Origin of the sequence: Bordetella petrii, from assembly GCF_000067205.1 — a bacterium.
GTDB lineage: Bacteria > Pseudomonadota > Gammaproteobacteria > Burkholderiales > Burkholderiaceae_B > Bordetella_A > Bordetella_A petrii.
Window position 1 is genome coordinate 1,523,246 of record NC_010170.1, and the last position, 56,113, is coordinate 1,579,358.

At 64.1% G+C, this 56,113-nt stretch carries 53 protein-coding genes and 11 pseudogenes (2 of these 64 cut by a window edge); 38 read left to right on the top strand and 26 right to left on the bottom strand.

Going from position 1 to position 56,113, the window contains the following annotated elements; genetic code table 11:
• The 13 genes and pseudogenes from BPET_RS07450 to BPET_RS07510 all read left to right on the top strand — a co-directional run.
• Positions 1-230: the 3' portion of a hypothetical protein gene (locus BPET_RS07450; protein WP_011489295.1), read on the top strand. It extends 421 nt beyond the left edge of the window; the window shows 230 of its 651 coding nt (coding positions 422-651); the start codon falls outside the window, past its left edge; it ends in the stop codon at positions 228-230.
• 64 nt (positions 231-294) lie between these two features.
• Positions 295-1,404 (top strand): DUF6094 domain-containing protein, encoded by a 1,110-nt coding sequence (locus tag BPET_RS07455; RefSeq protein WP_011489296.1) that lies wholly within the window; start codon positions 295-297, stop codon positions 1,402-1,404.
• Positions 1,405-1,503: 99 nt separating this feature from the next.
• Positions 1,504-1,821: pseudogene (locus tag BPET_RS07460) on the top strand (DEAD/DEAH box helicase); the annotation flags it as partial.
• Between the two features lie 603 nt (positions 1,822-2,424).
• Positions 2,425-4,245: a reverse transcriptase domain-containing protein gene (locus BPET_RS07465; RefSeq protein WP_012248428.1), complete on the top strand. Its 1,821-nt coding sequence runs from the start codon at positions 2,425-2,427 to the stop codon at positions 4,243-4,245.
• A 71-nt stretch (positions 4,246-4,316) separates the two neighbouring features.
• Positions 4,317-6,320 carry a helicase-related protein gene (locus BPET_RS07470; protein ID WP_407921183.1) on the top strand — a complete coding sequence of 668 codons (2,004 nt, stop codon included), beginning with the start codon at positions 4,317-4,319 and terminating at the stop codon, positions 6,318-6,320.
• Between the two features lie 113 nt (positions 6,321-6,433).
• Positions 6,434-7,303, top strand: coding sequence for a hypothetical protein (locus BPET_RS07475; RefSeq protein WP_011489298.1), 870 nt, complete (start codon positions 6,434-6,436; stop codon positions 7,301-7,303).
• A gap of 160 nt (positions 7,304-7,463) precedes the next feature.
• Positions 7,464-8,063: a PFGI-1 class ICE element type IV pilus protein PilL2 gene (gene pilL2, locus BPET_RS07480; protein ID WP_011489299.1), complete on the top strand. Its 600-nt coding sequence runs from the start codon at positions 7,464-7,466 to the stop codon at positions 8,061-8,063.
• Entirely contained in the window at positions 8,060-8,710 is a 651-nt protein-coding gene (locus BPET_RS07485; protein WP_011489300.1) for a hypothetical protein, read from the top strand. The genes pilL2 and BPET_RS07485 overlap by 4 nt, the downstream gene beginning before the upstream one ends.
• Before the next feature lie 14 nt (positions 8,711-8,724).
• The gene (locus BPET_RS07490; protein ID WP_003290214.1) at positions 8,725-9,444 is read left to right on the top strand and encodes a TIGR03759 family integrating conjugative element protein; all 720 of its coding nucleotides are present in this window, start codon (positions 8,725-8,727) and stop codon (positions 9,442-9,444) included.
• Complete coding sequence (locus BPET_RS07495) at positions 9,426-10,016, top strand: transglycosylase SLT domain-containing protein (protein WP_011489301.1); 591 nt, start codon at positions 9,426-9,428, stop codon at positions 10,014-10,016. The genes BPET_RS07490 and BPET_RS07495 overlap by 19 nt, the downstream gene beginning before the upstream one ends.
• Positions 10,013-10,561 (top strand): integrating conjugative element protein, encoded by a 549-nt coding sequence (locus BPET_RS07500; RefSeq protein ID WP_003460312.1) that lies wholly within the window; start codon positions 10,013-10,015, stop codon positions 10,559-10,561. Before BPET_RS07495 ends, BPET_RS07500 begins: the two co-directional genes overlap by 4 nt.
• 4 nt (positions 10,562-10,565) lie before the next feature.
• Positions 10,566-12,752, top strand: coding sequence for a type IV conjugative transfer system coupling protein TraD (gene traD / locus BPET_RS07505; protein WP_003290220.1), 2,187 nt, complete (start codon positions 10,566-10,568; stop codon positions 12,750-12,752).
• The gene (locus tag BPET_RS07510; protein ID WP_003290222.1) at positions 12,749-13,498 is read left to right on the top strand and encodes a TIGR03747 family integrating conjugative element membrane protein; all 750 of its coding nucleotides are present in this window, start codon (positions 12,749-12,751) and stop codon (positions 13,496-13,498) included. Before traD ends, BPET_RS07510 begins: the two co-directional genes overlap by 4 nt.
• A gap of 36 nt (positions 13,499-13,534) precedes the next feature.
• Here the strand turns inward: BPET_RS07510 and BPET_RS07515 are convergent, their stop codons facing one another.
• Complete coding sequence (locus BPET_RS07515; protein WP_231401751.1) at positions 13,535-13,888, bottom strand: hypothetical protein; 354 nt, start codon at positions 13,886-13,888, stop codon at positions 13,535-13,537.
• Positions 13,889-14,124: 236 nt separating this feature from the next.
• Between BPET_RS07515 and BPET_RS07520 the strand changes: the two genes are divergently transcribed.
• From BPET_RS07520 to BPET_RS07625, 22 genes and pseudogenes are all read left to right on the top strand, one after another.
• The gene (locus tag BPET_RS07520) at positions 14,125-14,508 is read left to right on the top strand and encodes an integrative conjugative element protein, RAQPRD family (protein WP_011489303.1); all 384 of its coding nucleotides are present in this window, start codon (positions 14,125-14,127) and stop codon (positions 14,506-14,508) included.
• Positions 14,505-14,738 carry a TIGR03758 family integrating conjugative element protein gene (locus BPET_RS07525; RefSeq protein WP_003050225.1) on the top strand — a complete coding sequence of 78 codons (234 nt, stop codon included), beginning with the start codon at positions 14,505-14,507 and terminating at the stop codon, positions 14,736-14,738. Before BPET_RS07520 ends, BPET_RS07525 begins: the two co-directional genes overlap by 4 nt.
• 16 nt (positions 14,739-14,754) lie before the next feature.
• Entirely contained in the window at positions 14,755-15,114 is a 360-nt protein-coding gene (locus BPET_RS07530; RefSeq protein WP_003290228.1) for a TIGR03745 family integrating conjugative element membrane protein, read from the top strand.
• 12 nt (positions 15,115-15,126) lie between these two features.
• Complete coding sequence (locus BPET_RS07535) at positions 15,127-15,537, top strand: TIGR03750 family conjugal transfer protein (protein WP_003290229.1); 411 nt, start codon at positions 15,127-15,129, stop codon at positions 15,535-15,537.
• Positions 15,534-16,226, top strand: coding sequence for a PFL_4703 family integrating conjugative element protein (locus BPET_RS07540; RefSeq protein WP_003460319.1), 693 nt, complete (start codon positions 15,534-15,536; stop codon positions 16,224-16,226). Before BPET_RS07535 ends, BPET_RS07540 begins: the two co-directional genes overlap by 4 nt.
• Positions 16,223-17,155 (top strand): TIGR03749 family integrating conjugative element protein, encoded by a 933-nt coding sequence (locus BPET_RS07545; RefSeq protein ID WP_003290231.1) that lies wholly within the window; start codon positions 16,223-16,225, stop codon positions 17,153-17,155. Before BPET_RS07540 ends, BPET_RS07545 begins: the two co-directional genes overlap by 4 nt.
• Entirely contained in the window at positions 17,145-18,563 is a 1,419-nt protein-coding gene (locus tag BPET_RS07550) for a TIGR03752 family integrating conjugative element protein (RefSeq protein WP_011489305.1), read from the top strand. Before BPET_RS07545 ends, BPET_RS07550 begins: the two co-directional genes overlap by 11 nt.
• On the top strand, positions 18,544-18,984 hold the full coding sequence (locus tag BPET_RS07555) for a TIGR03751 family conjugal transfer lipoprotein (RefSeq protein WP_003290235.1): 441 nt from the start codon (positions 18,544-18,546) through the stop codon (positions 18,982-18,984). Before BPET_RS07550 ends, BPET_RS07555 begins: the two co-directional genes overlap by 20 nt.
• A pseudogene (locus tag BPET_RS07560) lies at positions 18,984-20,039 on the top strand (TraC family protein); the annotation flags it as partial. The gene BPET_RS07555 and the pseudogene BPET_RS07560, both read left to right, overlap by 1 nt.
• Positions 20,040-20,104: 65 nt before the next feature.
• A protein-coding gene (locus BPET_RS07570) for an IS3 family transposase (RefSeq protein WP_085970191.1) occupies positions 20,105-21,279 on the top strand; the annotation gives its coding sequence in 2 pieces (ribosomal slippage) (positions 20,105-20,354 and positions 20,354-21,279; 1,176 coding nt in all).
• Between the two features lie 39 nt (positions 21,280-21,318).
• Positions 21,319-23,136, top strand: a pseudogene (locus BPET_RS07575) (conjugative transfer ATPase); the annotation flags it as partial.
• 13 nt (positions 23,137-23,149) lie between these two features.
• The gene (locus BPET_RS07580) at positions 23,150-23,914 is read left to right on the top strand and encodes a DsbA family protein (RefSeq protein WP_011489307.1); all 765 of its coding nucleotides are present in this window, start codon (positions 23,150-23,152) and stop codon (positions 23,912-23,914) included.
• Positions 23,915-24,097: 183 nt separating this feature from the next.
• Positions 24,098-24,544 carry a JAB domain-containing protein gene (locus BPET_RS07585; protein WP_012248432.1) on the top strand — a complete coding sequence of 149 codons (447 nt, stop codon included), beginning with the start codon at positions 24,098-24,100 and terminating at the stop codon, positions 24,542-24,544.
• A gap of 55 nt (positions 24,545-24,599) precedes the next feature.
• Positions 24,600-25,859: a tyrosine-type recombinase/integrase gene (locus BPET_RS07590; RefSeq protein ID WP_012248433.1), complete on the top strand. Its 1,260-nt coding sequence runs from the start codon at positions 24,600-24,602 to the stop codon at positions 25,857-25,859.
• A complete protein-coding gene (locus BPET_RS07595) occupies positions 25,856-26,848 on the top strand; it encodes a tyrosine-type recombinase/integrase (protein WP_012248434.1) in 993 nt (330 codons plus the stop codon). The genes BPET_RS07590 and BPET_RS07595 overlap by 4 nt, the downstream gene beginning before the upstream one ends.
• Entirely contained in the window at positions 26,845-27,855 is a 1,011-nt protein-coding gene (locus tag BPET_RS07600) for a tyrosine-type recombinase/integrase (RefSeq protein WP_012248435.1), read from the top strand. Before BPET_RS07595 ends, BPET_RS07600 begins: the two co-directional genes overlap by 4 nt.
• A gap of 179 nt (positions 27,856-28,034) precedes the next feature.
• A pseudogene (locus BPET_RS25895) lies at positions 28,035-28,196 on the top strand (JAB domain-containing protein); the annotation flags it as partial.
• A gap of 158 nt (positions 28,197-28,354) precedes the next feature.
• On the top strand, positions 28,355-28,801 hold the full coding sequence (locus BPET_RS07605; RefSeq protein ID WP_011489309.1) for a TIGR03757 family integrating conjugative element protein: 447 nt from the start codon (positions 28,355-28,357) through the stop codon (positions 28,799-28,801).
• Entirely contained in the window at positions 28,798-29,745 is a 948-nt protein-coding gene (locus tag BPET_RS07610; RefSeq protein WP_011489310.1) for a TIGR03756 family integrating conjugative element protein, read from the top strand. The genes BPET_RS07605 and BPET_RS07610 overlap by 4 nt, the downstream gene beginning before the upstream one ends.
• A 9-nt stretch (positions 29,746-29,754) precedes the next feature.
• Positions 29,755-31,152: an integrating conjugative element protein gene (locus BPET_RS07615; protein WP_011489311.1), complete on the top strand. Its 1,398-nt coding sequence runs from the start codon at positions 29,755-29,757 to the stop codon at positions 31,150-31,152.
• Positions 31,149-31,508, top strand: coding sequence for a hypothetical protein (locus BPET_RS07620; RefSeq protein ID WP_011489312.1), 360 nt, complete (start codon positions 31,149-31,151; stop codon positions 31,506-31,508). Before BPET_RS07615 ends, BPET_RS07620 begins: the two co-directional genes overlap by 4 nt.
• A gap of 15 nt (positions 31,509-31,523) precedes the next feature.
• Positions 31,524-33,041, top strand: coding sequence for a conjugal transfer protein TraG N-terminal domain-containing protein (locus BPET_RS07625; protein WP_011489313.1), 1,518 nt, complete (start codon positions 31,524-31,526; stop codon positions 33,039-33,041).
• 13 nt (positions 33,042-33,054) lie between these two features.
• Here BPET_RS07625 and BPET_RS07630 read toward each other — a convergent pair whose 3' ends face one another.
• From BPET_RS07630 to BPET_RS07640, 3 genes are read right to left on the bottom strand one after another with little or no spacing between them, the layout of a single operon-like run.
• Entirely contained in the window at positions 33,055-33,432 is a 378-nt protein-coding gene (locus BPET_RS07630) for a DUF3742 family protein (RefSeq protein ID WP_011489314.1), read from the bottom strand.
• Between the two features lie 27 nt (positions 33,433-33,459).
• On the bottom strand, positions 33,460-33,918 hold the full coding sequence (locus BPET_RS07635) for a type II toxin-antitoxin system YhaV family toxin (RefSeq protein ID WP_011489315.1): 459 nt from the start codon (positions 33,916-33,918) through the stop codon (positions 33,460-33,462).
• A complete protein-coding gene (locus BPET_RS07640; protein WP_003290252.1) occupies positions 33,918-34,235 on the bottom strand; it encodes a type II toxin-antitoxin system PrlF family antitoxin in 318 nt (105 codons plus the stop codon). The genes BPET_RS07635 and BPET_RS07640 overlap by 1 nt, the downstream gene beginning before the upstream one ends.
• A gap of 305 nt (positions 34,236-34,540) precedes the next feature.
• Here BPET_RS07640 and mobH point away from each other — a divergent pair, with 305 nt between their 5' ends.
• Complete coding sequence (mobH, locus tag BPET_RS07645) at positions 34,541-36,388, top strand: MobH family relaxase (protein ID WP_012248437.1); 1,848 nt, start codon at positions 34,541-34,543, stop codon at positions 36,386-36,388.
• Positions 36,389-36,666: 278 nt separating this feature from the next.
• Positions 36,667-36,873 (top strand): annotated as a pseudogene (locus tag BPET_RS25900) (DUF3363 domain-containing protein); the annotation flags it as partial.
• 29 nt (positions 36,874-36,902) lie between these two features.
• Here BPET_RS25900 and BPET_RS27490 read toward each other — a convergent pair.
• The 22 genes and pseudogenes from BPET_RS27490 to BPET_RS07750 all read right to left on the bottom strand — a co-directional run bounded on the left by BPET_RS27490 (position 36,903) and on the right by BPET_RS07750 (position 55,870).
• A complete protein-coding gene (locus BPET_RS27490) occupies positions 36,903-37,376 on the bottom strand; it encodes a helix-turn-helix transcriptional regulator (RefSeq protein ID WP_012248439.1) in 474 nt (157 codons plus the stop codon).
• A 181-nt stretch (positions 37,377-37,557) separates the two neighbouring features.
• Complete coding sequence (locus tag BPET_RS07650) at positions 37,558-38,325, bottom strand: SDR family NAD(P)-dependent oxidoreductase (RefSeq protein ID WP_012248440.1); 768 nt, start codon at positions 38,323-38,325, stop codon at positions 37,558-37,560.
• Positions 38,326-38,406: 81 nt separating this feature from the next.
• On the bottom strand, positions 38,407-38,925 hold the full coding sequence (locus BPET_RS07655) for an aromatic-ring-hydroxylating dioxygenase subunit beta (RefSeq protein WP_012248441.1): 519 nt from the start codon (positions 38,923-38,925) through the stop codon (positions 38,407-38,409).
• 42 nt (positions 38,926-38,967) lie between these two features.
• Entirely contained in the window at positions 38,968-39,486 is a 519-nt protein-coding gene (locus tag BPET_RS07660) for an SRPBCC family protein (RefSeq protein WP_081482992.1), read from the bottom strand.
• 60 nt (positions 39,487-39,546) lie between these two features.
• On the bottom strand, positions 39,547-41,094 hold the full coding sequence (locus BPET_RS07665) for a transposase (RefSeq protein WP_012248443.1): 1,548 nt from the start codon (positions 41,092-41,094) through the stop codon (positions 39,547-39,549).
• A 108-nt stretch (positions 41,095-41,202) separates the two neighbouring features.
• Positions 41,203-42,570 (bottom strand): annotated as a pseudogene (locus BPET_RS07670) (dihydrolipoyl dehydrogenase family protein); the annotation flags it as partial.
• Positions 42,546-42,863: pseudogene (locus BPET_RS25910) on the bottom strand (acyl-CoA thioesterase); the annotation flags it as partial. The pseudogenes BPET_RS25910 and BPET_RS07670, both read right to left, overlap by 25 nt.
• 18 nt (positions 42,864-42,881) lie before the next feature.
• The gene (gene gorA, locus BPET_RS07675) at positions 42,882-44,249 is read right to left on the bottom strand and encodes a glutathione-disulfide reductase (protein ID WP_041862790.1); all 1,368 of its coding nucleotides are present in this window, start codon (positions 44,247-44,249) and stop codon (positions 42,882-42,884) included.
• A complete protein-coding gene (locus tag BPET_RS07680; protein WP_041862791.1) occupies positions 44,246-44,863 on the bottom strand; it encodes a glutathione S-transferase family protein in 618 nt (205 codons plus the stop codon). The genes gorA and BPET_RS07680 overlap by 4 nt, the downstream gene beginning before the upstream one ends.
• Before the next feature lie 20 nt (positions 44,864-44,883).
• Positions 44,884-45,504, bottom strand: a complete 621-nt coding sequence (locus BPET_RS07685) for a glutathione S-transferase family protein (protein WP_012248448.1) — start codon at positions 45,502-45,504, stop codon at positions 44,884-44,886.
• 13 nt (positions 45,505-45,517) lie between these two features.
• Positions 45,518-46,108: a malonic semialdehyde reductase gene (locus BPET_RS07690; protein ID WP_012248449.1), complete on the bottom strand. Its 591-nt coding sequence runs from the start codon at positions 46,106-46,108 to the stop codon at positions 45,518-45,520.
• A gap of 14 nt (positions 46,109-46,122) precedes the next feature.
• Positions 46,123-46,425 (bottom strand): Dabb family protein, encoded by a 303-nt coding sequence (locus BPET_RS07695; protein WP_012248450.1) that lies wholly within the window; start codon positions 46,423-46,425, stop codon positions 46,123-46,125.
• Between the two features lie 12 nt (positions 46,426-46,437).
• Complete coding sequence (locus tag BPET_RS07700; RefSeq protein ID WP_012248451.1) at positions 46,438-46,743, bottom strand: YciI family protein; 306 nt, start codon at positions 46,741-46,743, stop codon at positions 46,438-46,440.
• A 197-nt stretch (positions 46,744-46,940) separates the two neighbouring features.
• A pseudogene (locus tag BPET_RS27165) lies at positions 46,941-47,894 on the bottom strand (IS91-like element ISCR8/ISPps1 family transposase); the annotation flags it as partial.
• Positions 47,895-48,743, bottom strand: a pseudogene (locus tag BPET_RS27170) (DegT/DnrJ/EryC1/StrS family aminotransferase); the annotation flags it as partial.
• The gene (locus BPET_RS07715) at positions 48,740-49,435 is read right to left on the bottom strand and encodes a class I SAM-dependent methyltransferase (RefSeq protein ID WP_041862792.1); all 696 of its coding nucleotides are present in this window, start codon (positions 49,433-49,435) and stop codon (positions 48,740-48,742) included. The gene BPET_RS07715 and the pseudogene BPET_RS27170, both read right to left, overlap by 4 nt.
• Entirely contained in the window at positions 49,432-50,460 is a 1,029-nt protein-coding gene (locus BPET_RS07720; RefSeq protein ID WP_012248453.1) for a glycosyltransferase family 2 protein, read from the bottom strand. The genes BPET_RS07715 and BPET_RS07720 overlap by 4 nt, the downstream gene beginning before the upstream one ends.
• The gene (locus BPET_RS07725) at positions 50,457-51,515 is read right to left on the bottom strand and encodes a glycosyltransferase (protein ID WP_012248454.1); all 1,059 of its coding nucleotides are present in this window, start codon (positions 51,513-51,515) and stop codon (positions 50,457-50,459) included. Before BPET_RS07725 ends, BPET_RS07720 begins: the two co-directional genes overlap by 4 nt.
• Positions 51,508-52,110 carry an acyltransferase gene (locus BPET_RS07730; RefSeq protein ID WP_012248455.1) on the bottom strand — a complete coding sequence of 201 codons (603 nt, stop codon included), beginning with the start codon at positions 52,108-52,110 and terminating at the stop codon, positions 51,508-51,510. Before BPET_RS07730 ends, BPET_RS07725 begins: the two co-directional genes overlap by 8 nt.
• A complete protein-coding gene (locus BPET_RS07735) occupies positions 52,094-53,476 on the bottom strand; it encodes a lipopolysaccharide biosynthesis protein (protein ID WP_012248456.1) in 1,383 nt (460 codons plus the stop codon). Before BPET_RS07735 ends, BPET_RS07730 begins: the two co-directional genes overlap by 17 nt.
• A 60-nt stretch (positions 53,477-53,536) precedes the next feature.
• Positions 53,537-53,857: pseudogene (locus BPET_RS25915) on the bottom strand (IS91 family transposase); the annotation flags it as partial.
• Between the two features lie 465 nt (positions 53,858-54,322).
• Positions 54,323-55,870, bottom strand: coding sequence for an IS91-like element ISCR8/ISPps1 family transposase (locus BPET_RS07750; protein WP_012248458.1), 1,548 nt, complete (start codon positions 55,868-55,870; stop codon positions 54,323-54,325).
• A 58-nt stretch (positions 55,871-55,928) separates the two neighbouring features.
• On the opposite strand from BPET_RS07750, the pseudogene BPET_RS07755 reads away from it, so the two are divergent.
• A pseudogene (locus BPET_RS07755) lies at positions 55,929-56,113 on the top strand (IS1595-like element ISCsp2 family transposase) (its annotated part continues 439 nt past the right edge of the window); the annotation flags it as partial.

Here is a 56,113-nt window from a genome sequence, read left to right on the forward strand (position 1 = left end):
CCTGCCCGTTGCCGCTGCTCGATCACTGGCGCGAGACCGTGCTGGAACTGCTGCAAACCCGCGAGATGCTGGCCCGCCTTCCGTTCGCCCTCGGGCCACTGGAAGGTCATCGGCTCGCCATCGACGTGCCGGCGCTGACCCTGGCGCTGGGCACCTTGATCCGCAGTGACGTACTCACCGCCTATCCCTATCCGGCCAAGATTTGGACGCCGGAAGCGGTAGCGGCTTGACCCACCCGCGGAAGCACGCCTCTGCGTGCTTCCGCCTTTCATCCCCGCCAACCAGGAGACTTCCATGGCCCTCATGTTCCCGCGGCTCGCCCGCAATTTCGTGAAAAACGGATACTTCCCCACGGATGAACCCACGCTCGAAAGAGCCCTCAACGCACTGATGCCCAGCGACGGGTCGATGTGCATCCTCGATCCCTGCGCAGGCGAAGGCGTGGCGATCGCCGAAGCTGCTCATGCCCTCGGGCGCGAGCAGGTAAAGGCGTTCGCGGTCGAGTTCGACGCCGAGCGGGCACGCCATGCCCGCGGCCTGGTCGATCATTGCCTGCATGCGGACCTCATGGACGCGATGATCTCCAAGCAGTCGTTCGGGCTGCTCTGGCTCAACCCACCGTATGGCGACCTGTCCAAGGACGTCAACGGCAATATCGGTTATCAGGGACAGGGCCGTGCCCGCCTCGAAAAACTGTTCTATCAGCGCAGCCTGTCGCTGTTGCAGTACGGCGGCGTGCTGGTCTTCATCGTCCCCGGCTACGTGCTCGACGCGGAGCTGGTCGGCTGGCTGACGCGCCACTACACCGACCTGCGGATCTACCGAGCGGTGGAAACGCAGTTCAAGCAGGTGGTGATCTTCGGTCGCAGGGTGCGTCAGCGCGAGCAGGCACCCGATGGCGTCAAGGCCGTGCGCAATCTGCTGCTGCAGGTTGGGCTTGGCGAAGTCGAAGCCGAGGAACTGCCGAGCGATTGGCCGTTCCTGCCGTACATCGTCCCCGCCAGTCCGGCCGAGCCGGAGCATTTCTTCCGCGTGACGATGGAGCCGGAGCAGTTCGCCGATGAGGTTGGTCGGCTGCAAGGCCTCTGGCCGTCGCTGGACACGCACCTGGGGGCCGCGCAGCAATCGCTGCGTCCACCGGCGCGTGCCTTGTCCCACTGGCATCTCGCCCTGGCTCTGGCCGCGGGCGCGATCTCGGGGGTTGTGCGCTCCAAGACCGGGCGCGTGCTCGTCGTCAAAGGTGACACCCACAAGGACAAGACGCTCCAGCGGGAATTCACCGAACGCGAAGACGGCTCCATCGCCGAGACCCGCATCCTCACCGACAAGTTCGTGCCTGTCATCCGCGCGTGGGACATGACGCCTAGCTCCGCTACGCGGGGCGAGGTGTTGACCATCCGCTGATCGCTTTTCACCGACGGTTCGCCGTCTTTTTTCCCACCACGGGGCATGCCATCGCCCCGTCGGGGGTGGTGCATGCCCCATTTTCTTTGGAGCATCACCATGTCCCTCGATCTCGAAACCACCACCGCCGAAGCCACGTCCGTACAGGGCGAACTGCTCGACGCGGAATCTTCCCCACTGACCCTGAGCCTTCAGGATTTCGTCGGTGAGTTCGGCGACGAACTGCTCGACGCCCTCAACAGCGCCAACCCGCCGGTCTATTCCGGCGAGCCGCAGGCGCACCGGCAACTCATCGTCGCCAGCCTCAAGCGCAAGCTGTTCCAGGCCCAGGCCGAAGTCGTCCATGCCGCCGCCGAGCTGCTGATCGACCGTGGCGAGCGCGCCGCGATCGTCAATGGCGAAATGGGCTGCGGCAAGGTGCGCCGTATCGGCGCTTAGAAGAAGCGTAGCGCAAGCTACCAGGGCTACTGGAATGCCCTGTACTCACCGGACTTATCCCTGCCTGCAAGGGCTTGAATTCCGAAAGGAAGGGGGGAGTGCAGCATGTTCGGAAAAGGCCTTTTACCCAACAGCTATTAGCGGGGGCGGGCCAGAGTAAGACGTGTATGGTCAAAGCTGAATTGCCTGAAGTCTAGTTCCAAGCGGTCTACCAGTCCCGACGCTGGCGAAAGTAGCTGAAACGCCAGACTCGCGAGTTGTGGGAAATGTTTTGCCTCTCCCACAAACCAGTATCGCGAGCGCAACCCCGATCAGGGGATTACGGAACGAACGGACGACCTAACCACGTCGCATCTTTGTCTAAGCGTAAATGCGGGATCGCCTAAACAGGTCGTAAGACCTGCATGGCGACGGAGTCTTCGTATTACCCGATGTGGCCTCTGTAATGGAGGTTGCTGGCCGCAGCAGTAAGCGGCACCGACATGGCTATAAGCGAGCAGCAATGCGCGTGAAAGGCCCACTGTCCGGGGGGAAGGAAGACAGCTTATCTGTAACCAACTCATCGAAAAGGAGGTTGTGCTGATGCTAACCGACACTACTAATCGAAGGTTGGATGCGCTGGGAATCTTGTCTCAACAGGGCAAGCGCATCAACGGCCTTAGTCGTCTCATGGAAAACCCAATCCTGTGGAAGCAGGCGTATGTCAACATCTATGCGAATTCCGGTGCAACAACGGCCGGCGTAGATGGCTCGTCACTGGATGGTATGTCCTACGAGCGGCTGGCCGGCCTGATGGCCGCCGTCAAAAGCGGTAATTATCGCTTCAAGCCCGTGAGGCGAGTCCTCATTCCAAAGAGCAATGGGAAAACCCGTCCGCTCGGCATCCCCACTGGGGATGACAAGCTGGTACAGGAGGTTGTACGGATGCTTCTCGTGAAGATCTACGAGCCGGTCTTTTCCGACGACTCGCACGGTTTTCGCAACGGGCGTTCGTGCCACACCGCTCTCATGCAAGTCCGGCAGAAATGGACGGGCATGAAGTGGATCGTGAACATGGATATCAAAGGTTACTTCGACAACATCGACCATGAAGTTCTGGTGGATGTGCTTGCCAAACGCATTGACGATAAGCGCTTTCTTGGGCTGATTCATTCGATGCTGAAGGCGGGCTACATGGAGGACTGGAAGTTCCATGACACCTTCAGCGGGACACCGCAAGGCGGAGTTGTCTCCCCGGTCTTGGCCAACATCTACTTGCACGAACTCGACGAGTACGTTGCAGGGTTGAAGGCCGAATTCAACCGAGGAAACCGCCGGGCGTCGAACCGCGAGTACAAGCGGATCAGTGGTGCAATTGAACGGTTGATGAAACGCATTGATGCCTACAAAGCCGATGGCGACTCGCCAAAGGTCGAGGAAGCGAAGCGTGAATTGGCCGAACTTTATCTACGCCGCAAGGCACTGAGCAGCTCCGACCCGATGGACGCCAATTACCGGCGTCTGGTGTATGTCCGGTATGCCGATGATTTTCTGATCGGCATCATCGGCAGTCGGGACGAGGCGGTAACCGTCATGCAGCGAGTCGCAGGTTTCATCAGCGACAAACTGCACTTGGAGATCGCTGAGGAAAAGTCCGGTGTGGTTCACGCATCGGACGGAGTTCGCTTTCTGGGGTACGACGTTCGCACGTACTCCGGTGATCGCAACGTGCGCACCGTCCGTTCAGGACGGAGCATCACAGCACGCAGCGTATCCGAGCGGATGCAATTGCACGTACCGGCTGAAAAGCTGCGTAGTTTCTGCCAGCGAAAGGGCTACGGCGTCTATGACGCTCACACCCCCACGCACAGGAGCGAACTGATCTCACTGAGCGAAGCGGAAATCGTTCAAACCTACAACGCTGAAATGCGAGGCCTTGCCAACTACTACGGTTTGGCGAACAGCGTCAGTCGTGTCCTGAACAAGCTCCATCACCTCTGGTTGACGAGTTTGTGGAAGACATTGGCGGCAAAACGTCGTTCGACCGTCACGAAGGTAGCGCGGAGCATGAAGCGCCAGGGTGGATACGTACTGGCTGTTCGGGGTAACTCGGACTCCCACACTTTTCCCATCTACAGCCTGAAAGACATAAGGAAAGAACCCATCACGTTCCAGAGTATTGACCTACCCCCCAAGACTTGGGTTTTCACGCATAGCCGCTCGGAGTTGATCCAGCGGCTCGAAGCGAGGAAGTGCGAGTACTGCGGGACCACCGAAGGCAGTTTCCAAGTGCATCACATTCGGAAGCTGAAGGACGTGGACAAAGGGAAGTACCTCTGGCCACAGGTGATGTCATGGCGCCGTCGCAAGACTTTGGTGCTGTGCGTTCCTTGCCATCAGAAGCTACACGCAGGCGTTCTTTGAAAGGACTGTTCCTAGTCAAGTAAGTGGAGAGCCGGATACGCTGAAAGGTGTAAGTCCGGTTCGGAGGGGGGCTGACGGGTGATCCTTTACGGGACGCCCGCAGCCTACCCTACACGACCGTCGGCATCGCCACGGCCGCCGTCCTCAACGCCGAAGGCTACCGCCGAACCTTAGTTCTTTCGCCACCTCATTTGGTTTACAAGTGGCGGCGCGAGATCCAAGAGACGGTGGCAGGCGCCAAGGTCTGGGTGCTCAACGGCCCGGACACGCTGGTCAAGCTCATCAAGCTGCGCGAGCAGATGGGTGTGCAGCCCACGGGCCAGGAGTTCTTTGTCCTGGGGCGCGTCAGGATGCGGATGGGATTCCACTGGAAGCCTGTCTTCACCACGCGGCGCACTCGCCATGGCGACGTGGCAGCGTGCCCTGACTGCGGTACGGTCATCACCGACCTCGACGGCGAGCCGGTCAACCCGGTGGCGCTCCAAGCCGAGGAATACCGCAGGAAGTGCAGCCATTGCGCCGCGCCCCTGTGGACGCTGATCCGCCCGCGCAGCCTGTCCGGCAGCGACCAGTCCTCGGCAGTGCTGAAAGCCCTCAAGCGCATCCCGACCATCGGGGAAGTCACCGCGCAGAAGCTGATGCAGAAGTTCGGCGACGGGTTCCTGGCGTCGATGCTGGGCGACAACATCCACGAGTTCATCAACCTCATGGATGGCAACGGCGAGCTGGTTTTTTCCGATCGTCAGGCCACGCGCATGGAACGTGCGATGGCCAACATGGAGTTTGGATTCGGTGAGGGTGGCTACCAGCCGTCCGAGTTCATCAAGCGCTACCTGCCACAAGGCACGTTCGACCTGCTCATCGCCGACGAGGCGCACGAGTACAAGAACGGCGGTAGCGCCCAAGGCCAGGCCATGGGCGTGCTGGCGGCGAAGGCTCGCAAGACCTTGCTGCTGACCGGCACGCTGATGGGCGGATACGGGGACGATCTTTTCTATCTGCTGTTCCGCGCCTTGCCTGGGCGGATGATCGAAGACGGCTACCGCCCGACCACGAGCGGGAGCATGACCTCGGCCGCGATGGCGTTCATGAGGGACCACGGGGTCCTCAAGGACATTTACTCCGAAAGCGCCGGCACGGCGCACAAGACGGCCAGGGGCACCAAGGTATCGGTGCGCACGGTCAAGGCTCCCGGCTTCGGGCCGAAAGGGGTCTTGCGGTGCATCCTGCCGTTCACGATTTTCCTCAAGCTCAAGGACATCGGTGGCAACGTCCTGCCGCCGTATGACGAACAGTTTCGTGAAGTCCAGATGGACGTGGCGCAAGCCGCGGCCTACCGTGACCTGGCGGGTCGGCTGACCGCGGAGCTGAAACAGGCTCTGGCGCGACGCGACACGACGCTGCTGGGTGTGGTGCTCAACGTGCTGCTGGCCTGGCCGGACTGCTGCTTCAGGTCGGAGACCGTGGTGCATCCGCGCACGCGCAACACCTTGGCGTTCGTCCCGGCTCAGTTCAACGAGTTCGAGGTGACGCCGAAAGAGCGCGAGCTGATCGACATCTGCAAGGAAGAGAAGGCGCAGGGCCGGAAGGTCTTGGCCTACACGGTCTATACCGGCACACGCGACACCACGTCGCGTCTGAAGATGCTGCTGGAGCAGGAAGGCTTCAAGGTCGCGGTGCTACGCGCGAGCGTGGACGCCAGCCGCCGCGAGGACTGGATCGCCGAGCAGTTGGACCGTGGCATCGACGTGCTCATCACCAACCCCGAGCTTGTGAAAACGGGACTGGACCTGTTGGAGTTTCCGACGATCGTGTTCATGCAGTCGGGCTACAACGTGTATTCGCTCCAGCAGGCGGCACGCCGCTCATGGCGCATCGGGCAGAAACTGCACGTGCGCGTGATCTACCTCGGCTACGCCGGTTCCTCGCAGATGACCTGCCTTGAACTGATGGCCAAGAAGATCATGGTCTCGCAGTCCACCTCGGGCGACGTGCCCGAATCCGGGCTGGATGTGCTCAACCAAGACGGTGATTCCGTCGAGGTCGCACTGGCCCGGCAACTAGTCGCCGCCTGATCCCCACGCCAACGCCGGCCTAGCGCCGCCGGTTTCTTGTTATTCCCAACTTGCAGCCACGCCCACGGTCTCCGTGGACGTGGCTGCGCTTTTCCTATCCCAAGGAGAGTTTCATGAACACCCATATCCAAGCCACGCCCGAAACCGTCAATGCTCGCCTGACGCTAGACGTGACCTATCTGCTCAACGGCGAGGCCGCGCCTGAAGTGCTGGCTCGGCTGGAACGCATGTGCGAACGCGCCATCGGCGAGGGTTTGCTGACCGACGAGACCGCCGTGGAAGTGGACGCCTGGTCGATCGATGTATCCGAGGTGCCTTCGGCTGCCGACCGCGAAACCCTGGAAGCCGAGATCGCCGCTTTCATGCAACAGCGCATCGAGGACGGCAACCTCGGTGCCGAGGACATTCCCATGCGCCTGGCACGCTATGGCCTGATGGCCCCCGAGGCATTCACCGACGAGATGCGCGAGCGCATGGGCATGGACGACGACGCCCTCACGGGCCGAGCCGTCATCCCCTCGACCGAACCTGCCGACGGCGGTGAGATCGAGATGCAAGTCGCGGTCGCCTGCATCGGTGCCTCCGGCAGCCCCGACGTGCCGGTCTTCAAGGTCAGGATCACCCAGGAGGAATACGACCTGGGTATCCACTACGACAAGGCCAAGGACTTCGCCAAAGAAGCCCACTACGAGGGGCCGTTCGTCTGCTTCGACGCTGCCGAATATGGCCCCATCCTGTCGGCCGCCCGCGAACTGGGTCTTGTTCCGCAGGTTGTCGTGGTCGATATGACCGACGGCCAGATCCACTCCATCCGCTGCGACAGCGGCGAGATCAAGGTCATCTGCTACGACACCAGCGACACCGAAGAGTATTCGGTGGCGGTTGCGAACCGGCCGCTCGGCGAGAACGGCCAGTTCGTGCGCTGCTGGTCGCACACCCAACTGGCACAGGTCGATCCCGGTCTGAAGCTGGCTCGGGATTGATTCAGCGCGCTCGATGTGCGTTTTCACTGGCCCCTTCGGGGGCCTTTTTCTTTGGAGGGAGGCTGTCGGTAAATCGGGCGCTGCCTGGTTCGCATTGTTTGCTGCCGCTCGTGGCCCGAGAGGCGATGGTGAGGGCTCGATGTTTCAGGACGCCGAGCTTATGTGCCCCTCTCCACCTTGGTTTCACCATCCCGAACGCCGCCTGCTGGCGGGAGTCCTCGGCCTGCTCTGGTCGGTGCTGGCTGCTGGCTGCGCGACGACGACTGCGCCGCCCCCGCCCGATGCCTTCGAGGAAGTCTTGGCCGCGCCGGAATCCGAGGCGCCCGAGTACATCCCCGTCGTGCGCTACGGTCGCTACACGCTGGTCGAGCTGGCACCCACGGCGGCGCAGCGGGACCTGCTGTTGCAGACCATCGACGTGTCCATGCCCGAAGATGCCCGTGCCACCGTCGGCGATGGGCTGCGGCATGTGCTCAAGCGCAGCGGTTACAGCCTATGCCAGACGGCGCACGCGGTGATCGAGCTGTACGCGCTGCCGCTGCCGGCGGCGCACTTGCACCTCGGCCCCATGACCTTGCGCGATGCGCTGCTCACACTGGCTGGCCCCGCCTGGGAACTGCACGTGGATGATCGCGCACGGCAGATTTGCTTCGAACGGCCTGCCGACAGCGCGGCCATCGAACCCGCATCCGAGTCACCCGCCGCCGAGGCGGTGCAGACGTTCCCGCTGGAGCCTTCTGTTTCGGGAGGCCAGCCATGACCGCCCCGCAGTCTGCCCGGCGCCCGGCCGCTGCGGTGGTGGTGCAGAGCCTTATGTGGCTCTGGCTGATCGGCCTCAGCATCTTCGTAGCCTTGGGCTACCAGACCATGAACGACCAGGCCGACCAGGAACAGCTCGCTTCCCGCCTGCAACGCCTGGAAGCGCAGGCGGCGGGCCTGGCCGAGACCATCGAGGCCATCCAGCAGCGTCCGGCCGTCGCAACGGCGGCAGACCTCAAAGACACCCGACAAATCCTGGAAGCACGCGCTGCCCAGGTTGAGAAAACGCTCAGCAGCTATGCCGCTGCCGACGACCTTCAGGCGCTGCGCGTGGAAGTTGAGCAGATCAAGGCGCGCCAGACCGCTGCGCCCGCTCCGCGCGCCGCAGCACCCGCACGACCGCGCGCATCGGGCAAGGCCGCCGCCAAGCCCGAACCGCCGCCGATGCCGTTCCGCGTCGTCGGCGCCGAATTGCGCGCTGGCCAGCGCAGCGTATCCGTCGCGCCGAGCAGCGCGGACTTCACGCCCGACCAGCTTCAGGTGCTGCTGCCAGGTGATGCGCTCGGCCCGTGGCGCTTGCAGGCGGTCGAGGGAAACACCGCCGTGTTCCAGTCCGGCGACCAGACCCGTCGCGTGGCGATTCCCTGACCGGAGCACACCGCATGAAGCCGTCGATCGTCCTTTCCGCGTTCCTGTTGGCATCCACCCAGTTGCCCGCCTGGGCGCAGCAGCCGTCCGCCGCCCCGGCCCGCAATGCGCAGAGCCAGGAGCGTCCGCTGGTCGCCCGAACCCCGAACGACCAGGTAGCAAGTGAGTGGGGCCTGCAACCGCAGGAATGGGCGCGCTATCGTGAGCTGATGGACGGGCCATTGGGCATCTACTCGCCCAACCTGGACCCGCTGTCCGCGCTGGGCATCGAGGCCCGCACCGATGAAGAACGGCGGCGCTACGCAGAACTGCAGGTGCAGGTCGAAGCACGCCGCGTCGAGAAATTGCTCGCCTACCAGCGCGCCTACGACGATGCCTGGCAGCGCCTGAACCCCGGCATGCAACGGGTGAACCTGCCTGACGACAAGCCCGGCGCAGTGCGCAGCAGCGGCCGTATGGCGGTGTTCGTCAAGGACGGCTGCGTGGCCTGCGGGCAACTCGTGCAGCGCCTGCAATCCTCGGGTACTGAGTTCGACCTGTACATGGTCGGCAGCCGCCAGGACGACGCGCGCATCCGCGACTGGGCCAAGCGCGCGCAGATCGACCCGGCACGGGTGCGCAGCGGCAGCATCACGCTCAACCATGACGGCGGCCGCTGGCTGTCGCTGGGCCTGCCCGGCGATCTCCCAGCGGTCGTGCGCGAGGTGAACGGCCAATGGCAGCGCCAACCCTGACGGCGCCGTTGCGCGCACTGGTGCTCGCTGCTGGCCTCTGCGTCTGCGCCGCCCGGGCCCAGGAAATTCCACCACCGGCCTACCAGCTTGCCGCCCAGCGCGCGGGCATTCCCTCGGCGGTGCTCTACGCCGTGGCCTTGCAGGAGAGCGGCATCCGGCGTAACGGACGCATCGTCCCGTGGCCTTGGTCCCTCAACGTCGCCGGCCAGTCGCGCCGCTACGCGACCCGCGCCGACGCCTGCGCCGGTTTGCAGCAGGCGATGCGCTCCACGCCGCACACGCGCATCGACGTGGGCCTGGGTCAGATCAACCTCGGCTACCAACAGCAGCGTTACGCCAGCGCGTGCGACTTGCTCGACCCGTACCGCAACCTCGCCATCGCTGCCGAGATTCTGAAGGAGCAGCACACCGCCGGTGAGGACTGGTTGCTGGCGATCGGCCGCTACCACCGTCCGGCGGGCGGTGAGCCCGCTGCCCGCTATCGCCGCAGCGTGTCCCGCCACCTCGCGCGCGTGCAGGGCACGCACCCAACCGCCGCGGTCCTCGCCGCGCGCCAGGAGACCTCCCCATGACGAAATCCCATCTGGCCCATCTCGCGGCGAAAGGCCTGCTCGTGCTGCTGGCTGGTCTGCCGCTGGCCTCGCGTGCCGGCGAGCCGCTGATCGTGGTCGAAGACCGTGGCGGCACGTCGGCGCTGCCGTACTACGAAGCCCTGAACCTTCAGCCGCGCGCCAACGCTCCGGCCCGGTCGCCCGTCCCGGCGCCTCAGATCCCTGCCACACCGGCGGACGAGGCCGCGATGCTGCCGGTGCGTAGCGCCAAGCTCACGTCCGGCACCGTCGCGCGGCGGGTGATCGAGGCGCCGGGCCTGCGTCCCTTTGTGGTCGTGGGCGACGACGAGGCTTCCCAGGCCTGGTTGCGCCGCCATGCAGCCTCATTGCGCGAGCGCGGCGCGGTCGGTCTGGTGGTCAACGTCGAGACCGTCCAGGGCCTGGAGCGGCTGCGCGCACTGGCACCCGGCGTCCCCCTCGCGCCCGTGTCCGGTGACGACTTGGCCGAGCGCTTGGGCCTGCGGCACTACCCGGCGCTGATCACGGCCACCGGCATCGAGCAATGAAGCCATGTCGGGGAAACAGCCGGTCGAGGTGCTGCTTCGCCCAGCGGTGGAGCTATATACCGTCGCGGCGTGTGCGGGCGCCGCGTTTCTGTCCCTGGTGGCCCCGTGGTCGCTCGCGCTGAGCCCCGCCATGGGTGTCGGCAGCGCGTTGGCGTTCGGGGCCTATGGCGCGATCCGCTACCGCGATGCCCGCGTCATCCTGCGCTACCGGCGCAACATCCGCCGCCTGCCGCGCTACGTGATGACCAGCAAGGACGTGCCGGTCAGCCAGCAACGTCTGTTTGTGGGGCGCGGCTTTTTGTGGGAGCAGAAACACACCCATAGGCTCATGCAGACATACCGGCCGGAGTTTCGGCGCTACGTCGAGCCGACGCCGGCCTACCGACTGACGCGGCGCCTGGAGGAACGGCTGGAGTTCGCGCGGTTCCCGCTTTCCCGGCTGCCGAAACTCACCGGCTGGGACGTGCCTTTCAACCCAGTGCGCCCGCTGCCGCCCGTGGGCGGACTGCCTCGGCTGCACGGCATCGAACCCGAGGAGGTGGACGTCAGCCTGCCGCTCGGCGAGCGCGTCGGGCACTCATTGGTCTTGGGGACAACCCGCGTGGGCAAGACGCGGCTGGCCGAACTGTTCGTGACCCAGGACATCCGGCGAAAGAACGCGGCGGGAGAGCACGAGGTCGTGATCGTCATCGACCCCAAAGGGGATGCCGATCTGCTGAAGCGGATGTACGTCGAGGCGCAACGCGCGGGCCGCGAGGGCGAGTTCTATGTCTTCCATTTGGGCTGGCCGGACATTTCCGCCCGCTACAACGCCGTGGGGCGCTTTGGACGTATCAGCGAGGTGGCGACCCGCATTGCAGGGCAACTCTCCGGTGAAGGCAACTCGGCGGCTTTCAGGGAATTTGCCTGGCGCTTCGTCAACATCATCGCCCGCGCCTTGGTGGAACTGGGGCAGCGTCCGGACTACATGCTGATCCAGCGGCATGTCATCAACATCGACGCGCTGTTCATCGAGTACGCCCAGCACTACTTCGCCAAGACGGAGCCGAAAGCCTGGGAGGTGATCGTCCAGATCGAGGCCAAGCTCAACGAGAAGAACATCCCGCGCAACATGATCGGGCGCGAGAAGCGCGTGGTGGCGCTGGAGCAGTACCTGTCCCAAGCCCGCAACTACGACCCTGTGCTGGACGGTTTGCGCTCTGCCGTGCGGTACGACAAGACGTATTTCGACAAGATCGTCGCCAGCCTCTTGCCTCTGCTGGAAAAACTCACGAGCGGCAAGATCGCGCAGCTCCTGGCCCCGAACTATTCCGACCTGGCCGACCCGCGCCCGATCTTCGATTGGATGCAGGTCATTAGGAAGCGGGCCATCGTCTATGTGGGCCTGGACGCGCTGTCCGATGCCGAGGTCGCCGCAGCGGTCGGCAACTCGATGTTCAGCGATCTCGTCTCGGTCGCAGGCCATATCTACAAGCACGGGATCGACGATGGCCTGCCGGGCGCTTCGGCCGGCGCGCGCGTGCCGATCAACGTCCATGCCGATGAGTTCAACGAGTTGATGGGTGACGAGTTCATTCCGCTGATCAACAAAGGTGGTGGCGCCGGGCTGCAAGTCACCGCGTACACGCAGACCCTCTCGGACATTGAGGCCCGCATTGGCAACCGCGCCAAGGCCGGTCAGGTCATCGGCAACTTCAACAACCTGTTCATGCTGCGCGTGCGCGAGACCGCGACCGCTGAACTGCTGACCCGGCAACTACCGAAGGTCGAGGTTTATACGACCACCATCGTCAGCGGCGCGACCGACAGCTCGGACATTCGCGGGGCGACGGATTTCACGTCCAACACTCAGGACCGCATCAGCATGTCCAGCGTGCCGATGATCGAGCCGTCGCACATCGTCGGCTTGCCCAAGGGCCAGTGTTTTGCATTGTTGCAGGGCGGCCAACTTTGGAAGGTTCGCATGCCGCTGCCGGCACCGGACCCCGATGAGGTCATGCCACAGGATCTGCAACAACTCGCGGGCTACATGCGCCAGAGCTACAGCGAGGCCACGCAGTGGTGGGAGTTCACCAGCTCCCCGGCGCTGCAGGACGGGGCCTTGCCCGACGACCTGCTGGATGATGCTGCTGCGGTCGAACCTGGCCTTGTGGCCACCGACGACAGCGCCGGCAACGAGGCCTCGCCATGAAGGATGCCGCCTCGACCGCGCAGCGGGAGCAGAACCAGCGCCAAGGCCTGATCGTCGGCACCATCACCTTGCCGTTCCGGCTGCTCGGGGTGCTGATCGGCTCACTGCTGTTCTCCATCGTCGTGGAATGCGTCGGCATGCACCTGTTCTGGAAGGACCAGGGCTGGCGTCACTCCCAGCAGATGTTGCAGTACGAGCTGGGGCACCTGTCCAACCACTTCACGCGCAGCGTCGTCGTGCGGGAGCCAGGGCGCACGGCGCATGAGCTGGTGGACACCGGCTACGAATGGGTATTCGTGCGCTCGGGACTGCTGGAACGCATGAGCCAGACCGCCGAGCGTGCCCGTGCGCCCAGCCACGGGCAGACGCGCAACTTCCGCTATTACATCAGCCAGGTCTATGTCTGGACCGAGAGCTACCTGATCGCCGCGGCCTTCACGACGCTGACCTTCCTTGTGCGCCTGCTGGTCCTTGTGCTCACGTTGCCGCTGATCTCCACTGCGGCGTTCGTCGGCCTGATCGACGGCTTGGTGCGCAGGGACGTGCGCCGGTTCGGCGCGGGCCGCGAATCGGGTTTCATCTACCACCGTGCGAAAGCCAGCCTGATGCCCATAGCCGTTCTGCCCTGGGTCACGTACCTGGCCTTGCCGATCTCGGTACACCCATTACTGATCCTCTTGCCGAGCGCCGCCTTGCTGGGACTGGCGGTGTCTCTGACTGCGGGGAGCTTCAAAAAGTACCTGTGAGTGCTCGCCACCGGCAGCGCAGGAAGTAGTCGATGCTCAGACCTTCAACCGTGCGTACACCTGTTCCCAGGCCTTTGCAGCACGAACCTGTGCCGCCTCCATTTCGGCCCTGATCAGTTCGGTCATCTCGGCGTGGCCGGCTTCGGCTTCCTCCCAGATGAAGTACCTGCGCATCTCGTGCGTCTCGCCGTCCACGAAGACCATCGTCTCGAACAAGAGGGGATCGCCGCCTAGCGCGTGGTTGTGGTCCAGGCCGAGAAAAACCGTGGAGATACGGACGTCATCTATCCATGTTTCCGCCACACGCCTGTCGCCTTCCGCCATCCACATAGACCACTCAACGAGACTGTCGCACGGCACGGAGCGACGGCCATCGAGCTTGTAGTGCATGAGGCGTGGAGGACGGGGAATAGCCATGCTGAAAGAGTACCCCAACTCCATTTCTCTCCCCAATCTTCGCCATCGGTCTGCCCGGAGTTCAGCACGGCGCCGATAGGCACTTTCCGGGCCTCGAATCCGTGTCGAAAACCCATGAATCCGGTCATCTGCGGGTTCCTATTGTTTGCAGCCTAAAGCAGCGCTGATCTCCACGATCAAGCCATTGCTGATCACACAGGAATGGCGCGATGGTGGCTTTAACCTGGCTGCGCGCCGCGCATCGCGGCGTGCCCACTTTTCTCGTGATGGCCCTCCTGCTGGGCCAGTCCCCGATGGCGTTGGGCGAGTCCCCGGCGCAGCGCCAGGAGTTGGTCGCCGCGCTGCGCCAGCTCGACGCGCTGGAGCGCACCGTCGCCGACAGCGCCGCGCATGCCTCCATCCAGCCGGGCGAACGCTATCACTTCGATTACCCGCGGCTGCTGGCTGATCTAGCGCGTATGCGCGCTGGCATCCAGGCCCACCTTACCCCGTCGCGTGCCCAGCCGCGCGACACCTCCGAACTGGCCGGCGGCTACCGCACCGAGCGGGCCGTCGAGGGATCGCTGCCGACGACTGTGGAGAACAAGCCATGAACGGCGCCCAGGTCTCGGCATTTCAGGCCAACAGCGGCATCGCGCCTTCAGCGATGGCGACCGTCCTGGTCGGCGTCGTGTTCGCGGTCCTGCTCGTCTGGGGCGTCTGGGCCATCCGAACGGCCTACGTGGGGTGGTCCGAGAGCCGCCTCAACCAGCGCCAGTTCCTCGGCGTCTGCATCCGCTTCGTCGCGATGTACCTCGTCCTGAGTTTCTTCCTCCTCTCTTGACCTGAAAGGCATGACCATGCAAAACCGCATCCTCAATTCCCGTCTCGCCCAGCGCGCCGCCGTGGCCCTGGGCATCGCCGCGCTGCCCGCGCTGTCGTTCGCGCAGGGTTTGCCGCAGTTGGAGAACCCGACCCGTGGCACCGGCAACGGCATCATGGAGACGATCCGCAACTACGGCTACGACATCATCATGCTCGTGGCATTGCTGGTTGTGGCGTCGATGTTTATTGGCGTCTGCTACCACGCCTACGGGACCTACGCGGAAATCCACACTGGCCGCAAAACCTGGGGCCAATTCGGCCTCACGGTCGCCATCGGCGCAGTGCTGCTCGTGATCGGCATCTGGCTGCTCACCGAAGCCACCGGCATCCTGTAAGGCGAGGCTGGTATGTCCGAGCAGCAGCACGTCCGTGCTGACGGGACGGTCACGTTCCTTCCGCACCGGCTCAACCGCCATCCCGTTGTTGTGCGCGGCCTCACCGCCGACGAGCTGTGGATCTGCTGCGGCCTGTCCGGCGCCGCCGGCCTGCTGGTCGGTGCGCCGCTGTCCTGGGTGTTCCGCACGATCGCGCTTGCACCCACGTTCGTCGTGCTGGGCGTGGCCTTCGGCGTGTTCATCGGGGGCGGCATCCTGCGTCGCCTCAAGCGTGGGCGTCCCGACACCTGGCTGTATCGGCAACTCCAGTGGCGCATCGCCACGCGCCACCCGCTGGTGGCAGGCTGGGTGGGCGGCCATGTACTGATCTCACGCTCCGGCTTCTGGACCACCCGAAGGTCTGCAGCAAGGGGGTCACGATGAGCCGTTTCAAGAACGAGATCACCCATCTGCAGGCGCACATCAAGACGCTCCGCCTGGGTGCTGGCGCGCTGGTCATCGTCGCCCTGGTCATGGGCGGCGGCTGGTGGAGCGCTCCGCGCGACTTGACCATCCACGTCCCTCCTGATCTGCGCTCCGGCAGTACCCGCAAGTGGTGGGAAGTGCCGCCCGAATCGGTCTATGCGTTCACGTTCTACGTGTTTCAGACCCTCAACCGCTGGCCGACGAATGGTGAAGAGGACTACGCACGCAATCTCCACACGCTCTCGCCGTACCTCACGCCGTCGTGCCAGGCCTACCTGCGGGCGGACTACGACTACCGCCGCTCCACGGGCGAGCTGCGCCAGCGCGTGCGCGGCATCTACGAAATCCCCGGTCGCGGCTATGGCGACGACCCCACGGCGCGCGTGCGCGTGGTGTCCGACCGCGACTGGGTGGTGACGCTGGACATCACCGCCGACGAGTACTACGGCGCCGAGCAGGTCAAGCGGGCCCTCGTGCGCTACCCCGTGAAGGTCACGCGGGTGGACGTCGATCCGACGCGCAACCCGTTCGGCCTGGCGCTCGACTGCTACGACGGCACGCCCCAGCGCATCAGTACGCCGGAGCCAACGCGCCCGGCGCCAAGCGGCCTGTCTCCACAAGCGCCCCAAGGAGGAAGCACCCCATGAAGCACCCTGTATTCAAGCTGCCGGGGCTGTTGGCCGTGGCCGCCGCAGTGGTCATGTCCTCCGCTGCCCAGGCGGTGGAAATCCTGCGCTGGGAACGCATGCCGCTGGCGGTGCCCTTGAAGGTCGGCCAGGAGCGCGTCGTGTTCATCGACAAGAACGTCCGCGTCGGCGTGCCCGCTGGCGTCAGCGAACGCCTACGGGTGCAGAGCGCGGGCGGCGCGGTGTACCTGCGCGCCAGCGAGCCGATCGAGCCCACACGGCTGCAACTGCAGGACGCCGACACGGGCGCGCTGATCCTGCTGGACATTGCGGCCGAGCCGCCCAAGGACGGGGAAGCCGAGCTGGAGCCGGTGCGCATCGTCGAGGGCAACAGCACCCCGGCACGCTATGGCGATCAGCCCGGCGATGCCGACGATGCCCCGGCACGCGCCCAGGACCCGACAGGCACGCGGGCAACGCGCCGCGAAACCCCGGTTCCGGTCGTGCTGACGCGCTATGCCGCGCAAAACCTCTACGCACCGCTGCGCACTGTGGAGCCGCTACCGGGCGTCATGCGGGTGAACCTGCGCCGCGACTTCGACCTCGGCACGCTGATGCCGACGCTGCCGGTGCGCGCGGTCGCGCTCGCGTCGTGGCGTCTGGAAGACCAGTGGGTCACGGCCGTGCGCCTGACCAATAGCAGCGGCGGCTGGATCACTCTCGACCCCCGCGTGCTGCAAGGCGACTTCCTCACCGCCACCTTCCAGCACGAAGCACTCGGCCCGCGCGGAACGCCCGAGGACACGACCGTGCTGTACCTGGTGACGCGCGGGCACGGCCTTGCCCAGTCGCTGCTGCCGGCGATCAACCGCTTCGACCCAGCCGCGCATTTGCCGCAACCCGAAGCCGAGGCCACCACCGCCAGCAAGGAGTCCCGCCATGCGCAGTAACGGACTCCTGAAGTGGTTGATGATCCCCGTGGCCCTGCTGGTGCTGTTCGTCGCCATCCGGATGTTTTCGGGTGGAAGCTCGTCTGCGCCTCCCGCCGCGGATGCCGGCGCCAAGCTCACGCCGGAGGAAATGAAGGCGCTGGGCATCGAGGGCGATACCCCCCGCGATACCGTAGCGACGCTCGTGGCGCAGGTGAAGCAGTTGCGCACCGAGCTTCAGACGGTCCTGTCCGACAACAAGTCCCAGCGCGAGGAGAACCAGCGCCTGCGCCAACGCGAGAACTCGATCGACCAGCGCATCAATTCGGCCCTCGAATCCGAGCGCTCCAACCTGCGCCGCGACCAGCAGCAGGCGGCCAGCGAGCGCCAGCAGACCGAGGGGCTGCTCGCCGACCTACAGCGGCGCTTGGAAAGCATCGGCGGGCGTGGCGGCGGCCACGCCGATCTACCCGTGGGCCTGGGACTGCGTGACGGCGACGAGGCAGGCATGGAAGGCGGCGTGCGCTGGGTCGAGCCGAACGACGCTAAGCCCGCTGATGGGCGTAACGGCAGTCGTGCCACGGGTGGCGGCACGAGCTTTCCGACGAGCTTCGGCCCTGCGCAGAGCACGCTGGAAACCACGGCGAAAACCGTGGCGAACGCGGGCGCCCGCGCCGCAGGCGTCAAGAGCGCCAAGCCGGTCTATACGGTGCCTACCAACTCGACGCTGATGGGGTCGGTGGCTATGACGGCGCTGATCGGCCGCGTGCCGATTGACGGCACGGTCAACGATCCGTATCCGTTCAAAGTCCTGGTCGGCCCCGACAACCTCACGGCAAACGGCATCGACATTCCCGATGTGGCCGGCGCCGTGTTTTCCGGCACTGCCTCGGGCGACTGGACGCTCTCTTGTGTGCGCGGCCAGGTGCGCAGCATCACCTTTGTGTTCCATGACGGAACCATTCGGACGATTCCCGAAGACCGCGACGGCAACCAGCAGAACAATCAGCAGCGCGACGGATTGGGCTGGATCAGCGACCCGTATGGCATTCCTTGCGTCAGTGGAGAGCGGCGCAGCAACGCCCAGCAATACCTCGGTTCGCAGGCGCTCATCACCGCGGCGGGTGCGGGCGTGGCCTCGCTTATCGACAGCGACAGCGGCCAGATGTCCTACGTGGGCGCAGACGGTTCCATCGGCAGCGTCGGCATTTCCAGCAACGAAGCCGTAGGTCGCATCCTGGCCGGTGGCGTGCGGGACATGGCCGATTGGGTGAACAAGTTGTACGGCCAGGCCTTCGCCGCCGTCTATGTCCAACCCGGCGCGAAGGTCGCCGTCCATCTCGAAAAGCCGCTCGCCATCGATTTCGATCCCGAAGGCCGCAAGGTCGATCACCGCGCAGGAGAAAGCCATGCTCTCGAACTTGAATAAGGGCCTGGCGCTGGCTCTTGCCGTCGCGGTGCTCGGCGGCTGCGCCACCAGTAAGGAAAAGCTGCTGCCGCACGGCGACAGCACAATGATGGACATCTGGCAGACCAACGCCGGCGACGGCGGCGGTGGCGCCGGCCAAGTGGCGCGCAGGCAATTGCTCGATGCACGCCAGAGCCTGCGCCGGCCGCTGACCGACGCCGACGTGCAGGCCGCGCCCGCCGAGCAGATGCGCTACACGCGGACCGCGCGCAACGAGGTCTATCGCCAGTTCCAGCGTCTGCCCAATCCCGACCTGGTGATGTACGTGTACCCGCATCTGGCGGGCACGGACCCCGTGCCGGTTCCGGGCTACACGACGGTCTTCCCCCTCTACCAGCGCGTGCAGTACGCCATGCCGGGCGAGCGCGTGGAGGACTACTGATGCGCTGGAAACTCCCCTGGCCGAAGCTGGCCGCATCCGGCGCTGGCGAGGACGAGCAGCCGGACGGCTGGCAGCGCCACGTCGAGACCTTGCGACAGGCCGGCATCCCTGAACCCGGCGCGGCGGTCCAGGACCGCAGGCCGGCGACCTTGGCAGACGAGCAGGCGCTGTACGACGTCGCGCCGTCCTTCACGGAACTGCTGCCTTGGGTGGAGTTTCTGCCCCAATCGAAGTCCATGCTGCTGGAGGACGGGCAATCGGTCGCGGCCTTCTACGAGCTGGTGCCGCTGGGCACCGAAGGTCGGGAACCCGGCTGGCTCGCGCATGCCCGAGATGCGCTCGAAAACGCGCTGCAAGACTCGTTCGACGAACTGGACGAGAACCCCTGGGTGCTTCAGCTCTACGCGCAGGACGAGCCCAGCTTCGACCAGTACATGCAGACCCTGCGCGACTACGTGCAGCCGCGCGCCCGCGGCACGGCGTTCACGGAGTTCTATTTGCGCTTCTTCGGCCACCACCTGCGGGCGGTGGCCAAGCCGGGCGGGCTGTTCGAGGACACGGTGGTCACGCGGCTGCGCTGGCGGGGTCAGACGCGGCGCGTGCGCATGGTCGTCTATCGCCGGGCCACCGGACAGGCGAGCCGCCGCGGCCAGACGCCAGAACAAATGCTCAATATCGTCTGCGACCGCCTGTGCGGCGGGCTGGCGAACGCTGGCATCCAGGCTCGGCGCATGGATGCGGCCGGGGTTCACGATTGGCTTTTGCGCTGGTTCAACCCGCGCCCAACTCTGCTGGGGCCGGGCGTGGAAGACCGCGAGCGGTTCTACGCGCTCGCGCGCTACCCTGACGAGACCGAGGAAGGCGAGATCGAGCTTGCGAGCGGGCGTGATTTCAGCCAGCGGCTGTTCTTCGGCCAGCCGCGATCCGACGTGGCGCACGGCACCTGGCACTTCGACGGCATGCCGCATCGCGTGCTGATCACCGACCGCCTGCGCATGCCGCCCGGCACGGGGCACTTGACCGGCGAAACCCGCAAGGGCGATGCGATCAACACTGAGCTTGCCCGCAAAAAATGGATCCCTTGCTGAGTGTGTAAAACTCACGCAAGGAGGGAGGAAAGATGGGTAATCCGAGAGCTCGATATACGCAGGAATTCATGCTGGAAGCCGTGCGCATGGTCCGCGGCGGCCAGAGCATGGCGGCGGTGGCGAAGATACTGGGCATCAGCCCGAAGACGCTGCACAACTGGGTGAAGGCCGATGCCGCTGGGAAGCTGAACGGCGCAGGCAAACAGGTTTCTCCAGAACAGATGGAGATTGCCCGGCTGCGCGCGGAGTTGGCACGCGTGAAGATGGAGCGCGACATATTGGGAAAAGCCACGGCGTACTTTGCGAAGGTGTCGGCATGAAGTACGCCTGGATCGAGCTTCACAGCCGACAATGGCCGGTGTCCCTGAGCTGCCAGGTGCTGGGTGTCAGCCCCAGCGGTTACCACGCGCGCAAGGTGCGGGATGTCGATACTGACCGACCGCGCCGACGCATCAGCAACGACGCTCTGCTGGTGCACATCAAGGCCGTGCACGCTGAATCCAAAGGCGAGTACGGCTGGCCGCGCGTGTGGAAGCAACTGCTGGTCCAGGGCATTCGCGTCAGCAAGGATCGTGTCCAGCGGCTCATGAAGCTGCACGGCATCAAGGCGAAGACCAAACGCCGGTTCAAGGTCACGACCGACAGCAAACACAGCCTGCCGGTCGCACCGGACCTGCTGCAACGAGACTTCTCTCCCGCGCGTCCCGACCAGGTCTGGACTACGGACATCACGTACATCTGGACGGACGAGGGTTGGCTGTTTCTGACCGTCATTCTCGACCTGTTCAGCCGTCAGGTGGTGGGCTGGTCGATGCAGCCGCACATGCGCACGGAGCTGGTGTCTGATGCGCTGCGTATGGCGTGGTTTCGCCGCCGTCCGCAAGCGGGCCTGATCCTCCACAGTGACCGTGGCAGCCAGTATTGCAGTCATGACTTCCAGGACCTGCTCAAGGGCTACGGCATGCGCAGTTCGATGAGCCGTCGAGGCAATTGCTGGGACAACGCACCGACCGAGAGCCTGTGGGGATCGCTCAAGCGTGCACGCATCCTCGGCCAGCGCTTTGCAACGCGTCGCGAAGCGATGGACGAGGTAATCGACTGGTTGAGCTTCTACAATCATTCGCGCTTGCACTCGACGTTGGGCTACGTCAGCCCGATGCAATTCGAGCGGGACTGGTACGCCGCCCAGAACCAACGGGTGGCATAATCTCGCTCAGTTAAGGGATCCGAAATTCGCGGGCAACGTCACACCCTGTTCGACCAGATGCCGGAAGACACGCTGATGTGTCTCACGATGGTTGCCACACCGCAGGATGTCCTGGAAGCGGACCTCAACCACCTGGCAAAGAAGGCCGTGGGAGAGACGCTGGCGTCGGAGCAGACGCTCAAGGACGTGCAGGAGGCCCGCTCGCTGATCGGCAGCGCGCATAAGCTCTACCGGGGAACTCTGGCGTTCTACCTGCGCGGGCGCGACGAGGCGGAACTGGACCGGCGCGGGCTGGACTTGGCGAACGTCATGCTCAATGCCGGCTTGCAGCCGGTGCGCGAGGACGACGAGGTGGCGCCGCTCAACAGCTACTTGCGCTGGCTACCGTGCTGCTACAACCCCGGCCAGGATCGGCGCAAGTGGTACACCCAACTGATGTTCGCCCAGCACGCGGCGAACCTGTCGCCGGTGTGGGGCCGCGCCCAGGGTACGGGGCACCCCGGCATCACGATGTTCAACCGCGGTGGTGGGCCGATCACCTTCGACCCGCTCAACCGCCTGGACCGGCAGATGAACGCGCATCTGTTCCTGTTCGGTCCCACCGGCTCCGGTAAGAGCGCCACACTCAACAACCTCTTGAACCAGGTCACGGCCATCTACCGGCCGCGCCTCTTCATCGTGGAAGCCGGCAACAGCTTCGGCCTGTTCAGCGATTTCGCCAAGCGCCTGGGCCTCACCGTAAACCGGGTCAAGCTGTCACCTGGCTCGGGCATCAGCCTCGCGCCATTCGCCGATGCGCGCCGGCTGATCGAGACGCCAAGCGACGTGCAGACGCTCGATGCCGATGCGCTGGATGAAGACCTACCACCGGATGCCTCGGCCATGGAGGCGGACGAACAGCGTGACGTGCTGGGCGAACTGGAGATCACGGCGCGTTTGATGATCACGGGCGGCGAAGACAAGGAAGAAGCCCGGATGACGCGGGCCGATCGCTCGCTCATCCGCCAGTGCATCCTCGACGCCGCCGAGCACTGCGTGGCCGAGAAGCGCACGGTCCTCACGCGCGACGTGCGCAATGCGCTGCGCGCCCGGGGCCAGGACCCGACACTGCCCGAGATGCGCCGCGTGCGGCTGCTGGAGATGGCAGACGCGATGGACATGTTCTGCCAAGGCACGGACGGCGAAATGTTCGACCGCGACGGCACGCCGTGGCCCGAAGCCGACATCACGCTGGTGGATCTGGCGACCTACGCTCGTGAGGGCTACAACGCCCAGCTCTCCATCGCTTACATCAGCCTGATCAGCACGGTGAACAACATCGCCGAGCGCGACCAGTATCTGGGCCGCCCGATCATCAACGTGACCGACGAAGGGCACATCATCACGAAGAACCCGCTGCTCGCGCCCTACGTGGTCAAGATCACGAAGATGTGGCGCAAGTTGGGGGCCTGGTTCTGGCTCGCGACGCAGAACATCGACGACCTGCCGCGTGCCGCAGAGCCCATGCTCAACATGATCGAGTGGTGGATCTGCCTGTCGATGCCGCCGGACGAGGTGGAGAAGATCGCCCGGTTCCGCGAACTCTCGCCCGCGCAGAAGGCGCTGATGCTTTCGGCGCGCAAAGAGGCGGGGAAATTCACCGAGGGCGTCATCCTCTCCAAGAGCATGGAAGTGCTCTTCCGCGCTGTGCCGCCAAGCCTCTACCTCGCGCTCGCGCAAACCGAACCCGAAGAGAAGGCCGACCGCTACCAGCTCATGCAGCAATACGGCTGCACCGAACTGGAAGCGGCCTTCAAGGTGGCCGAGAAGATCGACCAGGCACGCGGCATCGAGTCGCCAGCCCTGGAACTGTCGTAAGCCGGAGAACGCCATGGAACAGAAACGTCCTTCCATTCCGATACAGGTGCAGGCGTTCCGTCGTCGTCACTGGCGGCCCCGCTGGCCTTGGGCCTTGGCGGTTGCGCTGATCGCGCTGCTGCTGATCTGGCTCGTGTCCCGGTCGCCCGGCGAATCCTCACCGCAATCGCCGACGCCGGTCAGCACGGCGCAGGTGGCCGGGCCTCCCTGGCAGATGGGCAACCCGGAGGGCCGTTTCACGCTGACGCTCTATGCGGATCTCGAATGCCCATTCTGCCGGGAGTACTTCCCGCAGCTCAAGCGCTGGGTCGGCCGCAACGCCGATGTGGTCCTGCAATGGCACCACCAGCCGTTGGCCGCGCACGAGCCGGCCGCGTCGGCCGAGGCGCGTCTTGTCGAGTGCGTCGCCGAAGCTGGCGGGCATGCTGCCTTCTGGCAGGCCGTCGAGTGGGTCTATGCTCACACACGCAGCGACGGCCAGGGATTGCCCGATGGCCTGCGCTACCCCGAATCTACGCCGGCCGTCGAACAGTGCATGGCAAGCGAGCGGGCCGATGCAGTCATCCATGCCCAGGCCGTGGAAGCCACGAAAAGTGGTGTAACGGCCACGCCGTCGCTGCGCCTGCTTGATCGCCAGACGGGCCAGGCCATCCTGCTGCAGGGGCCGATCGAAGGCGATGCCTTGCTGTCGGCGATGGACATGCTGTCCGCTGCCGAACCAGCCGCCACACCTACCGCCGAAATGCCTGCCGACGTTGTCGGCGACATGCCCAGGTAGTCCTCGGTCTTCAAGGCTACGGCGCGGTTGCCCGCGCTGACCGATACCCGTTCGCTCCGCATCCTGGCCGCGAACAATCACCGCTGCGCGGTGGTGGATGCACCTTGTTCCGTTGTTTCTATCCCAGGAGGGCTTGCCCTCCCAGGGTGTGCGCCCTCCGATCTCACCCTCCGGAGGTTCGCCATGTCTTTCGTCGTCAATGACTCCTGCATGGAGTCGCTTTCCGCCGTCGCAGCCCATCATGAGGACTGGATCATCCAGCAGGCTATCGCGTTGCTGGAGAGACGGATCTTCAAAGTCGGACCGTGCCTCAGCGGACCGGCGGCCGTGCGGGATTATCTGCGTTTAAAACTGGTCGCTGAGCCCAATGAAGTGTTCGCAGCCGTGTTCCTGGACAGCATGCATCAAGTGTTGGCCTACGAGCCGCTGTTCAGGGGCACGATCAATTCGACTGCGGTCTATCCGCGTGTCGTCGTACAGCGTGTATTAGAGCTGAAAGCCGCCGCAGTGGTCTTGGCCCATTTTGTGGCGCGCCACAAAATGCGAATTTTGTGCCCTGTTTTCTTATGTGCTGTGCTTGGAGGCCAGGAGCGCACCTCCTGGGCCTCTGGTCAGAATCGGGGCACATAACAGCAGCCGCAGCGCAACATGACGTCCCCTTCATTTTCTCGGAGAGGTGATTGTCATGTTGGAACGTCATTTCCGGTCGCTCAAGGCGATCGACCGCATCAAGGCCCAGTGGCTGGGGCCGCAGATTGAGCGCTATGCACAGTTTCTGGACGAGTTGCACACGAGCAACTCCACGGTTCGGCAGCATGTTCGCGCTCTCGGGCACTTCAACGACTTCGTGATTGGCCGAGGTGCCACCTGTCTGGACGATCTACCCGACCATGTGGATGCCTTCGTGGAGCACTGGCAGGCCGGGCACGGACGCTGGTGCAAGAGCGCGCAAGATCGGGCCGCCGTCGTTGCACAAAGCCGTGTCCCAGTGGAACGGATGCTCAGCCTGGCCGTGCCTGGCTACACGCGGCCAAGCAACCGGCCGGCCATGCCGTTCTCCACCAGCGTTCCTGGCTTCTTTCCCTTCCTTCTCAAGGAGAAGGGTCTGCGCCAGACCTCGATACACAACTACACCTTCACGTTGCGTCCATTCGATTCATATTTGGCACAAGCAGGTATTTCCCTGGACAAGCTGACTCCAGCCTGCATCACCGAGTTCATCAATGACCGGGCGAAGACGTTGCACAAGTCCGGCATGCTCAATACGGCGGGGGCCTTGCGTGTCTTCCTTCGCTATCTGCACCGTGAAGGCATCATCGCCAACGATCTGGTTCGCAGTGTGCCGCGCGGCCGTGTCTACCGCCAGGCATCCATTCCGCGCGCCATCGGCTGGGCGGACGTCGAGCGATTGCTGGCCAGCATCGACCGCCGCAGCGACCTGGGTAAACGCGACTATGCCATCCTGACGTTGCTGACCAGCTACGGATTGCGTGCCAGGGAGATCGTAGCCTTGTGTCTGGACGATCTGGATTGGGCCCATGGGCAGATCGGCATTCCCATGCGCAAAGGCGGCCATTCGACCCGTTATCCGCTTTCGGCGGCGGTGGGCGAAGCGATCATCGCCTATTTGCATGTCCGAAGAACCGATATAGACGACCGCCGAATCTTTCTCACGGTCCGCTCGCCCTATACCCCGATGAACCACTGGACGGTTTCATCCATGGTGGCTGGCCATCTGCGCAGCATCGGCATTCAGGTAGCACGCGCCGGTTCCCACACCTTGCGTCACTCCTGCGTTCAGCACTTGGTGGAAGCCGACTTGCCATTCAAGGTCATTGGCGACTACGTTGGCCATCGCCATCCTGCATCCACACTGGTCTATGGCAAGGTGGCGGTGCACAAACTGCGAGAGATGGTCATTGGCCACGGGGAGGACGTGCTATGACCGCCCTCTGGAACGGCTTTCACAGCGCCTTGGCTCCTCACATCGAACAGTACCTGCGCGCCAAGCGCGCCATGGGATGCAAGTTCGCCTGCGAGGATCGTCAATTGCGACTGCTCGACCGATTTCTCGATGACCGCGGTGTCGAATGCATCGAGGCGATCGATGGAGAGTGCTTGCAGGCATTTCTGGATTCCCGCCATCGCACCAACCCTCGCAGCTACAACAACCTGCTCGGAGATGTCCGACGGCTGTTCGAGTGGATGGTCGGTCAGCAGGTTCTGGTGGGCTCCCCGTTGACGGCCAGGGCTCAACCTCAGACAGCTCGCCGGCTTCCCTTCCTGTTTTCAGACGACACCATCCGGCGCTTGCTGATCTCGGCCAGAGCGTTGCCAGACAACTCACGCGCTCAACTGCGGGGTGCCAGCTACGAGATGATCCTTGCACTGCTCGCGGGTCTTGGCCTGCGGGTGGGTGAAGTCGCTCGCCTCCAATGGGGTGACGTGGACCTGGTGCGAGAAGTGCTGGAGATCCGCAACACCAAGTTCGGCAAGGATCGGCTGGTGCCCTTTGGCCCCAAGCTGGCGGCCAGGCTGCGTGGCTACCAAGCCCAACGCGAGCAACGAGGCTACGCCTGCGCGGGCGCCCACTACCTGTTTTCCTGGAACGGCCGCACGCCGATCAGCACGAACAGCATCCGCAACACCTTCCGCGATGACTTGCTGCCTCAGCTCGCCCTGGTGACCCCGCCCGGTGTCTTTGGTCCTCACGTTCATTGCCTGCGGCACTCGTTCGCGGTGCGCACCTTGCTGAACTGGTATCGCCAGGGAATAGCACCGACAGACCGACTCCATCACCTGTCCACGTTCCTGGGACACCTCAACCCCAGTAGCACTGCGGTGTATCTCACCATTACCAGCGAGCTTCTCGATGCCGCCAATCAGCGCTTCGAGTCCTTCGTCCCGATGCTCTCCGGTGGAGGCGAATCATGAAACAGCAGGGTCTTCCGTCGGCCATCCATCGCTACTTCTTGGAGTATCTGCCTCGCCACAAGGGCTTGCAGTCCAGCACGATCCGCAGCTATCGGGACAGCCTGCGCCTGTTCCTGATCTTCGTCGCCGATGCCAACCGGATCGGGGTCAGCGAACTGGCGTTCGAGCACTTGGGCTACGCCGCTGTGCAGGACTTCCTGAACAACATGGAGGTTAAACGGGGCAACGCCATCAGCACCCGCAATCAGCGCCTGACCGCCCTGCACATGTTCTACGAGTATCTCGGCCGGACGACCCCCGAGATGTTGCCAGCCAGCGCCAAGGTTGCTGCCATCCCGATGAAGCGCTGTCCACTGCCAGAGATGAAGTTTCTCGCGCGCGATGAGGTCGAGGCGATGTTTGCCCTCATTCCGGCCCACGATCGTCTTTCGCAGCGGGATCGCGCGCTTCTTATGCTGCTGTACAACACCGGCGCGCGCGTCTCGGAGGTTGCACAGCTGAAGGTGGGGCAACTTGATTTGCAGTCGCCTGCCCGCGTCAGATTGCTGGGCAAAGGATCGAAGTGGCGAACTTGCCCCCTCTGGAGCCAGACCGCCAAGGCCTTGCAGAGCATGCTGGATGAACGGCCCGAGCGTTTGCCACCGGATGCTCCGGTGTTCGTCGGAGTGGCTCAAGAGGGGATGACCCGCTTCGGCATCTACAAGCGCATCCGCCACTACGCCAAGCTCTGGGAAGCTTCCGTCACAGCATCGTCACCCACCCACGTGACTCCTCATGTATTTCGGCACACCACGGCGGTCCATCTTCTCGAATCGGGTGTGGAGGTCAACGTCATTCGAGGCTGGTTGGGGCACGTCAACCTGGAGACGACCAATCGTTATGCCGAGATCACCATCCGCATGAAGGCCGAGGCCCTGAAGCTTTGCGAGCCCGTCGCGGTGGCGCCAACGCGCAAATCCGCGTGGCGCGACGATGCTGCCATGCTGGCCTGGCTGTCGTCCTTGTAGCACCAATCACTGGACGGTCTTGTTGGCCGTCCAGCTTCAAGACAATCACCCATCCGCCAAGACCTCTGGTATGCAACGATTCCGCTTGTCTACCGTTTTGTGCCCATCCGCCCGTCGGAAACCGCTCACGTGCGCCGAGATCAATCCTCGATGGCACATAAGAAAACAGGGCACAAAACGCGCACCAGCACCCTTCGGGTTCCACCGAACCGTCGAACGCCGATCGCGCGCTGACCCAGCGATTGCAGGCTGCGCTGGCGCTCATCGATGTTCGGCTACTGGACCACATCGTCGTCGGTCTGGGAAACCCCTATTCCTTCGCTGAGCACGGCCTGCTGTAGCGCATCGCCTCATTGATCACTGCGGGGGCTTCGGCCTCCGTTTTTCTTCGCAGCGGGACAAGCAGGTATGCGGGGTGTCCGTGATGCGCATTGTTTGTTGGGGCTGCATCCGGTTCGCGTTTGACTATGGCCCTGATCAACTTCCAGGGGCACGCGACATGCCAGCTTCTTTTTCCAGGTTCTCGCCGCGCTGGCGAACCCTCGGCCTGGCCGTTGCGCTGCCGGTGGCGTTGGCCGCTTTTTGCCCGGCCACCTTCGCCGCCGACGTGCTGGTCGTCACCGACAGCCGGCACCCCCTCAAGACCATGGGCGGCGAACGGCTGATCGAGCTGGACGAAGCGCATCGGATTGAAGCGGAGCTTTCTGTCGAACTCCCCGCCGATTCTGAACAGGCTGCCGCCGTCGTCAAGCGTCGGCTGAATAGTGGCGGTGCCGACCTCCAGCGCCGCATTGCGTCCGCATACCAGGGCGTCACCGACGCATGGAGCCTGGGCATCACCAGCATCCCAGCCGTCGTGGTGGACCAGCGCTACGTGGTCTATGGCGAGCCGGACGTGGCCCGCGCCGTCGCGCGCGTTCAGCAGCACCGGAGGGCTCAGCCGTGACTCGTGCATTCGACCTGATGCGCCGCCTGCGTGCTGGCGTGGCGTCCGTGCTGCTGCTCAGCGCCACGGGCAGCTACGCGCTCAACACCGCAACCATCGTCGGCTCGGTGGCATCTCCAGACTGCCTCGAATACCGCGTCGTCGGGATCTGCTACTGGCTCTACTGTACCTGGACGGGCTGTACGGTACGCACGTCCATCAAGGTCCGCCACTACATCCCCGATGCGGTCGTCTCCAGCTACAGCAACACCGGCGAAAACCCCTGGATCGAAGTCCGGCCGATGAGCACGCCCAACCCATCCGCCCAAGCCGGCGGGGACGGAACGACGAACGAGGACCACGAAAACAACCTCGCCAAGTTCAAGAATGCGGACGTCATCGGCCACCCGGGCGCCGAGGTGTTCAACCAGTTCGTGTCGTCCTCGGGCTACTTCTGCGAGGGTGCGGGCACGGCGTTCATGCCGTACTTGCTCAGCACCCTGGACACGCTGGCCTGGCGCTACAACGTGCCCGAGATGGCCTACCCGGAGGCGCTGATTCCTGGCATGCGCGAGGTCGGCGCACGCACCACGATGAACCTCTGGGGCAACGTGTATCCCCGCGGTGGTTTTCTGCACCAGACCGACGACCACAAGACCGGCGCAGTGATCGCCCAGCGCGCAGGCGATGTCGTCACGCGCCGCGGGCAACTCCACGTCTATCAGCCGTTGCTTGCCAACCCCCGCGATGGCTACTGGCCGGCTGGCGCGCTGATGGAGGGCGATGCCTCGACAGGCAAGTGGCAGGAACTCACACCCGTCCTGTCATCGTCCTGCTCGGTCTTCCCGCGCAGCGGCTCCCTGACCCAGGCCCAGCAGGGCGATTACGCCTGGGCGCTATGGCGGCCGTATGCGTGCTGCGAACGCCGGGGCCAAGTGTTTCTCGGCAGCGTCGATTTCCTCTGAGGTGGTGCCATGAAGTTTCGTCCTGCATTCAATCCGTTCTCCCCCCGTGTACCTCGCACGAAGATCGTTCTGGCGCTGGCTGGTGCGCTGGCCTTGGCCAGCGGCGTGGCCTGGGGCCAACTGGGCTACCAGACGGGCGGCAGCGTCATCGGCGATGACGTCATGTACTCCATCGGTGGCGGCAGCGCAGTGTCCATGGGACGTGCCGCAGGAATGCAATCGATCGGCGTGGGCGTGGGCTGGAACTCAAATCTCGTCTGCGGCGACATGAGCCTCCAGACCACTCTGCGCAACCAGCTCAACGGCATCACGAACGGCTTTCAGCAGATCATGGGGAACGTGATCCAGAGCGCCACCAGCGCCGTGGCATCCCTGCCTGCGCTGATCATTCAGCGCGCCGACCCGGGCTTGTACAACCTGCTCACCAATGGCGTGCTGCAAGCGCGGCTGGATTTCGACCGTTCCAAGCTGACGTGCCGCGCAATGGCCGAGAAGATGGCCGACACAGCGGGCGGCCAGCTCGGCTGGAGCCGGATGGCAGAAGGTTTGGCGCTGCGCGATGCGGTGTCAAGCACGGATGCGGTCTCGGCCATCGAGCAGGCCGAAACGCGCCGCGGCAATGACGGTGTGCCGTGGGTCGGGGGTAGCAACGCGGGGGGCTCTGGTCAGCCCGCGATTAAGGTCGTCGGCGATGTCACCCGCGCCGGCTACAACCTAGTCAACGGCCGCGGCGTGACCGATACGTCGTCTATCGCACCGACCAGTTGTAGCAGCCTCTCGTGCCAGACCTGGACCTCGCCGCAGGCCGCCGTCGAGTGGGCCACGCGCGTACTCGGCGAGAAGGAACAGCGCACTTGCGATGCCTGCACCAAAACCGAGACGACGCCCGGCGTAGGACTGACGCCGCTGATCCAGGAAGAGTACGACGCCAAGCTGCAGGCGCTCCAGGATCTGGTGTCCAAGGCGAAGAACACGACGCCCGAGAACCTGCGCGAAGCTGGCAGTGCATCGCTGCCCATCACCCGCGGCGTCATCGAGGCGCTGCGCGACGAGCCGGACCAGCACCTGCTGTCGCAGCGCCTGGCGTCCGAGGTCGCGCTGTCCTCAGTGCTGGAGAAGGCGCTGCTGCTACAGCGCACGCTGCTCACGGGCAAGAAAGAGCCCAACGTCGCGGCCAACGAGCTTGCGGTGGAGAGCGTGAACAAGGAGAGCGATACGCTCGACCGCGAAATCCGCAACCTCAAGACCGAACTGGAGCTACGGCGCGAACTGGCGAATAACTCGCCCATGGCCATCATCCAGCGGCATGGCACGCGTGCGGCAGGCTCGCGCGGCATCTACGAGGGCGATCCCATCCCCGACCGTCTCGACCGGCTCCAGAAGGGCAATCCGGGAGGCAACCCATGAGCCCGATGCACGCCAGTTGGCTGCGTCCGCGCTGGCTGTTCAGCCGGCGCGCGGTGAAAACCTTGCTGTGGCTTGTGCTGGTCGTGGCCGCCGCGGTGGGGGCCAACGTCGCCGGCATCTACTTGGTCGGCAGTGTTGCGGCCTGGGAGCATTGGCTGGCGGCGTCCGCAGGGTATTTCTTCATCTGGCGGCTGTGCCTGTACGGCGCGACGGTCTATGGATGGGTCTGGATGCGCCGTCGGCTGCTGGCCCGCGAAGACAACGCGCAGGCGCGACGTCGGCTGATCCGCGCCGAGGTCGCCGGCGTCGTCGCCATCGTGGCGCTCGAAGCCAGCCTGTTGATGCAGGCCGCTTGAGGGGAGATCGAGGCCATGACGCTTTTCACGACCGACTACCTGGAGTACTACCTCACCCTCGTGTCCTGGATCGTCAACAACGGCATCTGGGCCGTGCTGGTGTCCAGCGGGGTGTTTGCGCTGCCCTTTGTGGCGATCGTCATCCAGGAATGGCTCAAGGCCAGAGCGGAGGGCGCCGACGAAGGCAACAAGGGCGTGCTCTCGGCGGCGCGCATCGAGAACCGAGTATTTGTGGCCATCGTGGTCGTGATGTTCGCCGGCATTCCGTTCATCGACGTCGACCTCAGCACTATCCAGTACGACAGCTCGCGCTCGGCGCAGTGCCAGGTCAGCGTGCCACAGCCTGCGCAAACTGGCTGGTCGCAGTCCTTCAGCACCATCAACAACCAGTCGGCGAAGGTTCCGGTCTGGTGGGCGTTCATGCACGCGCTTTCGCGCGCCGTCACGAGCGCTTCGGTGGCTGCGATCCCGTGCGGCACAGATCTGAGGCAGATGCGTATGGAGATCGATGCGACCCGTATCGACGACCCGGTGCTGGCTCAGGAAGTGGCGGATTTCTCTCGGGACTGCTATGGACCGGCGCGCGCCAAGCTGTTCATGCAGCGCCCGGATCTCGATGAGCAGCAGATGCACGACGTGACCTGGATCGGCTCGCGCTTTTTCACGGACACAGGTGGCTACTACGACAGCTACCGCTCCAGTACGGCGCGAGAGGCATGGCCCTATGACGACACCCGCGATGCTGGGCTCGCGCAGGTTACCAATGGTGGCGGCTACCCGACCTGCAAGCAGTGGTGGTCCGACGGCAGTAACGGACTGCGCGCGCGGCTGCTGGGGCAAGTGGACCCGAGCCTGCTGAATCGCCTGGCGGGCTGGGCTGGATTCCTGAGCCGGGCCGAGGTGGACGACTCCGTGATCCGCGCCATCGCGTCACCGCGGCAGCAGAAATTGAACCAAGGCAGCGTCTATACGGACTACGGCGGTCAGATCGACAAGACGTTGCCCAATGTCGTCAACCGTGCCACCAGCGATGTTGGCTTGGCGGTTGGGGCTCTCGCCGCCTTCCCGGCAATGGACGTAGTGCGCCAAGCACTGCCCATGGTGCTCGCGCTGCTCAAGATGGCGCTCGTGATCTGCATTCCGCTAGTGCTGGTCGTTGGCACCTATGACCTGAAGATGGTCGTCACCGTCAGCACCGTCCAGTTCGCGCTGTTCTTCACGGACTTCTGGTTTCAGCTCGCACGCTGGATCGACAGCACCATCCTCGATGCGCTCTACGGGTGGGGCTTTGGCTGGAACCGGCCGCATACCAACTTCGACCCGCTGGTGGGGCTGAACAATGCCTTCGGCGACATGCTTTTGATGTTCGTCACCGGCACGATGTTCTTGGTCCTGCCGACTTTCTGGGTGGCAGCTCTTGGGTGGGTCGGAGTAAAAGCCGGGGTAATCGCTCAGAACCTGGCTGTCGGTTCCAAGGAAGCACGCGATAGCGCGGGATCAGGCGTGAACAAGGTTACCGGCAAGGTGCTTTGATCGGTCGCCCATTTCAGTCGTTGAACGGATCGTTCGGGTCGTGCGGATCGATCCGCTGACCGCTGGACGAATACAGGCCAAAGCCTGCCTCGCCGTTTCGCAGTTCGTCCGGTTGCGTCCAGCGATCATCATCGACCGTCGAATTGCTGGCCGTCCATGCTGCGGCAACCCCAACCAGAAGCACCAACGCCAGCCAGAACGCGGCGTAGAACAGCAATCCCAGCGCGACCAGCTTCACTACCCATACGAGCACGGTGGCCCCGGCAAGCGGCATCCCCTTGGAGGCGAGCCAACACGACAACCTTCGCTCGCCGCGCGCATAGGCGCGCCATCCACGGCCAACGCTGCGGCCGAGGCGTTCTGCGGTGCTGATGCGGGTTGTCGTGTTCATGGTCGTCTCCTGCTACATGAGGAATGCCTATTCCAGTTTGCTCCAATCCTGCTTGCTTGCCTGCACCAATACGTTCCAATCGTCTGGCGGATTTCCACGTCCGAGCATTTTCTCGAACACGGCATAGGGATCTGACTTGCTCCCCGAAGACCGCAAGGTCTGCTCATCATTGACCCAGGCGTACACGATGACCTTGGCCTTCGAGTCGTACCGGAAGAACAACCGGAACCGCCTTCCGATCTTGGCCCGTCGCCAGTGCCGGTGGGCGGGCCCCAGGGTGTTGCCCTGGCGGTACTCGTCGCGTGCCGGATCACCGGGCACCACATCTAATATCAACTGATTCAAGGCCCTGAAGAGCTTGACGTTGGCGTTGGACTCGAAGCCCTCCGGGTCGTTCTCTTGCGCGCGCCGTGCGGCTCCGTGCAGTTTTTGCAACTGCTCGATCACACAGTCGTGGAACAGCAATGCCCAGCCATGCCGTTGCATCAGAGTTCCACTTCGCCGTCGATCTCCTCGCCCAGGTTCACGCTATGACCTGCATGCTCCAGCATGGCACGAGCCAAGTCCTCGGGCAGGCCCTGGACATTCCGACCAGCCTCGATGTCGCGGGCCAGCAGGCTCAGGAACGCGCCGATGGCGGGGTCCTCGTGCTCGGCGTCAACGCGGGTGACAACGACTTCGCTGCCCCGCAGGTCGAACGCGAGCTTGCCGCCGGCATCGACACCGAGCGCCTGCCGGATGGGCTTGGGCAGCGTGATCTGGCCTTTGGACGTCAGCGTGGCAACTTCATGAATGGCAGGCATGGTGGTTCTCCTGATAGCGACACCACTATGGTAAGGAAATTTCCTTACCGTGTCAATGTTAGCCCTCATGATGCTCTCCAGAGTCCAAGAATCGGGCCATCGTATGGGGGGGAACAGCGAGCCTTCACGCACCAATCCGGCTCGCTGCAACCCGCATTGGTGGTGGACGGCAAGCGCACGCCGCCCTATATCCAAATGGTTAAAGGCCAAAGGGCCGAAAGGGCAATGGAAGGGGCTGCAAGGGGAAAGGCCCTACCTCGAAAAGGCAAAAGGCCTCCCGGTCGGCCCGCCACTAGGACACCCACATGCTCTCTCTGTTCCAGCGAAAACGGCCCGTGGTCGCTTCTGCTCCGTCGCCAGCGCCCTCCAACGACCTCCCGAAAGGGCGGCTGCGGCCCGAGTCGGCCGCCTCGCTGCTGGCGACACCGCGCCGGCAGAAGCTACTGGAACACATCTGGCAGCGCACGTCGCTGTCGCGCAAGCAGTTCGCCACCCTCTATCGCGCACCGCTGGAGCGCTACGCCGAGCTGGTCCAGCGGTTTCCCGCCTCGGAGGCCCATCACCATGCGTACCCCGGCGGCATGCTGGACCACGGACTGGAGATCGTTGCCTACGCCCTCAAGCTGCGTCAATCGCACCTGCTCCCGGCCGGCAGCACCCCGGAGGACCAGGCCGCGCAATCCGAAGCCTGGACCGCCGCCGTCGCCTACGCGGCCTTGCTGCACGACGTCGGCAAGCTCGCCGTCGATCTCCACGTCGAGCTGGCCGACGGCAGCACGTGGCACCCTTGGCACGGCCCCCTGCGCCAGCCGTACCGCTTCCGCTACCGCGAGGACCGCGAGTACCGCCTCCATAGCGCCGCAACGGGCTTGCTCTACCGCCAACTGCTGGACGCCCAGCTTCTGGACTGGCTCAGTGGCTACCCCGCCCTTTGGGGGCCGTTGCTCTACGTCCTGGCTGGCCAGTACGAGCACGCCGGGGTGCTGGGCGAGCTGGTCGTGCAGGCCGACCGCGCCTCCGTCGCCCAAGATCTGGGCGGCGATCCGGCGCGCGCCATGGCCGCGCCCAAGCATGCGCTACAGCGCAAACTGCTGGACGGGTTGCGCTATCTGCTCAAGGAAGAGTTGAAGCTGAACCAGCCCGAGGCCTCTGATGGCTGGCTCACCGAGGACGCACTATGGCTGGTGAGCAAGACGGTTTCCGACAAGCTGCGCGCGCATCTGCTGTCCCAAGGTATTGACGGCATTCCCGCGAACAACACCGCCGTGTTCAACGTGCTGCAGGATCACGGCATGTTGCATCCCACGACGGACGGCAAAGCAGTCTGGCGCGCGACCGTGACCAGCGCGACCGGGTGGTCCCACTCGTTCACTCTGTTGCGCCTCGCTCCCGCGCTGATATGGGAACCAGGCGAACGGCCCGTTCCTTTCGCTGGGACGGTGGCGATCGACGCCGTACCCAACGATAAGTCGGTCGCCCAGCCGGCAGCCGTCGCGGAAACGACCCAGGAAGGCCAAGAAGCGCCACCATGGGAAAGCAGCAGCGTCGCGGTACCGTCGCCCGCGACTCAAACAGTACCCGACGTGTTGGAGGACATGCTGGCGATGGTGGGAATGGGCAATTCGTCCGGCACGCAGCAGGATGAGGAGGCCACCTCGCATGCGGCCGACGCAACACCATCCGAAGCCCCTATGCCAGCGATGGCTGCAGCTTCACCACCATCGCCTGTGCCCCCGGCTGCGCCATCGTCCGCTACTGCGCAGCCATCCGGCGAGCATTTCATGGCATGGCTGAAGCAGGGAATCGTTTCGCGCCGGCTCATCATCAATGATGCGAAAGCGCTCGTGCATACCGTGAGCGACACGGCTTACCTGGTCAGCCCAGGCGTGTTCCAGCGATACGCACGAGAGCACCCGCAGGTAGGCATGCTTGCTAAGCAAGAGAGCCAGCAGGATTGGCAATGGGTGCAAAAGCGTTTCGAGAAATTGCAGTTGCACCGCAAACACATCAATGGCCTAAACGTCTGGGCGTGCTCCGTTACAGGATCGCGCAAGTCACGCCAGTTGCACGGCTATCTCCTTCGTGATCCGCTGCCCTTATTCGGCAAAGTACCGCCGAATAATCCTTACTTGTCAATCTTGCAAAGCATTTAGCGCGCAACAAGGAACAAATACGGTCTGCAACCCATGGAAGCGAATGAGATAAAGCAGCGGGTCAGACGAGGAATAGATATCTTCATGAAAATATATGGGAAGCACGATGAGGATTAACCATTTCCTGCGCACTGTTTCACCGTCCAACAGGCCTAGCTGACTAATGTGCTGGGCCAGGGGTATTTGTTGATTGTGCGACCGACGCACGAGTGTTGGTTCAGGGCGATGGATACGTCGGCTGAGCACGTCGAAGCAGTGTTCTGTCGGTTCACGGTTGAGCCGACGGCAGGCCGGTGCTCTCAATTTTTTTTGACCATTTTCACGACTTGAGCCGGCGTTATGCCGTCCTCGATGACGGCATGGAATTCAGCCTGGTGCCTTGGCGACCGGTGATTGAACAGCGGCTGGGGCAGCGGATCGTCGCGACGGCGCGTGGTGGCGGTGTGTCGTGGAAGATCGGGCGGCAGCGATCCTCCCAATCGTAGATACTTGGCTTGCTTAGTCTCGGCGTTTTTTATTTAGGCTCTGGTCTTGTAAAACGGCTGGGGGATTTGCCGAATAGCTGTTTAAAGGCATGAGTAAATGCCGAAGGCGTGGAATAGCCAATTGTTAATGCCACCTCTGTCACTGTAATGTCTGACCTCAACATTTCAAGCGAGCCAAGAAGCCGCATGCGTTGTCGCCATGTGTGATACGGCAAACCCGTAGCCCGCAGGAAATGTCGAGTAAATGTACGTGACGACATGCGAGCAAGACCTGCGGACTCATCGAGTGTATGGGCTAGATGTGGGGCGCTCTGAATTGTCAAGCAAACTTCAAGTAGTCTAGGTTCAGTAGGGAACGGCAGATTAAACGGGGCATCCGGCAGCGATTGCAACGAATCTAGCAGCACTTTAACCTTTCGTCCGTCTGCACCGTCTTCATCATACTTAACAGGTATAGATGTACAGCCGTGATGGATGAATGCACGGACAAACTCATCCACCATTACCACCCGTGGCTCTTGATCTTGTATGGCTACAGCAGTTGGTTCGATATACAAACTTTCCAACTCGACCTCTTCGCCAATCCATAGGGTATGAACACAGACCACTTCGGATCGATCTGATTCATCGGTTTTTTAATCGTTAATCGCACCAACCACATGGGAATTGCTCCTTTCGAATGATTTAAACAATGGTCATGCCGCCATCGGCTACAATCACGGCTCCTGTCACAAAGGAAGACTCATCCGATGCAAGGAAGAGAGCCACATTGGCAATCTCCTCCGGTTGCGCTCCCCGGCCAAGGGGAGTTGCTTCCGAAGCCACCTTATCCACTTCAGGGAGTAGATCTTCCATGGCCTTTGTCATCAGTGTGATGACATACCCCGGAGCGATGGCATTGGCCCGAATTCCCTTTTTAGCATACGTAGCAGCCAGATGTCGGGTAAAGGAGATAATGGCTCCTTTGGAAGCGGTGTAGGAAGGTCCCCCCGGGCTGTTAATCAGACCCGCCGTAGATGATGTGTTGATGATTGTTCCGCCGCCCGCTTTGAGAAGCTCGGGAATTCCGTACTTCACCACAAGAAACATGCCTTTCGTGTTCACATTTTGGATCTTTTCCCACTCTTCCACACTGAGCTCATGGGCTAGAATCATGAAATTTTTATGGGCAATGCCTGCGTTATTGTACAACGTGGTCAGTTTTCCAAAAGTATCCACCGTTTTTTGGATGGCCCCCTTCACCTGCTCTTCATTGGAGACATCGCAGCGGATGGCGATGGCTTCACCCCCTGTCTCTTTTACAAGACGAGCCGTCTCTTCAATCCCCTTTTCGTCTACATCAACCACGGCCACTTTTGCTCCTTCACGGGCAAAAACCACTGCGGCAGCCCGCCCTTGTCCCCCAGCGGCCCCGGTAATGAAAGCCACCTTGTTTTCCAATCGTTTCGTCATTTTTTCTTTCCTCTTTAAACTTTTTTTCATCCATATATAGGTTAAGAACCCCAGGGGGCTATCCCCCTGAAAACATAGTTTTTAGAAAAAGACCGCCAGGTTATCCATTCCCAGGGTGCTTTGGTCCAGCAAAATCTTCCTGGACTTAAGCTTTAACCCTTGTTCCGTTCGAATCAGCGTATCATTGCGGACGCAAGTCATGAGATAGTAATCGGGTTCATTACTACGGCTCCGAGCTAACAGCAGGTAACTCCTTACCTTCCATTCATTCTCCGTCTCCTGCTCGATACGCACATTGTCGATAAACCTCCGCGTCCGGGAAGGAGGATCTTCCGCCCAGGCAAATTCCGTCTCCAATCGTTCAACGCGTTTCTTCAAGGAGGCATAATTCTCCTCGAAGTGATACATGTTCTCCACAAAACCCTCTCCGTGAACGCGCTCCCGCGTTGTCCGGATGGGCATCACGTAGCGAATCTCCTGACACAACATGGATAACCATGCCCGGAAATCCCCATTGTCCAAAACCTCAGCTTCTTTTTGCAAAAAATCTAAGACTTCGAAATAGGTGGGATCCCCCAACTTAATACTGGTAGCCTGCATTTTCACTCCTCCTTTACAATTTTTACAATGCGTTGTAGAGGATTATTCGGACATCAACTTTTCCCATTGGCGCCAAATGTTCAATTGGTTCGCCTCGCTGTAGTCCCCCTGATAAACGGTACCGGGACCCGGCCAATCCCCTTGCTCTGGCTTACGGTCAATGCCCATGCGATAAATAAACTTCAGATTCCTCGATGCGATGTATCCTTTCGTAACCCGGGTAATGCCCTTCCACATTTCCGCATCATCCTGCTCCAGCATGCCGCTCGTGCCAAAGGTGCGCACATAAGTCTCCCTGGCCAACGCCTTCCACTCGTCGGAAGCCTCTTTTTCAGTGAGGACCCAGGAGAAGACCACGGATAGGAAATTCAACCGCATGAGGCCAAGTATGACGGATAGGAAATTCAACCGCATGAGGCCAAGTATGGCACGAACGGATAGGAAATTCAACCGCATGAGGCCAAGTATGGCACGAGTTTTGGGCCTCGAAACACGTTCGGCCAAGGAAGGTTGAGCGCTCGCTTGCCGCTCAATGGCAAGAGCTTGGGAGGCAGTATGCATTTGGGCCTGGCGCGCGTGCAGCTGCTTCCCCGCAGCGATGGATACCGCCGCTTCACTGGGTCACCAATTGACGCGCTGGTCTACCTCGTCGGGTTGAGCTGCCAGATCCCAATCCGGCTCGCCTTGCGCACCATCATCCACCGGCGCGTCGCAGCCCTCCCACAGCGGTGGCCCGCGTGCCGGGGTGATGTGCGGGGGGGCAGACTCCACCCCGATGTGGTTCAGGATGTGGCGGATTTCGGCGCTGTGGGTGATGAAGGCAATGATGCGCATCTGCCCACCGCACATGGGGCACAGCAGCGGAAATGCCTCGTAGATGCGGGCAATCAGCACCGCCCACAAGTAATGCGCCGCTCGCTTCGGGCGTGCTTCAGGTTCGGGTGTGGGTGTGGCCGCGTTGCCCGGCGCCGCCACCCCAGGTACGCCCGCGCCAGGTTGTGCAGTCTCCACCGTGGCTGGTTGCGACGCAGCAGGCTGGGCCAGCGCCGTTACCGCCGCCCTGAGCGGCGAGTTGGGTGCCAGCACACCAAAGTAGCGGTGCCGGTGGGTGCGTGGCGGTGGCACCAGCGCGGCGATGCGGTCGATCAGCTCCAGCGGTGTGAGGTGCAGCTCATCAACCTTGGCACCGCGCTTGTCGCTGGTGGGTTCGCTGCGCTGCTTGCCGCAGCGGTACACCAGTTTGCTTCCCTCTTTGCGCAGCCTGTCCATCGCAAAGGGTGGGCGGGCGCAATAGCGCAAGAGCCGCTCAAGGCCTGGACGGTCGTGGGATTCAATGCACACCCCGGCATCCACCGAGAAACCGCTGTGTTTGTACCCCAGCATCTCTTTTGCCTCGAAGTTCTCCAGCAGCCCACGGCCCACAAAGGCGCGCAGGATACGTTTTTGCAGTGTGGTCTGCACTTGTGCCACGGGTGTCGCATCGATGCCGGTGGCAGGGTGGAATACGACACCTGACGCAGAGACTTGCATTGCGGCATCAGCGCTGCCCTCGCCTGCCACCTCCTCAAACACCCCGTCCACCACACAGACGTGGAAGTGGACGTGTTCGTTCAGGCTGGAGCCGAACCTGTGGATGAAGGCCACTGCGCCGATGTGCAGGCTTTCCTTGTCTGCATTGGCCGCGCCAATGCAGTGCGCCTGCAGGCTTTGCGCAATCACCCGCAGGAAGATGCGCAGCACCATATTGAGCACTGGCCCGTCGCGCTGCATGAAGTAACGAAGCCGCTTGGGAACCGACAGCACCCACTGGCGCACCGGCAGGCGGGGGAATACGTGATCGTTCAGGTGCGCTGCTGTCTCCACCATGCGCCGGGTGGTGCACGAGGGGCAGACTCCCCGGCCTTTGCAGGAGAAGGCTACAAAGTAGTCGTGCCCACAGTCGCCGCAGCGAGCGCGGGCAAAGCCATGGGCAAAGATGCCGCACTCAAGATACTTGGCAAACGCTTTGCGCACGAAGGGCTTGGGGGTGTGGTGGTCGCCCTGGCCGTCGAACTGACCCGCGCTGGCCAACTCTAGCCAGGTCTCGTAGTGCTCGGCTACCGTTTGGTACAGCAGCGTGCGTTCGGGGTGGCGTGGGTTGTAGAGCTTGGGCTTGGAAGTGGCTGACATGAATGCTGTACAAATGCACAGTATTCTGCGGCGATTGTTTGGGTACGCAAAGCACAAGGCCCGAACCGTCGCCAGTTCGGGCCTTGTCAGGGTAGCTTGGCTGCGGACTTACTTGCGCGCAGGCGGCACATCCGTGCAGCTGCCATGCGCCACTTCCGCCGCCATGCCGATGCTCTCGCCCAGCGTCGGATGCGGGTGGATGGTCTTGCCGATGTCCACTGCGTCCGCACCCATCTCGATAGCCAGCGCGATCTCTCCGATCATGTCGCCCGCGTGGGTGCCGACCATGCCACCGCCCAAGATCTTGCCGTGGCCCCGGCCAGCATGGCCGTCTCCTGATCCTGCTTCGGGGCTGTCGTCGAACAGCAGCTTGGTGACGCCTTCATCGCGGCCGTTGGCAATGGCGCGGCCCGAGGCACTCCACGGGAACAGGCCCTTCTTGACCTTGATGCCCTGGGCCTTGGCCTGGTCTTCGGTGAGGCCGACCCACGCCACTTCGGGGTCGGTGTAGGCCACGCTGGGGATCACGCGGGCATTGAAGGCGGCGCTGGCCAGCTCCTTGTTGCCTTGCAGTTCACCGGCAATCACTTCCGCCGCCACATGCGCCTCGTGCACCGCCTTGTGCGCCAGCATGGGCTGGCCGACGATGTCGCCGATGGCGAAGATGTGCGGCACGTTGGTGCGCATCTGGATGTCGACGTTGATGAAGCCGCGGTCTGTGACGGCCACGCCGGCCTTTTCAGCGGCAATCTTCTTGCCGTTGGGCGTGCGGCCCACGGCCTGCAGCACGAGGTCGTACATCTGGGGCGCGGGGGCGGTCCCACCCTCTTCCGCTGCGGCAAACGTCACCTCAATGCCTTCGGGTGTGGCCTTGGCGCCCACCGTCTTGGTCTTGAGCATGATGTTGTCGAAGCGCTTGGCGTTCATCTTTTGCCAGATTTTGACCAGGTCGCGGTCGGCGCCCTGCATCAGGCCGTCCATCATCTCGACCACGTCCAGGCGCGCGCCCAGCGTGCTGTACACCGTGCCCATTTCCAGGCCGATGATGCCGCCGCCCAGGATCAGCATGCGTTTGGGCACTTCCTTGAGCGCCAGGGCGCCGGTGGAGTCGACCACGCGCGGATCGTCGGGCATGAAGGGCAGGCGCACGGCCTGGCTGCCGGCGGCGATGATGGCTTTTTTGAAAGCGATGACCTTCTTGGTGCCGGTTTTGTCCTGGCCGGTGCCGGTGGTTTCTTCCACTTCAAGGTGGTTGGCACCGACGAAAGCGCCGTAGCCGCGCACCGTGGTCACCTTGCGCATCTTGGCCATCTGGGCCAGGCCGCCGGTGAGTTTGCCGATGACCTTTTCCTTGTGGCCGCGCAGCTTGTCGATGTTGACCACCGGTGCGCCAAAGTCCACGCCCAGGTCGGCCATGTGGCTGACCTCGTCCATGACGGCCGCCACATGCAGCAGCGCTTTACGTGACGGGCCGCACCGCTGCGCACGTCCTCGGCAAGCACTTTCACACCCACTTCCATCGACGAGCGGCCGGTATGGTTGATGCTGGCCAGAAAGGTCACGAGCTCGCCGACATGAATGGGTTCGCGAAACACCACCTGATCGACGCTGCGCGTCACCACATACTGACCCGACCAGCGGCTGGCGCAGGCGTAAGCTACCTGATCGAGCAGCTTAAGAATCGTGCCGCCATGAACATTGCCTGCGAAGTTGACTGTGTCTGGTGTCATCAGCACGGTCATCGCGGTCTGGTGGCGCGGCAGGTCCATCGGCTTGAGTCGGGCCGCTCACCCGTGGCGACGCGTCGGTGCGCGCAGCGTCACGATTTCTTCGGCCGCGGTCGGGTGTACCGGAAGCACGGCGTCGAACTGTGCTTTTGTCGCACCCATTTGCAGCGCTATGCCCGCCAACTGAATCATCTCGGCGGCCTCCGGGCCGACGATGTGGACGCCGAGCACGCGATCGCTAGCGCGATCCACGATCACCTTGATGAGCATGTGTCCGGGTTGGGCGGACATTGCGTGCTTCATCGGCTTGAAGCGCGCCTCGTAGACGTCGATCGCACCGAAGCGGGCCGCCGCGCCCTCTTCGCCGAGGCCGACCGTGGCCGCCTCGGGCGTGGTGAACACGGCGGTAGGAATCAGATCGTGGGCGACCGGCACCTTGCGGCCACCGAACAGGGTATCGGCCAGCGCGTGGCCTTCGCGCACGGCGGCCGGGGTCAGCAAAGCCCGTGCAGTGACGTCGCCGATAGCGTAAACGCCCGCCACCGAGGTCTGCGACCACTCGTCGACGACGATCGCGCCGCTCGCGGTGGTGGCCACACCGACTTGTTCCAGATTCAGCTCGCGTGTGTTGGGCTGGCGACCCGTGGCGCGCAGGACCGCATCGAAGGCGGCTGAACTGCCGTCAGACAACTTGGCCTGAATGCTGCCATCGGCGTGGCGAGTGAGCCCCGTCACCGTGCAGCGTGGCACGATTGCCATGCCCGTTTCGAACAGGGCCTGCTGGAGATGTTCGCGCAGACCGTTGTCGAAGCCACGCAGCACGGTCGTGCCGCGCATCACCAGCGTGACCTGCGAGCCTAGGCGCTGCAAGAGACACCCCAGCTCAAGTGCGATGTATCCTGCCCCCTGAACCAGAACGCGTGCTGGTTGCAAATGCCACTCGAAGAACGCGTCAGAGTCGCTCGCGAGTTCCGCGCCCGGCAGTTCCTCCGCGGTCGACGGCCGTGCTCCGGTCGCGATCAGGATGCGGCGGGCGCGGATAGCCTCACCGCTGCCTGCAAGGCGAACCACGCCACGGTCCTCGAGGGTCGCGCGGTCGTACAGAACGGATACACCCGCCTGCAACAGCCCATTGGTGTAGGCGGCCTCCAGGCGGCTAACCTCGGCAGCAATGTTGCTGCGCAAGCGCTCCCAATCAAATCGGCGCTCACCGACGGTCCAACCGAAGGCGGTGGCCACGTCGATCTCCTGCGAACAGCGCGAAGCCAGCACCATCAACTTCTTGGGCACGCAGCCACGGATGACACAGGTGCCGCCGATGCGTGACGACTCGGCCAATGCAACCCTTGCTCCGTGGCCCGCAGCAATGCGCGCCGCGCGCACACCCCCCGAACCACCGCCAATGACAAAGAGGTCGACCTCCTTCATGACAGGCCGACCATGACATGGGTGAGGAACCCAGGCCGTTTCGCCATGCGCTCGTACCACGCCTGCAGGTGCGGCTGCTTGGGCCGCTCGACATGTAGCTCGAACCATCTATAGACCGAGGGACCAAGCGCAAGATCGGCCAACGAAAGTGTCGGCCCGGCAACGAACTCGCGTTGAGCCAACGCCGCGTCGAGTAGCGACATCCAGCGTGCCGTTGCCGCACGGTGTTGTTCGACGACTTCCGGCTGGCGTTGATCTACAGGCGTGCGGACAATTGATTGAAACAAGGGCGTGATGCCGTTGTTCAGCGTCCCGAGCTGCCAGTCCATCCAGCAGTCCACCTCGCTTCGACGCGCAGGTTGCGGTGGGTACAAGGACTCGCCCCGCGTGTTGCCAAGGTAGCGAAGGATCGTATTCGACTCCCAAACCACGTGATTGCCATCGATCAGCGTGGGGACCACTCCGTTCGGGTTCAGTCGCAAATAGGTCTCCTCGCGGTTGCCGCCAAAGGCGCCACCGAAGTCCACCCGCTCACTCGGCAGAGCCAACTCAGCCAAGCACCACATGACCTTTTGAACATTGGATGAACTTGCCCGTCCCAGTACTTTCAGCATATCGTTACCTTTCCATGCGCTCAAATCTTTGGGACTGCCATGCCGCGCCGCACTGCGGCACGCTCGCCCACCGTGTCGAACCAGCGCTTGACGTGTGGCACCTGATTCCACGGCAATGCGTGCAGCTCGAAGCGGGCAATCCACGGATACGTGGCAATATCGGCGATCGTGTACTCGTCACCCGCGAGGTAGGTCGAGTGTGCGAGGTGGCCGTCGAGCACCCGGTAAAGGCGGTGTGTCTCTTTCGAGTAGCGCTGCAAACCGTAAGTCTGCTCGGGGGCGTAGCGTCGAAAATGGTGCGTCTGCCCGAAAGTTGGACCGACTCCGCCCATCTGGAACATCAGCCACTGGATCGCTTGCAGCCGCGCGACAGGATCGGCAGGCAGCAGTCGACCGGACTTCTCGGCCAGGTAGAGCAGGATCGCGCCGCTCTCAAACAACACCAGGCGCTGCCCGCAGGGACCGTCGCTGTCTTCGATTACCGGAATCTTGTTGTTGGGGTTGAGCGCCAGAAATTCGGGCGCGAACTGCTGGTCACGGCCGATGTCCACGGCGCGCAGCTCGTAGGGTAGGCCTAGCTCTTCGAGCGCAATGGAAATCTTGCGCCCGTTCGGCGTGGCCCAGGTGTGCAGCGTGATCATGTGAATGCCAGCCTTAAAGAATGAGGCACGCTTCCGCGAAAGACAGGCGCGGCTGGCGCGCCATCAGCTTGGTGGCGTCGCCGTAGCCTAGGCCGCACAGGAAGTTGGATTTCCAGCGGCCATCGGGGAAGAACTCTGCGTCCACCTTGTCGGTGGCAAAGCCGCTCATCGGGCCACAATCGAGCCCAAGCCCGCGCGCCGCCAGCATCATGTAGCCGCCCTGCAGCGAGCCGTTGCGAAACGCGGTGCTCGCGGCCAGTGCCGAATTGCCGCCAAACATGTCGCGTGCGGCGGGGTTGTGCCAGATGCGAGGCATCTCCTCATAGAAGCAGCTGTCGTAGGCCACGATGACCACGACCGGCGCGCTGCGGGTCTTCTCTACATTGCCGGGCATCAGGGCCGGCAGGAGCCTGGCCTTGGCTGATTCGGTGGTCAAGAAGACGAATCGCGCAGGCTGGCAATTCATCGATGTAGGCGCCATGCGCGTGATCTCGTACAACTCCTGCAATAGCGATTCGCCGACCGGCTTGTCGAGCCAGCCGTTCTGGCTGCGTGCTTCGGTAAACAGGGCGGCCCAGGCGGTGGGATCGATTCGGTGACTCATGGGGCTTGGTTCCTTTAGTTGATGGCGTAGTCGACTTGATGGCGCTGGACGCGCAGATCGCTCATCTCGCGCCGTACTCGTTGATGCTCCGGGTGATCGGCGTAGGCGGCCAGCGCAGCGCTCGACTCGAACTCGCTGTAGAGCACGACATCGAATGCGTAGTCGACATCACTCTGGTCGAGCCCCACCTCCAGGCGCAAAAGCCCGGGCACCTTGCCCCGGAGGCTCTCTAGGGCGTGCTTTACGATATGGCGATTCAGCTTTCGCTCAGCGGGCGTGCTGCCTTTGAGCTTCCACATCACAATGTGCTTGATCATGGTGGGCTTGGTTCAGGGTTGGGGTGGAAATCCGGCCTTCTGCGGCCAGAGATTCTCGAAGGGGTGAACGAGGGTCTGTGCGTACAGGCCGGCGCGGGTAAAGGGCTCTGCGTCGAGCCAAACTTGCGCTGCCGCCGCGTTGGCGAATTCGATCACGAGCAGGCTGCCGACCCCGTGCTGGCCACCTGCCGACAGCAGCGGCCCGGCGAACGCGATGCGATCGGCCACCTGGGCCAGGTAGGCCTTGTGCCTGGGGCGCACCTCGGCCCGCAGCGCCTCGGTGCCAGGCCTGTCGAGCAGGTGCAGAACGTAGATCATGCTACGGATACGGATAGGAAATTCAACCGCATGAGGCCAAGTATGGCACGAGTTTTGGGCCTCGAAACACGTTCGGCCAAGGAAGGTTGAGCGCTCGCTTGCCGCTCAATGGCAAGAGCTTGGGAGGCAGTATGCATTTGGGCCTGGCGCGCGCGCAGCTGCTTCCCCGCAGCGATGGATACCGCCGCTTCACTGGGTCACCAATTGACGCGCTGGTCTACCTCGTCGGGTTGAGCTGCCAGATCCCAATCCGGCTCGCCTTGCGCACCATCATCCACCGGCGCGTCGCAGCCCTCCCACAGCGGTGGCCCGCGTGCCGGGGTGATGTGCGGGGGGGCAGACTCCACCCCGATGTGGTTCAGGATGTGGCGGATTTCGGCGCTGTGGGTGATGAAGGCAATGATGCGCATCTGCCCACCGCACATGGGGCACAGCAGCGGAAATGCCTCGTAGATGCGGGCAATCAGCACCGCCCACAAGTAATGCGCCGCTCGCTTCGGGCGTGCTTCAGGTTCGGGTGTGGGTGTGGCCGCGTTGCCCGGCGCCGCCACCCCAGGTACGCCCGCGCCAGGTTGTGCAGTCTCCACCGTGGCTGGTTGCGACGCAGCAGGCTGAGCCAGCGCCGTTACCGCCGCTCTCAGCGGCGAGTTTGGTGCCAGCACACCAAAGTAGCGGTGCCGGTGGGTGCGTGGCGGTGGCACCAGCGCGGCGATGCGGTCGATCAGTTCCAGCGGTGTGAGGTGCAGCTCATCTGCCTTGGCACCACGCTTGTCACTGGTGGGCTCGCTGCGCTGTTTGGCACAGCGGTACACCAGTTTGCTTCCCTCTTTGCGTAGGCGCTCGATGGAAAATGGTGGACGCGCGCAATAGCGCAGCAGCCGCTCCAGCGCAGCGCGGTCGTGGGCTTCGATGCAGACACCGGCGTCCACCGAGAAGCCGCTGTGTTTGTAGCCCAGCATGTCTTTGGCGTCACAGTTCTCCAGCAGGCCCCGAGCAACGAAGGCGCGCAGGATACGTTTTTGCAGTGTGGTCTGCACTGGGGCCACGGTAGCCGCATCGATGCCGGTGGCCGCGTGAAAGATGACACCCGGCGATGAGATTCGAGGGGTCGCATCAGCATCGCCCTCGCCCTCCACTTCCTCAAACACCCCGGCCAGGGCAGCGTGGTAGCGCCTGGCCAGGTGCTGGCGCCGCTGCAGGAACTGCGACAGGCGCTGCAGTTGCACCAGGCCCAGGGCGGCGGCGATGTCGGTCAGGTTGTACTTGAAGCCCGGGGCCACCACCTCGTAGTACCAGGCGGGCGTTTTGGAGGTGAAGCGGTCGAAGGCGTCGCGGCTCATGCCGTGCAGGCGCATCACGCGCATGCGCTCGGCCAGGCCCGGGTCGCGCGTGACGGCCATGCCGCCCTCGCCGGTGGTGATGGTCTTGTTGGCGTAGAAGCTGAACACCGTCACGTCGGAGGCCAGCTGCCCCACCAGCGTGCCCTGCCAGGTGGTGGGCAGGGCATGGGCGGCGTCTTCGACCACCTTCAGGCCATGTTCGCGCGCGATGGCCAGGACGGCATCCATGCGGCAGGCCAGGCCCCCGTAGTGCACGGGCATGATGGCCTTGGTACGCGGGGTGATGGCGGCTCGGATCTTCTCGGGGTCTATGTTCAGCGTCACCGGGTCCACGTCGACCAGCACGGGGTCTGCGCCGAGGTAGCGCACTACCTCCACGGTGGCGGTGAAGGTCAGCGTGGGCGCGATCACCTCGTCGCCCGGGCCTATGCCCAGCGCCTCGAGCGCCAGGTGCAGCCCGGCCGTGGCGGAGTTGACGGCAACGGACTGCAGGCCGTCGCCGCCGAGGTAGGCGATGAAGGCCTCTTCGAAGGCGCGGGTCTTGGGGCCGGTGGTCACCCAGCCGGAGCGCAAGGCATCGGTGACGGCGGCGATCTCGGCGTCGCCGATGTCGGGGCGCGCGAAGGGCAGGAAGGTCGGCGTGGTTTCAGGCATGGTCATGTCGGTTTGACCGCCCAGGTCAGGCGGTGGGTGCGCAGCGCAGGCAGCAGGGAGGCTGCGCCTATCAGCGCCGCCGGCAGCCGCCGCGCGAGCGGCGGCGCCAGCGTGAGCCTGCGCGAATGCAGCAGGGCGCCGGGGAACAGCGTCCGCAGCTCGGCCAGCGGCAGTCTGCGCACGTCGCGATTGTGCGGGTTGTCGACGACGAAGTCGTAGACCAGCACGCCACCGCCCGGCGCCACCCAGCGCCATAGCTGGCGCGCGAACTGCTGGCGGTAGCCGGGGTCGAGCAGAGAGCTGAAAACGGTGAAGGCCAGCACGGCCTGCTGGCTGGCCTCGGGTATGGGCGCGGCGCAGGCATCGCCCTGCAGGATGTGCACGCCGTTTGGCAGCAGGGCGCACGCGGCGTCCGCACGTTCGGGCAGCAGCTCGATGCCGGTGAGCTGCCGTGGCGTGGCGCCCAGGCGCAGCAGATCGAGCAGATTGCCCCCGCTGCCGCAGCCCACTTCGAGCAGGGGGCGGCCTGCCAGCCCGCTCCAGCCATGCACGCGCCAGATCCGGGCCATGGCGCGCAGGCGCTCCTGCTGGGCCTGCAGCGCCGCCGCATTGGCATACAGGCTGTATCGCAGTGCGTCGGCCTCGTTGTCGCGGCGCGCATAGCGGGCCTGGACGGCGCGGGTCTCGGGCGTATTCATCGCGTGATCCTCGCGAAGCGCGACGAGGGCGCGCGCGAACGCAGCATGTCCCACAGGCCGCGCCACGTGCCCCAGCCATAGCCGACGTGGAACGTCGTGATCACGGCCGGCAGTCGCCACAGTAGCCGCCAGGCGCTGGCCGCGCGCGCCGCGGCCATGCTGGCCAGCGCGAGATAGCCGCCATAGAGCACAAGCAGCGCCGCGGCGGGCCACGGTGTCCAGGGCAGCAGCAGCGCAGCGATGAACAGCGCGGCGACGAACAGTGCCGGCACGAGCTGGCGCAACGAGCCCGGCTGGCCATGCTTGCGCACCACGAAGGGCCGCCAGTAGCCGTACTGCCGCTGCTGGGCCAGGAGGTGGCGCAGCGAGTTGCGCGGGTGATAGACCGAGTGGATGGCGCCGCTTTGCCAGATGCGGCCGCCGGCCATGCGCAGGCGCAGGTTATGCTCGTCGTCCTGGTTGCGCACCAGCGCCTCGTCGAACAGGCCGAAGCGCGCGAACGCCTCGTGCCGCCAGCAGCCCAGGTATACGGTGTCGGCCTCGCCCTCGTAGCCGCGGTCGCGTGATCGCGCGCCGCCCACCACCCAGCGGCACTGGAAGGCCGCAGCGACGGCCTCGCCCATGGGGCCCGTGCCCTGAGCGACCCAGGGGCCGCCCACGTTGTCGGCGCCGCTGCGCTCCAGCGCCTCGATGCAGCGCGCCAGGTAGTCGGGCGCGAATCGGGTGTGGATGTCGAGCCGGGCGATCACCTCGCCGTTCGCCCGCGCGATGCAGGCATTGAGCCCGGTGGAGACGATGCGGCCAGGGTTGTCCACGCACACCAGCCGCGTGTCGCGCGCGTAGCGCTCCCGCAGGCGCTCGCGCGTGCCGTCGTCGCTGTCGCCATCGGCGATCAGCACCTCCATGCGCCAGCCTTCGGGCAGCTGCTGGCGCAGCACCGAGTCGCAGAAGGCGTCGATGAAGGCCGCCTCGTTGCGGCAGGGGGCGATGACGCTGAGCAGGCGGGGGACGGGGGTGGCGGTCATTTGAGCAGTTGCCGGTACAGCCGGTCGATCTGGTCCATCTGCGCCTTGCGGTCGCCGTCCAGCGCGATGCGCTCGGCGTTGCGGATGCCGATGCCGTGCATGTACGCATCGTCATCGGCGAGTCGCTGAAGCACGTCGGCCAGCGCACGCGCATCGCCCGCTGGCACCAGCAGGTCGGGGGCGATCCACTGCCGGTTGGCCGCCAGGTCGCTCGCCACCACCGCCAGGCCGCAGGCCATGCTCTCGAGCATGGCCACGGAGGTCGCGTCGCTCGCGGGCACGCTGACCGAGATTTTGCAGCGTGCCAGCACTGAGGCCATGCCCGCGTCGTCGAGGCGACCGTGGAACGCCACGCATTGCGCCAAGCCCCGTTCCTGTACCCGGGCGCGCAGCGCGGGTTCGAGCGAGCCGCCGCCCAGCAGGTGCAGCGTCAGCGGCGCACCGGGCAGCCGCTGGCGCAGCAGGGCGCAGGCATCGATCAGCGTGTCGATGTGGTAGTTGGGCTCCCAGGCGCGCAGGCTTACGATCTGCAGGCCGCTCTTGTTCTCCCAGGGCGCGGGTGCGAAGCGTGCGCGGTCCACGCCCCAGTGGATCTCGTGCACCGGCGCGCGAGGGCGGTACTGCCGCGCGGCCTCGACCAGGCTTTCCGAGTCACCGGTGACGAGGTCGGCGCGGCGCAGGATCCAGCCCGTGAGCCAGCGCATCCAGGGGCTGCGGTGCGGTGTCACGAGCAGGTCGCTGCCCCAGGCCGTCATCACGAGCGGGTGGCGGCCGCAGCGCGCTGCCAGGTAGCCGTAGGAGGTGAGATAGTGCGCGTGCACGATGTCAGGGGCCAGCGCGTGCACATGGCGCTGCGCCGCGCCCGCGCGCAGCAGCCAGTCGGTCTGGTGCCGCACGGGCGGCAGGATGCGCTGCTCCACGCCGTCGAGCGGCTCGGGCCGCGCCGTGACGAGCGATACGCGCCAGCCGCGCGCACGCATCTCCGTCGCCCAGCGCCGGGTGTGGGGGCTGTTGGCGTCACCCAGCAGGCACAGGTGGGGCGGCGTGTCAGCCATGGTTCTGCTCCGCGCGGGGTAGTTCGCCGGCCCAGGCTGCGTAGTGAGCGGCCAGCTCCGGGTGATGCGCTAGCAGGCGCGCATCGCCGGTGCGCACGTCCCCGATGGCGCGAGCGGGCGAGCCAGCGACGATGGCGAAGTCCGGCACCGCGCCGCGCACGCGGGAATGGGCGCAGACCACCACGCCCTTGCCGATGCGGCTGCCCGCCTCGATCACGCTGTGCGGGCCTATGAAGCTGTAGGCTCCGATCTCTATGGGCGCGCGCACGTAGCCGGGCATGTCGCCCGCGTGGCTAGCATAGGCGCGGCCGAGCAGCCGGATGCTGCGGTGCGAACTGTGCATGACGATGCTCACGAAATTGGTGATCTGCACGCCCTCGGCGATGCACAGCCCGGCCGTGGCGTCGAGGAAGTTGAACTGGCCGATGAACACATGGTCCGAGAGGTTCAGGCCTTGCTCGCCTTCTATGCAGGTGCTGGGCGCGATGCGGGTGTGCGGCAGGCGCTGGCCCGCGCGGCCTTGCTCGCCGAACACCATGCGGAAGAACAGCTGCCGCCAGAGCCGGCGGCGCCAACGGTTAAGCAAGGCTCTCATGGGGAATGGCGCTCCAGAACGCGAGGGCCTGGAAATAGTAGAGGAAGTACGCCGCCATGGCCGCCGACACGCCCCAGGCCGCGCCTGCGAGCCCGCCCCAGTGGAGCCCGGCCATCAGCCCGGCGAAGAACACCACCTGCCCGATGAGCGCGAGCCGCAGCGCCCAGGGCTGTGCGCGCCAGGCCAGCGTGACCACGGAGAGCGGCGAGGCGACGAAATGCAGCCCGATGTACAGGGCCAGGCCGCGTGCCAGCGTCCCCGTGTCCTTCCACTGCGCGCCGAAGGCCCAGGCGAACAGCTCCGGCCCCCACAGCAGCAGCATGGCGGCCAGGGGCATGGCCAGCAGCGCCAGCGCCAGCATGGAGCGGCGCACCAGGGAGCGGGCGTGGTCGGCGCTGCGCGCATGCGCCAGCTGCGGGTACAGCGCCTGCGACAGCGCCCCGCCCAGCAGCGTGGCGGGTGCCTTGAGGTAGCGCAGCGCCAGTGCCCAGAATCCGGCGGCCGCGTCGCCGGCCCAGGCGGCGATGAGCAGCAGCGTCAGCGTGTCCTGCAGCGCGCCGATGAAGGCATGCGGGGTGTTGTAGAGCGGGAAGTCGCGGTGGTGCACGGCCATGGCCTTCAAGCGCGGCAGCGGCTGGCGCCATATGCGCAGCCAGCCGCCCTGTGGCGCTGGCCGCGCCAGCAGCCAGGCGGCGCCCAGGCCTGCCGCAATGGGGCCGAGCAGCAGGCCTGCAGGCCCCGCCTTGAGCAGGCCCAGCAGCACCTGCAGCAGGGCGCCGCCGCCCTGTTGCACCAGGCGCGCGGCCGACAGCAGGCCGAAGCGCTGCGCGCGCGTAGCCCACAGGGTCAGCCACTGGGTGGCGCCAATGGCCAGCACGCCCGCCGGTAGCAGCCAGGCCAGGGCCAGGTCCTGCCACCGGAAAAGCGCCAGGGCCAGCAGGGCGGACGCTGCCGTGACGGCCAGCAGCAGGCGCGCGCACAGGGCCATGAGCAGAGCGGCGCCCAGGGGGGATTTTTCGAGCGGCAGGGCAAACTCGTAGCGCGCGCAGGCCACCACGGCCAGGTTGGTGGCCACGGCCCAGAGCAGGGTGTACTGGCCGAAGTCCGCGGGCGCGTACAGCCGCGTCAGCATCGGCCCCAGCAGCAGGGGCAGGGCGTGGGCCAGCACGCTGCCCGTCAGCAGCGTGAGCGTGGCGCGCAGCAGGCCGGGCGTCATGGGCTGGTCAGGCCGGCGGGCTACGGATAGGAAATTCAACCGCATGAGGCCAAGTATGGCACGAGTTTTGGGCCTCGAAACACGTTCGGCCAAGGAAGGTTGAGCGCTCGCTTGCCGCTCAATGGCAAGAGCTTGGGAGGCAGTATGCATTTGGGCCTGGCGCGCGCGCAGCTGCTTCCCCGCAGCGATGGATACCGCCGCTTCACTGGGTCACCAATTGACGCGCTGGTCTACCTCGTCGGGTTGAGCTGCCAGATCCCAATCCGGCTCGCCTTGCGCACCATCATCCACCGGCGCGTCGCAGCCCTCCCACAGCGGTGGCCCGCGTGCCGGGGTGATGTGCGGGGGGGCAGACTCCACCCCGATGTGGTTCAGGATGTGGCGGATTTCGGCGCTGTGGGTGATGAAGGCAATGATGCGCATCTGCCCACCGCACATGGGGCACAGCAGCGGAAATGCCTCGTAGACGGATAGGAAATTCAACCGCATGAGGCCAAGTATGGCACGAGTTTTGGGCCTCGAAACACGTTCGGCCAAGGAAGGTTGAGCGCTCGCTTGCCGCTCAATGGCAAGAGCTTGGGAGGCAGTATGCATTTGGGCCTGGCGCGCGCGCAGCTGCTTCCCCGCAGCGATGGATACCGCCGCTTCACTGGGTCACCAATTGACGCGCTGGTCTACCTCGTCGGGTTGAGCTGCCAGATCCCAATCCGGCTCGCCTTGCGCACCATCATCCACCGGCGCGTCGCAGCCCTCCCACAGCGGTGGCCCGCGTGCCGGGGTGATGTGCGGGGGGGCAGACTCCACCCCGACGGATAGGAAATTCAACCGCATGAGGCCAAGTATGGCACGAGTTTTGGGCCTCGAAACACGTTCGGCCAAGGAAGGTTGAGCGCTCGCTTGCCGCTCAATGGCAAGAGCTTGGGAGGCAGTATGCATTTGGGCCTGGCGCGCGCGCAGCTGCTTCCCCGCAGCGATGGATACCGCCGCTTCACTGGGTCACCAATTGACGCGCTGGTCTACCTCGTCGGGTTGAGCTGCCAGATCCCAATCCGGCTCGCCTTGCGCACCATCATCCACCGGCGCGTCGCAGCCCTCCCACAGCGGTGGCCCGCGTGCCGGGGTGATGTGCGGGGGGGCAGACTCCACCCCGATGTGGTTCAGGATGTGGCGGATTTCGGCGCTGTGGGTGATGAAGGCAATGATGCGCATCTGCCCACCGCACATGGGGCACAGCAGCGGAAATGCCTCGTAGATGCGGGCAATCAGCACCGCCCACAAGTAATGCGCCGCTCGCTTCGGGCGTGCTTCAGGTTCGGGTGTGGGTGTGGCCGCGTTGCCCGGCGCCGCCACCCCAGGTACGCCCGCGCCAGGTTGTGCAGTCTCCACCGTGGCTGGTTGCGACGCAGCAGGCTGAGCCAGCGCCGTTACCGCCGCTCTCAGCGGCGAGTTTGGTGCCAGCACACCAAAGTAGCGGTGCCGGTGGGTGCGTGGCGGTGGCACCAGCGCGGCGATGCGGTCGATCAGTTCCAGCGGTGTGAGGTGCAGCTCATCTGCCTTGGCACCACGCTTGTCACTGGTGGGCTCGCTGCGCTGTTTGGCACAGCGGTACACCAGTTTGCTTCCCTCTTTGCGTAGGCGCTCGATGGAAAATGGTGGACGCGCGCAATAGCGCAGCAGCCGCTCCAGCGCAGCGCGGTCGTGGGCTTCGATGCAGACACCGGCGTCCACCGAGAAGCCGCTGTGTTTGTAGCCCAGCATGTCTTTGGCGTCACAGTTCTCCAGCAGGCCCCGAGCAACGAAGGCGCGCAGGATACGTTTTTGCAGTGTGGTCTGCACTGGGGCCACGGTAGCCGCATCGATGCCGGTGGCCGCGTGAAAGATGACACCCGGCGATGAGATTCGAGGGGTCGCATCAGCATCGCCCTCGCCCTCCACTTCCTCAAACACCCCGTCCACCACACAAACGTGGAAGTGGACGTGTTCATTGAGGCCGGAGCCGAATCGGTGAATGAAGGCGATGGCACCGATGTGCAGGCCTGCCTTGTCCATATGGGCCGCACCGGGGCTGTGGGTCTGCAGAGTTTGTGCGATCACCCGCAGAAAGATGCGCAGCACCATGCTCAGCACCGCTCCGTCGCGTTGCATGAAGTACCGAAGCCGCTTGGGCACGGACAGCACCCACTGGCGCACCGGCAGGCGGGGGAAAACGTGGTCGCTCAGGTGTGCCGCCGTCTCCACCATCCGCCGCGTGGTGCACGAGGGGCAGACTCCCCGGCCTTTGCAGGAGAAGGCTACAAAGTAGTCGTGCCCACAGTCGCCGCAGCGAGCGCGGGCAAAGCCATGGGCAAAGATGCCGCACTCAAGATACTTGGCAAACGCTTTGCGCACGAAGGGCTTGGGGGTGTGGTGGTCGCCCTGGCCGTCGAACTGACCCGCGCTGGCCAACTCTAGCCAGGTCTCGTAGTGCTCGGCTACCGTTTGGTAGAGCAGCGTGCGTTCGGGGTGGCGTGGGTTGTAGAGCTTGGGCTTGGAAGTGGCTGACATGAATACTGTACAAATGCAAGGGGTATCTATTTAGCTCCAGTGACGTGAGAATAGCTGGATGGAAACCCAGATGCTAACGCCAACTCCTGGAGGGGACTACCCCCGCACCTGGAACGAATTTCTTGACTGGTTTGCCACCGAAGAGGCTTGCCAGGCGTTCCTGGAGAAGCTTCGGTGGCCCCAAGGCTTCGTCTGCCCGCGTTGCGGCAACGCTGGCGATGTGTACCGCGCCAGCCGCACCCG

Coding starts and splice junctions, on each gene's coding strand:
- BPET_RS07500 (WP_003460312.1), top strand. CDS start 10,013: ATGACGAAATCCCATCTGGCCCATCTCGCGGCGAAAGGCCTGCTCGTG.
- BPET_RS07715 (WP_041862792.1), bottom strand. CDS start 49,435: ATGAATACGCCCGAGACCCGCGCCGTCCAGGCCCGCTATGCGCGCCGC.
- BPET_RS07520 (WP_011489303.1), top strand. CDS start 14,125: ATGGTGGCTTTAACCTGGCTGCGCGCCGCGCATCGCGGCGTGCCCACT.
- BPET_RS07725 (WP_012248454.1), bottom strand. CDS start 51,515: ATGGCTGACACGCCGCCCCACCTGTGCCTGCTGGGTGACGCCAACAGC.
- BPET_RS07525 (WP_003050225.1), top strand. CDS start 14,505: ATGAACGGCGCCCAGGTCTCGGCATTTCAGGCCAACAGCGGCATCGCG.
- BPET_RS07665 (WP_012248443.1), bottom strand. CDS start 41,094: ATGTCAGCCACTTCCAAGCCCAAGCTCTACAACCCACGCCACCCCGAA.
- BPET_RS07730 (WP_012248455.1), bottom strand. CDS start 52,110: ATGAGAGCCTTGCTTAACCGTTGGCGCCGCCGGCTCTGGCGGCAGCTG.
- BPET_RS07625 (WP_011489313.1), top strand. CDS start 31,524: ATGACGCTTTTCACGACCGACTACCTGGAGTACTACCTCACCCTCGTG.
- BPET_RS07630 (WP_011489314.1), bottom strand. CDS start 33,432: ATGAACACGACAACCCGCATCAGCACCGCAGAACGCCTCGGCCGCAGC.
- mobH (WP_012248437.1), top strand. CDS start 34,541: ATGCTCTCTCTGTTCCAGCGAAAACGGCCCGTGGTCGCTTCTGCTCCG.
- BPET_RS07695 (WP_012248450.1), bottom strand. CDS start 46,425: ATGATCAAGCACATTGTGATGTGGAAGCTCAAAGGCAGCACGCCCGCT.
- BPET_RS07485 (WP_011489300.1), top strand. CDS start 8,060: ATGACCGCCCCGCAGTCTGCCCGGCGCCCGGCCGCTGCGGTGGTGGTG.
- BPET_RS07680 (WP_041862791.1), bottom strand. CDS start 44,863: ATGCTGAAAGTACTGGGACGGGCAAGTTCATCCAATGTTCAAAAGGTC.
- BPET_RS07510 (WP_003290222.1), top strand. CDS start 12,749: ATGAAGGATGCCGCCTCGACCGCGCAGCGGGAGCAGAACCAGCGCCAA.
- BPET_RS07595 (WP_012248434.1), top strand. CDS start 25,856: ATGACCGCCCTCTGGAACGGCTTTCACAGCGCCTTGGCTCCTCACATC.
- BPET_RS07490 (WP_003290214.1), top strand. CDS start 8,725: ATGAAGCCGTCGATCGTCCTTTCCGCGTTCCTGTTGGCATCCACCCAG.
- BPET_RS07650 (WP_012248440.1), bottom strand. CDS start 38,325: ATGACGAAACGATTGGAAAACAAGGTGGCTTTCATTACCGGGGCCGCT.
- BPET_RS07735 (WP_012248456.1), bottom strand. CDS start 53,476: ATGCATACTGCCTCCCAAGCTCTTGCCATTGAGCGGCAAGCGAGCGCT.
- BPET_RS07475 (WP_011489298.1), top strand. CDS start 6,434: ATGAACACCCATATCCAAGCCACGCCCGAAACCGTCAATGCTCGCCTG.
- BPET_RS07530 (WP_003290228.1), top strand. CDS start 14,755: ATGCAAAACCGCATCCTCAATTCCCGTCTCGCCCAGCGCGCCGCCGTG.
- BPET_RS07515 (WP_231401751.1), bottom strand. CDS start 13,888: ATGCACTACAAGCTCGATGGCCGTCGCTCCGTGCCGTGCGACAGTCTC.
- gorA (WP_041862790.1), bottom strand. CDS start 44,249: ATGAAGGAGGTCGACCTCTTTGTCATTGGCGGTGGTTCGGGGGGTGTG.
- BPET_RS07550 (WP_011489305.1), top strand. CDS start 17,145: ATGCGCAGTAACGGACTCCTGAAGTGGTTGATGATCCCCGTGGCCCTG.
- BPET_RS07720 (WP_012248453.1), bottom strand. CDS start 50,460: ATGACCGCCACCCCCGTCCCCCGCCTGCTCAGCGTCATCGCCCCCTGC.
- BPET_RS07495 (WP_011489301.1), top strand. CDS start 9,426: ATGGCAGCGCCAACCCTGACGGCGCCGTTGCGCGCACTGGTGCTCGCT.
- BPET_RS07535 (WP_003290229.1), top strand. CDS start 15,127: ATGTCCGAGCAGCAGCACGTCCGTGCTGACGGGACGGTCACGTTCCTT.
- BPET_RS07615 (WP_011489311.1), top strand. CDS start 29,755: ATGAAGTTTCGTCCTGCATTCAATCCGTTCTCCCCCCGTGTACCTCGC.
- BPET_RS07635 (WP_011489315.1), bottom strand. CDS start 33,918: ATGCAACGGCATGGCTGGGCATTGCTGTTCCACGACTGTGTGATCGAG.
- BPET_RS07555 (WP_003290235.1), top strand. CDS start 18,544: ATGCTCTCGAACTTGAATAAGGGCCTGGCGCTGGCTCTTGCCGTCGCG.
- BPET_RS07640 (WP_003290252.1), bottom strand. CDS start 34,235: ATGCCTGCCATTCATGAAGTTGCCACGCTGACGTCCAAAGGCCAGATC.
- BPET_RS07685 (WP_012248448.1), bottom strand. CDS start 45,504: ATGATCACGCTGCACACCTGGGCCACGCCGAACGGGCGCAAGATTTCC.
- BPET_RS07455 (WP_011489296.1), top strand. CDS start 295: ATGGCCCTCATGTTCCCGCGGCTCGCCCGCAATTTCGTGAAAAACGGA.
- BPET_RS07655 (WP_012248441.1), bottom strand. CDS start 38,925: ATGCAGGCTACCAGTATTAAGTTGGGGGATCCCACCTATTTCGAAGTC.
- BPET_RS07590 (WP_012248433.1), top strand. CDS start 24,600: ATGTTGGAACGTCATTTCCGGTCGCTCAAGGCGATCGACCGCATCAAG.
- BPET_RS07465 (WP_012248428.1), top strand. CDS start 2,425: ATGCTAACCGACACTACTAATCGAAGGTTGGATGCGCTGGGAATCTTG.
- BPET_RS07620 (WP_011489312.1), top strand. CDS start 31,149: ATGAGCCCGATGCACGCCAGTTGGCTGCGTCCGCGCTGGCTGTTCAGC.
- BPET_RS07660 (WP_081482992.1), bottom strand. CDS start 39,486: ATGCATACTGCCTCCCAAGCTCTTGCCATTGAGCGGCAAGCGAGCGCT.
- BPET_RS07545 (WP_003290231.1), top strand. CDS start 16,223: ATGAAGCACCCTGTATTCAAGCTGCCGGGGCTGTTGGCCGTGGCCGCC.
- BPET_RS07540 (WP_003460319.1), top strand. CDS start 15,534: ATGAGCCGTTTCAAGAACGAGATCACCCATCTGCAGGCGCACATCAAG.
- BPET_RS27490 (WP_012248439.1), bottom strand. CDS start 37,376: ATGGTGGATGAGTTTGTCCGTGCATTCATCCATCACGGCTGTACATCT.
- BPET_RS07600 (WP_012248435.1), top strand. CDS start 26,845: ATGAAACAGCAGGGTCTTCCGTCGGCCATCCATCGCTACTTCTTGGAG.
- BPET_RS07690 (WP_012248449.1), bottom strand. CDS start 46,108: ATGAGTCACCGAATCGATCCCACCGCCTGGGCCGCCCTGTTTACCGAA.
- BPET_RS07585 (WP_012248432.1), top strand. CDS start 24,098: ATGTCTTTCGTCGTCAATGACTCCTGCATGGAGTCGCTTTCCGCCGTC.
- BPET_RS07750 (WP_012248458.1), bottom strand. CDS start 55,870: ATGTCAGCCACTTCCAAGCCCAAGCTCTACAACCCACGCCACCCCGAA.
- BPET_RS07580 (WP_011489307.1), top strand. CDS start 23,150: ATGGAACAGAAACGTCCTTCCATTCCGATACAGGTGCAGGCGTTCCGT.
- BPET_RS07605 (WP_011489309.1), top strand. CDS start 28,355: ATGCCAGCTTCTTTTTCCAGGTTCTCGCCGCGCTGGCGAACCCTCGGC.
- traD (WP_003290220.1), top strand. CDS start 10,566: ATGTCGGGGAAACAGCCGGTCGAGGTGCTGCTTCGCCCAGCGGTGGAG.
- BPET_RS07700 (WP_012248451.1), bottom strand. CDS start 46,743: ATGATCTACGTTCTGCACCTGCTCGACAGGCCTGGCACCGAGGCGCTG.
- pilL2 (WP_011489299.1), top strand. CDS start 7,464: ATGTGCCCCTCTCCACCTTGGTTTCACCATCCCGAACGCCGCCTGCTG.